Source organism: Streptomyces sp. NPDC044003 (assembly GCF_056435185.1).
Genome location: NZ_JBWKFA010000019.1, coordinates 1 through 55,937, shown reverse-complemented (window position 1 = coordinate 55,937; position 55,937 = coordinate 1). Strand labels below are relative to the sequence as shown.

Genomic DNA, 55,937 nt, shown 5'->3' with positions numbered 1-55,937 from the left:
TGGCTACCTCCAGAAGTGGCAGCTGCACGCCTTCCCCACCACCGAACTGGAAACCCTTCGACACCTGCACCTGGCAGCTGATGACTGCGCTCTCCAGCACTGAACCAACGAAGCCTCACGGCGCAAACAAAAGCTGAGCCAGAACCGCTTCCTATGCGCAGAGCCAGCCATCGGTGGGGGCCAGTCCTTCGTGCTGCCTGGCGGGTTGTCAGCTCTGAGCGGTGAAGAGGGATTCCTGGGTGGTCTGGTAGCGGTAGGACTCGGTGCCGGTCTGGATCAGTGTGCAGCGGAAGGTGATCCGGTCGGCGATGGCCGCGCAGAGGCGGGCGTCGCCGAAGGTCTTGTCCCACTCGGTGAAGGGTGAGTTCGTGGCGACCGCGGTGGCCTTGCGCTCCTCGCGCTCGGTGAAGATCTGGAACAGCAGCTTGGCGCCCTTGCGGTCCAGGTTGAGGTAGCCGAACTCGTCCAGACAGAGAAGATCGATCTTGCTGTAGCGGGCGATGACCGAGGACAGGCGGCGGTTCGCGTCGGCCTCGGCTAGCTCGTTCACCAGCGCCGAGGTGGTGGTGTAGCGGACCGACAGGCCGGTCTCGGCGATCGCGGTGCCGATGCCGATCAGCAGGTGGGACTTGCCGGTGCCGGAGTCGCCGATCAGTACCAGCGGCCGGCCCTCACGGACCCAGGTCGGTGACTTCAGGTCGGCGACGACCTCCGGGGTGACGTTCGGGTTCTTCGCAAAGTCGAAGTCCTCCAGCCGCTTGGGCCTGGGGAAACGGGCCAGCCGCAGCAGCCGCTGCTGGCGGCGGAGGTCCCGGTCGGCCTGCTCGGCCTGGAGCATGTCCAGCAGGAACTGCTTATAGGTGGCCTGCTCACGCCGGGCGGTGGCAGCCAGGTCGATGAACCGCTCGCGGAACGCCGGCAGCCGCAGCTCCCGGCATGCCTCGTCGATGAGCATGTCTTCCGGGTCGCCGGGCAGCGACATCCTGCGGGCGGGGACCTTGCCGGCGTTCTGCTCGTCGTCCTGGTCGGTGACGGTGATGGTCGGGTTCATACGCCGTGGCCTTTCTGGGTCTGGCTGGTGCGGCCGGCGACCGGGCTCAGCAGCCGGTCGTACTTGCTCATGTCGGGCAGCGCCTGGCGCGGGTCGGGCGGCAGACGGCGAGCGTGCAGGGAGATCACCTGCGCCCCCGGATCCGGCGGCGTGGAACCTTCGGGCTCCTCGTCGGTGTCGGCCAGCAACTCGGCATCGTCCGCATCGGTGCCCTCCATCGCCTTGCGGGCCTCGATGGCGACCAGGTCGGTGGAGACCGACCCGATCCGCAGGCATGTCTCCATCGCCGCGACCAGCGCCTCCGGGGGCAGCTGGCGGTGCAGCAGCAGCACCTCGATCAGCATCCGGGTGCCCTCGCGGTCACCGGCCTTCTTCTTCGCCGCCGCCCAGAACGCCTCGTGGACCTTGGTGAAGCCACCCTCCGCGCGGGCCTGGGCAAGCGCGGAGGCCCCGGCGAACGCACCGGGCTTGACCAGCAGGATCTCCAGGTAGTGGTCCAGGATGTCGTGGTAGGTGTAACGCCTGGTCAGCCGCGGGTGGCGGGCAACGACCTTGCGTCCGTCGAACACCCACAACTCGTTCGCCCGCAGCTTGACGCGCACCTTCGTGCCGATGAACTTCGCCGGAACCGAGTAGTAGCACTGCCTCACCGTGATCCGGGAGTTCCGCGCGACCGTCGGCGTCAGGTCGATCCCGCAGTCGTAGCCGTCCGCCGGCAGCGGCCGCAGCCGCTCGCGCTCGGCCTCGAAGTCGAACCCGATCGAGGTGGGCCGACCGTGAATGTGCCGGGCGTCCTCCGCGACGTCGATCGCGGCCAGCCGCTCGTTCAGCTCCGCCAGCGAGTCCACCTCAGGCGGCGGGACCAGGTGCTTGCGGCGGAACCGGCCGCCCTCGTGCTCCACCCCGCCCTTCTCATGGGCGCCGTCCTCACCAGGAGCGCAGTAGAACGCGGAGAACTGATACCAGGACTTGAACGACGCCCACCTGGCCGACTCCAACCTGGAGCGGCCGAAGAGCACCTGCTTGACGGCGGGCTTGAGGTTGTCGTAGCGGATGTGCACCGACGGCACCCCGCCCAGCACCGTGAACGCCTCCACGTGTCCTTCCAGGAACGCCTCCTGGGACGCGGTCGCGTAGACCCGGTGCACCGCCTTGCCCGAGTAGGACAGCCGCAGGGTGAACAGCACGCCCTTGCGCCGCTGCCCGGCCAGGTCCAGCCAGAAGTCCGCGAAGTCGACCTCCGCCTCCTCGCCCGGCCTCTTCGCCTGCGGCACCATCCCGTCCAGGTGTCGACGCCCTTCCAGGGCTTCCGCACGGATCTGCGGCCGCCGTTTGGACACGTACCCCCAGACCGTGGTCTGGCGGGCCAGCTCGAAGTCGTGCTCCGCCGCCAGACGCTCCATGATCCGCGGGATCGTGTGCTTCTGCTTCGCCGGCGCGTCCAGGTCCTCGCGCAGCATCGCGTCGATGAAGCCCTTCACCGGCTCCAGCACGCTCTTGCGTGGCGGCGGCGACTTCCGTTTCGGCGGCACCGGCGACTCCAACGCCTTGCGCACGGTGTTCCGCGAGACCTTGAACCGCGTGGCGAGCTCCCGCCCCGACAGCCCCTGCTCGCGATGAGCCCGGCGAATCCTCTCGAACAGCCACTCACGTGACCTGTGCACCAGCGGTCTCCCTGACCTGGACCGTGATCAACAGGCACAGCGTGACGGCCAACCGGCGCAGCCCCTCGCGATTACTCTGAAAGCGGCATGTTCCACACCATCACACCAACTGGCTCCCGAACTCACCGAAGAACCACCGGCTCCCATTCACGCCGAAGCCCTGGCTCTACTTCACCCCGATAAAAACAGACAGGGTGACGACCTCTCCGTCACCCGCCATCCCGACCAAACGCCCATGCCGCGGATGCGCCCCGACAGCGTCGAAGGATCGCCGGTAAGGGCTGTCCCGTAAGCGATCTCGCTCTGTGGTGATCTCGACCGTGTCACGCGTGATCACGGCGTCCGAGCCGTCCTGGATAGCCCCGTTCACTGGCGTGGCTCCGCGCGAGTTCAACCGGGCGGTGCGTGCACTGCGGCGTGAAGGCGCCGACATCGCTCGGCGAGGCCGGCCGTGGGGGATTCCGCTGGAGGACCGGTTGCTCCTAGTGTCTGCGTACTGGCGCACCAATCTGACGCTGCGTAAGCTCGCCCCGCTGTTCGGAGTCTCGAAGTCCGCAGCCAGCCGCGTCATCAACCACCTCGGCCCTCTCCTCGCGCTCCGGCCCGTAAGCGGTTTCGCAAGGACGCCGTGCTCATCGTGGACGGCACTCTGGTCCCTACCCGCGACCACACGGTGGCGGAGCGGTCCCAAGAACTACAGGTACTCGACGAATCACCAGGTCGTCGTTGACGCCGACACCCGACTGGTGGTCGTGGTCGGCCGACCATTGCTGGGCAACCGCAACGACGGCAAGGCATGGGAGCTGTCCGGCGCCAAGGCCGCCCGTCGAGAACACCACAGTGATCGCCGACGGCGGCTATCGAGGTACCGGGCTCGTCATCCCACACCGCCACGATCCCGGGCAGAGCGAACTGCCCGCCTGGAAAGAGGAACACAGCACCTCACACCGGAAGGTCCGCGCTCGGGTCGAGCATGCCTTCGCCCGGATGAAGACCTGGAAGATTCTGCGCGATGCCGCCTCAAGGGCGATGGCGTACACCACGCGATGCTCGGCATTGCCCATCTGCACAACCTTGCGCGCCGCAACTGACCGCACCCGACCGAAGCACTGTCCGTTCAGGATTCGGCGGGCAGGAGCTGGACCAGGCCGACCCAGTTCTCCCCGTCCACCTTGGTGTGAGTGGCGCGGACCCTCCAGCGGCCGGCGGGCAGCGGGACCGATGCCTCGGCGGGCATCCCGCCGTCGGGGTACTCGATGCCCAAGTCGGAACCCGCTTCGGCGGAGTCCATGAGCACCGCCGGACCGTCCGACACCCAGGTGCCGCACCCCTCCCACACCGTGGCCGGGTCTGCGAGGACAGTGGCTACCGCGGCGCTCAGTCCGGCCTCGGAGCCGGCGGCAAGCCACCGCAGGAAGGCTCGACGCTCGGGCAGATAGCAGCTGGTGGCCGGTTCGTCCGCCAGCACCAGTGCCTGCGCACCGTTCTCGCCAACGGGAATCACACCGGCCAAATCGTCCACCGCGCAGGCCCGGTCGTAGTCGTCTGGAGCGGTGGCGTCTCCCGCCATGACACCACTCTCCGTGCACCCGCCCCAGGCGGCCAGGGCGGAGACGGGGACGACGATCAGAGGGCCGCCCATCGACTCCACCCAGACAGGGGAAGGGCGGGAGGCGTCGTCTGCGGTGGATGAAGAGGTGATCACGCAGTCAGTGTGCCCTCGCCCACTGACAACGCCCCGGCGCTCATTGGAGCCCAGCACAGGGAATGGCTCAGCACTTGTGGCAAGCAGCAGCTACGGGACAACCTTTGGCCAGCACCCCGGCCGCCAGCAGCTCGACCACCGGATCAACGGCCCTTCGCGATGCACGAGTCAGCGGCATAGCAACCGACGACGGCTTCCGTGGAGCCGATCGTGGCACCCGGCCAACGGCCAGACGTCACCACGGTTCACCACAGAACTCATCGAGATGGCAGTAAGTGACTTCATCGCTGCTCGACGAAGCCTTGGCGTGCGTGCGTGCGTGCGTGCCGCGTCCGCGGGCGCCACGTTGGGGTTGTGGCCGGTACGGCCTGGCGGCAGCTCCCCGTCCATGCGCGGTCTGTCTCCGCGCGACGCGCACCGTTGGTGTCGAGCCCTTGTGCTCCATGTGCCTGCGGTCGCGGCTTCCCGTGCCAGTGGGGGATGGTGTCCGACTGACCCGTCGGAGATTGTTGACGCGTCGGAAAGTTCCGACGTATTCTCTCGTCATGCCTACCGACGTGTTCAGCGTGCTGGCGAATCCGGTGCGTCGCCGGCTGCTCGAGCATCTGCGTGAGGGACCTCGCTCCACGGGCGAGCTGGCCGGGATGTTCGAGCTCGGGCGGCCTGCGGTCTCCGAACACCTGGCGGTACTCCGCACCGCCGGGCTCGTACTCGAGGAGCGCCGTGGTCGGCACCGTTTCTACCGGCTGCAACCGGCGCGGCTGGCTGAGGTGAGCGAGTGGCTGCACCCGTTCGAGCACTACTGGAGGCAGCGCCTGGACGCGCTGGCCGATCTCCTGGACGAGGAAACGAAAGATGACCGAGAACAACACGATCACCTGTGAGAAGTTCCTGCCCCACCCGCCCGCGGCGGTGTGGAAGGCCCTGACCGATCCCGACCTCCACGCCCGTTGGTGGGCCGCGGGCGACATCAAGCCCGTCGTCGGGCACCGCTTCACCCTCGACATGGGCAACTTCGGAAGTCAGCCCTGCGAGGTGACCGAGGCGGACGAGCAGCGCCTGCTGGCCTACCGATTCGCTGAGGGCGCGCTCGACACCACCATCACCTGGACGCTCCAGCCGGAAGGCGAAGGCACCCGCCTCGTTCTCACTCACGCGGGGTTCGACCTCGATTCCCCGATGGGCCGCCAGGCCTACGACGGCATGGGTCAGGGCTGGCCCCACGTCCTGGACCGTCTCGACTCCGTCCTGGCCGAGACCGTCTGACTCTGGCCTCCCGCGCGCCGCCCCCGGCGGCACGTGAGGAATCACGTGGTCGTCGATACCTTTCGCGCCCGCCCTGGGGTGCGTATCGGGTCGTGATCAATGAGCACCGAAGCTCTCGGGGTGGCCGCCCCGTCTGGGGTGCCGGGCGCGGCGACTGCGGCTGTGCCGTATGGCGCGAGTGACCTGAAGCGACGCCGCAGCCAGGCAGCCGACCCGAATAGCCCTGCTGCCCGGCCGTACGGTGCGTCAGAGCTTGACGAGTCGGTCCACTGGAAGTTGCGTCCTCCACTCGGTGTGCTCCGGCGGGAGAGACCACCGGGTTGTGTGCGGCGAAGTCGAGGTAGGCGCGGGCGAGGGCGGTGACCCGGGCGCGGGGCCGTCCGCGGCGGCGGCCGCGGCCCGGACTGCCGTGGCCATCTCGGGGGCGCCTTCGAGGGCGACGGCGCCGATGATCTCGCGCTTGCCGCGGAAGCGGCTGGCGTCGACGGTGACGACGGAGCCGGTCAGGTCCTGATCGCCGATGGTGTCGAGCAGTAGGATGATCTCGGGTATTTCGTTGGTCTTCGCACCGATCTCGCGCAGAGCAGCGGTCGACGCATCGTGGTGGCGCACGGCATCAGGGCGAAGACACGACTGCTGTCCGGGCGGACCGCGCCGCGCAGGCACTTGCCGTCCACGGCGAAAGCCGTACGACGCGGTCGCGGCCAGTCCGTCTCGCGCCGGACGATGCGGTGGGCGCGGCACTGTTCGCGCTCAACGGTTCCGTCCGGGCCGGTCGCGCTCACCGGGTGGGGCTGGAGTGTGGTGAGCCTGGTGAAACCGGCGGCGGTGAGTACCGCGGGGTCGACCCGGGCGAACGCATCGCGCGGGGTGCGCTCGCCCGGCGCCCGAAGCCGTCCTGTGAGGGGATCGAAGGGGCAGGGCGGCCGGGCCAGTAGTTCCTGGTCGCCGGCGTACCCACTCGGCAATGGCGGTTAGGGAGTTGTGACCTGCGCTGGTGAGAGCGCACACGTCGACCGCGGGCAACGTCGTCAGCCGGAACCGCACCCCGCGCGGATTGCGCGGATCGAGCACCCAGGCCAGTGCGTCTGGCAGCCCGGACGGGACCGTCCCAGACCGTGACGCCCCGCACGCGGTCGGTGGCAGAGACTTGGGCGAGGCAGAGCGGACGGGACGGATGACGGTCCAACGAGCACGGCGACCTCACCGCGACCGAACGGGATCGCCGGTCGGAGCGGCGAGTTCTTTGGTCATGAAGACGCGGCTGGTGCCCGCCGGGTCGCAGGGCACCTCCCCCAGACGTTTCCACCCTTGCTTCTCGTAGAAGCCGGGGGCCTGGAAGGTGATCGTATAGAGCACGGCCGTGCGGCAGCCGCGGGCGTGGGCCTCGTTCTCGGCCTGCTCAAGGATCTCTGTTCCCAGCCCATTGCCGCGCAGCCCGGGCGGCAGGTAGAAGAGGTCGAGGAAGAACAACCCGAGAGAGGTCCGCCCGGTCAGCCCGCCGACCACCTGACGCGTCTCGGGATCACGGACCAGGACGGACAGAGGTCTGCGGTCCGCGATTCCCGTGTGTTCGGTGTTGAAGCGGTCCAGTGCCTCCGAGATCACCGCGATGTCCGCCGGGGTGGGAGCGTCGGTGACCACAAGGTCCGTCTGGGGTCCGGGATGGTGGGAGGCGGTGACGGTCGTGTCGGACTCGGTCATGGTTGCTCCAGTACGTGAGCGGAGGCGGCACGGCCTCGCGGGCGGATGCAGGTGCGGGGCCGGTGAGCCCTGCGCACGTGCCGACGCTAGGACAGGGACGCTTCGACGGACGTCGAAGGAATGTCCGCGACAATGGGCACCGTGGACATTCAGCGCGCGGGTCAGGATGTGGGTGTGGACCTGGCGGGCGTGGCCAGGCTGCTGGCCGACGGCACCCGGGCCGCCTTCTGCCTGGCCTTGCTCGACGGCCGGGCGTGGACAGCGAACGAGCTCGCGCGTTATGCCGGCGTCGCACCGTCTACCGCAACCTCGCATCTGAACCTGCTCGTGAACGGCGGCCTCCTCGTCGAGGAGCGGCACGGACGCCACCGCTATGTACGGGTGGCCGACCGCAGGGTGATCGAGCTGATCGAGAGCCTTGCCGCGCTGGCTCCCCAGCACAGCGCCCCACCGCGTTCGCTGGCGGCCTCCGGCCGACAGCAGGCACTGGCCCGTGCACGGCTGTGCTACGACCACCTGGCCGGTACCGTCGCGCTGGCGATCACCGACGCGATGGTCGAGCGCGGACTGCTGGAGTGGGGTCCCGAGCCGGGCCTGACCGGCAAGGGTGCCCTCTGGCTTGCAGAGGCCGGGATCACGGTGCCCGCCGGCTCACGCCGACCACCGGTGCGCGCATGCCTTGACTGGACTGAGCGCCGTCCCCACCTGGCCGGCGCCGTGGGCGCCGCCCTGTGCGCCCACGCACTCGCCACCGGATGGATGACGCGCATCGGCACCACCCGCGCTCTCCTCGTGACGCCCACCGGCCGCCGAGCATGGCACGACTACCTCGGCCTGCCGCCCGCGGAACTCTGATCCTGCGGCGGTCGTCGACCACGCTGGCCACCGTCTGCGGCGGCTGATCCCCTTCATCACGGCAGGGAACGACTGGTACCGCTCATTCGCGATGCCGGACTATGTGTAGCTGACCCGGCCGCGCGGCAGTGGGGGTGACTCGACGGGCTGGTCGGGATGCAGTGTGGATCGCCAGGATCAAGAACAGACGGGCCGAGCGTGTGTTGCGTCCTCGCTTGCGCTTTCGGGAGCCCGCCTCTTGTCGGCCATTGGCCGATCGGCGCCCTTATGGTTGGGCGCCGTTTCCTTGATCCTGCTGTGCCGGACCAGAGGGAGGGCCATGGCGGCGGCACGGAAGCGGCGGGTATCGGCTGCGCGCAAGCGCCGGCGGCAGCGACTCAGGGGTGGCGCGATCGCTGCCGGCGTGGGTGTCGTCGCGGTGGTGGCCTTCTGGAGCGTGGTCTGGCCCTATCTCCTCGGTGCGACGGTGCTCGGCGGTGCCGCTGTCGGTGGGTGGCGGCTGTGGCGTACCGATCGGGCCATGAGAGGCGAGGATCGGCGCTGGCGGCATGACGAGGCCGTGAAAGCCGGGCGCCGGACGCTCGCCGAAGTCGACGCGATGACCGGGACGGAGTTCGAGGACTTCGTCGTGGACTTGTGTCGGCGGGACGGGTGTACCGACGTGCGGAGGGTCGGCGGCTCGCACGACAACGGCGCCGACGTCCTCGGGATCCTTCCCGATGGGCGGAGCATGGTGATCCAGTGCAAGCGGTACACGCCCAAGAGCAAGATTCCCAGCCGGGAGATGCGTGACCTGCTCGGAGCGAAGGTGCACTTCAAGGTCGACGTGGCGATCTTCGTGGCCACGACGTACTTCAGCGGTCCGGCGGAGAAGTTCGCCACCGAGAACGACATGCTCGCCATTCATCGCGATCACCTCGGCCTGTGGAACAACGGGGCCTCGCTGCTGTCGCTCGGGGCGGTGAACGGCCTGGGGCAAGGCGACCGGCGGCATCGAGAGCGTTGGAAGGAGACGTACGAGTGAGGGCGGGCGACTCCCGGAGGGTGCGGTGACGGGGCCATCGCCATTCGTCGGGCAGGCCCGGGAAGATCAGGCACCCCTCGTCATAGGCGAGCAGAAGGCGAAGTCGGCTAACTGGTAGGGGGATCTCGCGTCGGTGGCGAGGGCGGCGGGGCCTCCGGGGGCGTGGGTGAGGGGGCTACCCGCTCCGACGCCTCCGAGCTGCCCTGCGTACGAGACAAGCTCCGCGATCTCCCGGACGAAGCCCACGCCCGCGCCCCCAACCCCGAGTACGGCCAGTCCCTGTGCTGGCTCACCTCCAGCCCCTGGACAGGAGACGCCTATGGCACGGCCCTTCGCCCGCTGGCCACGCTCACTCAGGCACGGTTGACCAATGGGGTCGGTTCCGCGGAGGTCCGGTTCACCCCGAAAGGGGCATGCGGACCGGCATGACGCCGAGTACGAGGTTCTCCATGGCCTCCGGCATGCGGTTGCTGGGGTCTCTGTTCAGCCAGTTACATCGACAGCGCGTCCGGGGTTCCATCCCGCACCCCGCACCCCGCACCCCGCACCCCGCACCCCGCACCCCGCATCCCGCATCCCGCATCCCGCAGGACGGTCTCCACCTCGGACGGCCACACATACGGCTTCTCCGGTCGCACGATGCCCTCGGAACCCACCAGGCGGGCCGCGAAGCGGCGGCCTCCGCGGGGTCGGATGTCGTCAGCCGGACGATGTCACCCGGCTGTGTGCGGCCCACCGCCGAATACCCGTCGCGACGGGCGAACATCGCCAGGAGCGGGGCGTGTCCCCATTCCTCCCAGTCGTGCCCTGCCGACACACCCAGCTGCTCTATCGACACCCAGGGGTACATCGCTCCGAGGATGGCTTCCTGACGGGCGGCCTCGATCAGGCACTTGTCCACCGCGGGGATCCCATGCGGTACGCGGCGGTGGCCGGTGAGTTGTCCGGTGCGGGTGCGGAATCCGTCTGCCTGGTGGTTCAGGGTTTGCGGGGAGGCCGCGGCGCGGACGGTCTCGTCGAGGAGCAGGCGCGGCTCGTGGCCGGGGATGGTGACGATGTGGTCAGCGTGCTGGCTCGGCCGGCGTGGTGTCGCGGACGAAGACGGGCTTGAGGTGTTTCTCGGGCAATGCGTCGGGGAGCTGCTCCCAGTCGAGCACGTGGGAGACGACGCGCGCGGGGTCGACGGTTCCAGAGGCGGCGAGGTCGAGGGCGTCGGGGATGTGGGCGCGGACGTTGTCGCGGGCGATGCGCAGCGTGACGCCGGTGAGGTACATGTCGAGCAGGGGCAGTTCCCCGGGGCGGAAGTGGTTGCCGGCTGACTCGCAGATGCCTTCGGGGGCGAGGGACTTGAGGGCGAGGGCGAGCTGGTCGACGCGGCCGGTGGCCTCTACGGCGACGTCGAAGCCGTGGCGGATCGGTTCGACGGTCTCGGCAGTACGGGCGCCGAAGCCCTCGGCGAGCTTGCGGTGCTCCGCGTCGGGGTCGACGTAGAGGACGTCGGAGGCGCCGAGGGCGCGGGCGATGTCGCACACGTACAGGCCGATGCTGCCACGGGCGACAACCAGGACCCGGGCGCCGGGTCGGGTCTTGAGATGGGGTGCGACAAGGCGCCAGGACAGGGACCAGTTGTCGCTGGCCGAGGCCATGGCGACCGGGTCGAGGCCGGCGGGCAGCGGTACGAGCATGGCGTCGGCGTACGGGACGCGGACCAGGTCCGAGAAGAGTCCGCCCCAGCTGCCGCCGATCGGCGCCCCGTACATCGCCATGTGCGGGACCGACGTGCAGTGGGCGGTGAGCCCGGTGCGGCAGTGATCGCAGGTGCCGCAGCTGATGGACCAGGGCACGACGACCAGGTCCCCGGGAACCACAGTGGTGACGTCGTCGCCGATGTCGGTGACGCGAGCGACGCACTCGTGGCCGAGGGCGAACGGCGGGTCGATGAAACCGTGCCCGGCCAGGATCGCGGAGTCCACATCGCAAGAGGTCGCGGCGACGGGCGCGACGATCACCTCGCCGGCCGACCGGACCCGGGGGTCAGGGGCCTCGCGCCACTCGACCGTGCGCCGGGCGACGTAGGTGAGCTCACGCATCGGCCTGCTCCTTGTTCTGCCGGGCGAGGGCGACCAGGTCGGCGTAGCGGATGACGGAGCCGCCCGCACCCCAGGTTCCGTCCGGCTGCTCGTGCACGAGCACCCACACCCGCAGCGCGTCGTCCGGAGCGAGGCCGGCTGCGGCGAGGACGGTCTCCGTCGCGTCCTGTACCAGTCCGGCCTTGCGCCGCTCGGACAGCGCCCCCTGCGGCACCGTCACCTCCACGAGGAAGCGGGCCTCGCCGTCCTCTGCGGTCGTCTGGGCGCCTTCGGGCAACTCGATGAGGTAGCTCCACGCCTGGGAGCGAAAGAAGGCGGTGTCGGGTGCGCCCTCCCAGCGCAGCAGTACGGCCGCGAGGTCGCGCTGGACGGTGGTACGGCCCTCCTCGGTGAGGGCGCCGGACGGGACGGTCAGCCGGATCATGGGCATGGCAGCTCCTATGACGAGCGTTATAGACGCTGGTCACGGTAGACTATGACGGACGTTATAACCAGAGGGGGTCCACACGTGGCCAGGAGCAGTACGCCGTCGCGGGAGCGGATCGTGGCAGGTGCCGCGGACATGATCAGCCGGCGTGGGCTGAGCGCCACGAGCATCCGGGAGATGGCCAAACACGCCAAAGCGCCGCTCGGCTCGACGTACCACTACTTTCCCGAAGGCAAGCAGCAACTGGCCACCGAGGCCGTCCGGTACACGGGCGAGTGGGTCGCCCGCAGCCTGCGCAAGGAACTGGAGGCGGGGCCGGTCGCGGGCCTCCGGGCCTTCCTCGACCTGTGGCGGAAGATCGTCGTGGACAGTGACTTCCATGCCGGCTGCCCCGTCCTCGCTGTGGCCATCGAAGAACCCCAGGACGGTGAGATCCCTCCCGTGCTGACGGCCGCAGCCGAGGTCTTCGAGCAGTGGGAGACCCTGCTGGCCGACTCGCTCCGGGCGCACGGGGCCGAGCCCGAACAGGCCGCGCAACTCGCCACGCTCACGGTCGCGGCCGTCGAAGGCACGGTGGCGATGTGCCGCGCCCAGCGCAGTACCCAGCCGCTCGACCGCACCGCCGAACAGCTCCAGGCCCTCGTCGCCGCCGCGACCGCGAACTGACGCGCGTCCGGGCGTGAAGTGCGAACCTCCGGGCGTCCGTACCTCCTGGCGAGGATGCGGATGCCCCGCCGCGGGGTGGCGTCAGGTGCCGAGTGCGGTACGGACTGCCTTGACCTTCTCCTCCGTGAACACTCCGGTGTCCAGTAGGGGGAGGACGGACGGCACTCCGCCGCCGGGACGCGTTCGAGGTCGGCGTCCGGTCCGGTGTCCGCGAGCAGCTGTCCATCGATCGCCATCATGTCCGGCTGACGCTCCACAAAGTGCACCTGGAACCCGGCCCGCGCCGGCGGAGGGAACTGCCCCGCTTCTGGCACGAGGGCCGTATCTGTCAGCGTCTCGGCGGCACGCTTGTCCACACCGTCCGCCATCCCGGTGACGTCGCTGAGCGCAAGGAAGACCATGGTCACGGAACGAAACATCCGGACGAACTTCGCCTTCTGTCCCCCGGAGGGGGACGGCGGAGCTTGGCAAGCCACACTGCAGACCCTGGAGCGGGCGTTGCGAGAGGCGTTCCCTGATCCCGCCATCGGGCACCGGAGGTCCGGCATCCACGAGATGACCGTTCTGGACTTCGAGATCGAGTCGGCGCCCGACGTGTGGGTGGACGGTACCGCCGCCATCGCCGAGCCCGACTATGCCTACATCACCCTTACGGACGTGACAGCGGATGAAGCCGGCGTCTTCGCTGTCTGGTTGCGTGACTCCTTCGTCCCGGCACCGAACCTCGTGCGCTTCACCAGCAGCCTCGCCATGGTGAACGGCGAGGACACGCCCTCGCTGCTGCCGGCCACAGGGAGCCGCGAAGACATCTGTGACCTGTTGCGGCGACACCTCGATGCATTCGACTACTGACCCACGGGCTGGAAGCGGACAGTCTGGAACGGGCCGTGGTACGCCACAGCAGGACTCGAACTTGCTCGTTGGGCGTCTCACCAGTGGGTGAAGTCGCAGACGCCGGCGGGGGCATAGGCGTCCTGGACGGGGGAGTGGTTGCCGTCGAGTTCGTCGGGACGAGTGAGTGCAGTGCGGCCATGAGGGCGGTGTTGCCGACACGTACGCGGCCGTTGTGGTCGTGGAGAGAGACATCGAGCCCCAGAGGGCCGTCGGTGCCGGGCGCGGTGACGTACAGGCGTGCGGTGGTGTGGTCCTGTAGCGGGAAGCCGTCCAGTCGCAGGTGACTGCTGTCCTCCGGGTCGTCTGGGGGTTGAAGCATCAAGGCGGCGGCGTGGAGTGCGTCCCCGAGCTCGAACGTGACGTGGTCGAGGACGTCGAGCATGTGCCGACGGGCGTCGGTGAGCGGAATGCCCAAGGGGTCGGTGCTGTCGGGCGCAGGGGGATGGACGAGGACCTGGCGGAAGGCCGCGATCAGGTGGGTCCAGGGGATGGTGTCCCCCGTGCGGCGGTCCTTGCTGTTGAGCTTCACCCGTGGCCCAGGCCAGGGCTGCCGCTCTAACACCCACGCTGTCGGCGTGGGGCGCCGTCGCGCACGGGGCGGTGGGCCGCCCCGGGATGAAGTAAACCTGTCCTCCAGTCGACGCTGATCCCAGACGATCTGCTCACGCCTCAGCGTAATCGCTCGTCACTGAGAGTTCCGAGAACTAGGGGAGTCCGTGGTTGGTCTCGGCCTCAGGATGCGTTGACGGGCGGCGTGCATGGCGCCGGGGAGGGGCTTGAGACTGTTACGGACGGGCACGGAATCCGAACAAGATCTGGTGAATGGGTGTAAGTGCGCGTCCGTCCGGGGAGGACTGGTTCGGGCGTCCGAAGGGGACGCCCGGGGTGGCTCGAATCCGGGCTACCGCTGAATTGACCAGAAGGACGAGCATGGCCAGCGGCACCGTGAAGTGGTTCAACTCCGAGAAGGGCTTCGGTTTCATTGCCCAGGACGGAGGCGGACCGGACGTCTTCGCTCACTACTCCAACATTTCCGGAAACGGATACCGCGAACTGACCGAGGGCGAGACGGTGACGTTCGACATCACCCAGGGCCAGAAGGGCCCGCAGGCAGAGAACATCATCCGCGGCTGAGTCCCGCTCTCACTTCTGGTGGTGCCTCCACCATGTGGAGGCACCACCGGCTTGCCCAGTGACGTGGTCCCTCAGGTCCGCAGTGCGCAATCGCAGTGGGCTGCGGCGGCCCTGGGGCACCTCAGATCCTGCCTGGACCAGATGGCGTCGTGACAGTCATCGGGTCACTTCGGCACGTCTCGAGCAGCTCAGTCACCCCTCCCGGGCTCGGTGAGCCCGGCGTCCAGTGCTGGGTGTGCCCCTTGCCGCTCCAGCCCGACCGGCCTCCGGCCTTTCGAACACCGCTCACCCGATGGGCAGGACGCCACCGAAGGCGATGCGCTGTTCAGTACCGACCGCTTTGCTTGACCGCCGACGGCCAGGCCGCCGCCTCGCAGGCACTCGACGGCTCACCGACCGCTTCCGCTGCGGTCCCACTTGATCGGATACGACACCGTCGGCGCCGGCCGCGAAACCGGCTTCGATCCGCCCGGCCACGGTATTGGGAACTTCACCGTAGGAGTCGAGCGGGGAACGGGCTTGTCCCAGCCGGGCCGCTTGATCGGATACGTCACCTGGGGCGAGGACCGCGGACCGGGTAACGGCTCCGCGCTCGCCCCGCCGCCCGCCGAGGCGCCAGTGTTCCCGAACACGGCCACGGCCACCACGATCCCCACAGCGATTGCCGTCTGCTTCGCTGTCCCCGGCGGCGCCCGCCAATGCCCGCGAACCACGGTTCCATTGCTCTTCGCGTACTGCCCGATGAACGGCAAGTCCTGGACCCCCCTGGTCGGGCCGCGCCTCCCTGCGCGGCCCGACCATCCAAGCATCCGCCACTGACAACTCGTCACCCCGCGATCGCCGATGGTCCCGGCGTCTCCCCGGTCGGCCTGTCGCAGGGCCGAAGGATCACACGGGCAGCGCCCCGGCGGGGTGACCGTGTTCGCGGCCGCATGCGGTGAGAGCGAGGACCCCGTGGCCCGAGGTCTCGGTGTGCACTCCTAGTGCTCCGGGGTCGACCGACAACCGCGCCGCGATGTCGTTCGCGTAGCAGGTGTCGGGGATCTTGAGCTCTTCCTTGACCTGGTTGTACCGGGCGGTGAACGCGTCGGAGTCCGAGGTGTTCACGTCGTCGAACGCGTCGTCGGGGAAGCCGTCCTCATGGGGCAGGAGGTAGCCGGCTTCGGCCGGGTGCGGGGGTTCATCGTCGCCGTTCTCCTCGGCGTCCTCCGCGTCGTAATGACGTACGACTTCTCCGTCTTCGGCGATGCACCAGGCGGTCCAGCCGTCGCCGCAGTTCATTCCGTACCACTGGGCGGACCCGAAGCGAAGGCTGAGGTCGGTGCACCGTTGTCTCACGACGAGGGGAAGGGACCCGTCCTCGTCCTCGTCGTCCGCGTCCTCGATGCGGTGGGTGTCCTGGGAGGAGTCGCCGAAGACAAGCGTCCAGCCGTCCAGGGCGGGACTGACGAAGACACGGGAACAGGCTGCGTGCGGATGGGTCCGGTCCCCGTCGTGGTGGTCCTGGTTCCAGGCCGCCGCGCCGGTCCGAAGGGTGACCGGCTGTGGGCTGCCGAGATCGAACGCCTTGAGTACGGCGTCCTGGTCAGTGGTCGGCACCGCGTACCAGGACCCGCACAGGTGCATGCCCTCCGGGACCTCGGCCAGCAGCTTCATCCTCGTCAGCCGACGCCAGGCGTCCCGGTCCTTGGAGTCGAGACCGTCGGGGCCCGAGATTGCGGCGAGGGCTTCGAGCGCGCCGGCGCGCACCCTGGGGCCGGATGCGGGCCGGCGGCGAACGCGGCGCAGGCTGGGCACGGCGGCAGTGCCGATTGCCTCGAATGCCCAGACCGCTCGCTGCCGGACCTCGGGTTCGGGGTCGCCCAGCAAGGGGACAAGCCGGTCGACGAAACGCACCGCCTCTTCACCGCGGGTCTGGAAGGCGAAGAGAGCATCGCTCCGAACCCGCGGGTGCGCATGATGCAGGAGTGGTTCGTAGACCGCCGGATCGTCGACCTTGAGCCGTCCCAGCGCCCACCCGGCCCTTCTCGCGATCTCGGGCGAGTCCGCGGCTGCGGCTGCCTGTGCCAAGGGCAGGAGAGCGGGTTCCCCGATCCGGCACAGCACGTCCGCCGGGACCGTCCAGTCGACGGGTGACTGCTCGTCGCAGAGCACGTCCAGCACCGCCCCGACGACAGCGTCTCCCTGCTCCACGAGCGCGTCACGCGCCGAACGGGTGAGTTCCCAGGAACCTGAGAGGGACTCGGTCAGCAGTTCCATATCCATGGTGGGCACCCTAATCGGGGGCGCTGACAGTGAGTCACCTGCTCAGCGGCGACCGGTGTTGAGCACAGATTGTCCCTGCGGGCTTGCTCACTTTCTGAGGGCTCGGTATGCCGCCACCGTCCGCTCCATCGCCTCCTCGACCGGGGTGGCGACGGCGCCGAGCCGGTCCCGGATGAGGCTCGAGTCGACCTCGAACGGCTCGGCGAACTCGTACTGCATCTCGATGAGTTCGCGCACCGTGCGGTTGACCGCGCCCATCGCGTACAGGGCGAACGTCGGCATCCGGCGCAGCCGGGCGGCGCCGGGGCGGCCGGTGGCCTGGTGGGCCAGGTCGACGAGCTCGCGGGTGGTGCGGGTGTGTGGGTCGTTGGGGAGGTGCCAGATGCGGCCCGGGGCGTCGGGGTGGCGGCCGAGGAGGGCAAGTGCTTCGCCGATGTCGGGGATGAAGGTGTACGTGTGCGGCTGATCCGGGTCGCCGAGGACGGTGGCGGTACGCCCGGCCAGCAGGGCAGGGAAGACCAGGTCGCCGAGGTTGGACTGGGCACCGCCGCGCGGCCCGAAGTAGTCGGAGGCGCGGCCGATCGCGACCTCCACGCGCCCGGCCTTGTGCGCGGCGAGCAGGTCCCGGGCCATCCGGCCCCGGAGCCGGCCCTTGCGGGTGGTGGCGGCGTCGGGGGTCTCCTCGGTGAACGGGCGGCCCCCGGGCGGCCCGTAGCTGTACACATTGTCCATCGAGACCATGCGGGCACCGGCCGCCTCGGCCGCGGCGAGCACGCCGGCCTGGAGCGCGGGGAACTCCTGTTGCCAGCGGTGGTACGGCGGGTTGAGCGCCTGGTAGACGACGGCCGAGCCGGCCGCGACGGCGGTGGTGAACGCGGGATCGGCCGCGTCGCCGGCGACGACCTCGACACCGGCGGGGACGTCCGCGCGGCCGGACCGGTTGACGACGCGGACGGACTCCCCTTGGCGCGCGAGCGCCTCGGCGACGGCCGTGCCCACGGCGCCGGAGCCGAAGACCACGTGACGGGGTGGGGTGGTGTGCTTCATGCGTCGACCTCGCGGAGAGAGTCCGAGCCGGTGGTCCGGCCGGGGAGGGTGGTGGGCAGGAGTCTGTGGAGCAGGATGCCGGAGAGGGCGGAGAAGGTGAGGGCGCCGGTGGCGCCGAAGACGGTGAACCGTGCGTCCACGCCGACACCCGCGAGCGTGGTCACCGTCCAGCCTGCCGCCCACAGGGCCGGCATGGCCGCCGCCCAGAGCCACGGCAGGCGGGCGGTGTGCGGCAGGGCGCAGGCCTGGGCCACGCCGAGCAGGACACCCTCGACGGCGCCCATGAGCGCCAGCGAACCGAGATCGGTTCGGTAGTCGACCAGGGCGGCGCCGAGCAGGAGGCCGAGCCCGCTGCCGGCCGCGGTGGCCGCGGACCAGCGCGGCGCGCTCAGCCGGCCGGAGGAGAGAAGCGCCTGCCCGGCACCGATCACCGCCCCCGTCACGACCCCGCCCACCAGGGCGCTCATCGCGTCGTCGACCGGACCGGCCGCCGCGCGGCCGGCGAGTCCGGCGATCGGGAACGCCAGGAAACCGGCCGTCCATCGGATCCAGACGCGCAAGGCGGGGCGTCTGGGGTCGCGCAGGGAGACACGCATGGGATCACCTCCAATTTCTGTACGCTGTGCAATTAATGTACGCCGTGCAAAAATGGATCGTCAAGGTGTCGGGTCAGGACAAGCAAGGAGGCGAACGGATGGCACAGGACACGCCGCCGGCGAAGCGGGGCCGGAAGCGGGCTGTCGGCGAGGACGAGGTGGTCGCGGCTGCCATGCGTCTGCTCGGCGCCCGAGGCGCCGACGCGGTGAGCATCCGGGGCATCGCTGCCGAGCTGGGACTCGCGCCGAACGCCGTCTACACGTACTTCCCGGACCGCGCCGCGGTCGTACGCGCGGTCGTCGAGCACCTGCTCGGCGAGACGGACCTCGCGGCCCTCACTGCCCGCGACACGCCCTGGCGCGACCGCATCCACACGCTCGCCGCCGACCTGCGGCACCGTCTGCTCGCCCACCCGGGCGCGGTCCACCTGCTGCTCTCCGGCCCGATGGACGGACCGCACGCCCTCGCGCTCGGCGAAGCCCTCCTCATGGTCCTCACGGATGCCGGTCTCGACCCGACGGAGGCGGCGCGTGCCTCGTACCTGCTGATCGTCCAGGTCCTCGGGGCGATCGCCCTGGAGGCCGCCGAACTCCCCTCACCCGCAGCGCCCCCGCCGGTCGCCGAGCGGGTCGCGACCCGCCGGGAGCAGCTCCGCGCCGTCCCGGCCGACCGCTACCCCCGTACGGCCGAGGCGGCGGACGCGATCGCCCAGTTCGTCTCCGACGAGCAGTACGCCTGGGGGCTCGACCGGGTCCTCGACGGCATCGCCGGGCGAGCGAAGGGCTGACGCTCCTCTCCGACGTACTGGAGTCAGCCCGCCGCGTCCCGCATCCCTGCCGCACTCGCATGCGGAAGGCGAGTGCGGCGCGCCCGCGTGGGTGTGCGCCGGTGTGGGCTGCGGGTGGCGCGTACGGCCAAAGGGATGCGCGTACGGACAAAGGGATGCGCGTACGGACAAAGGGGCGGCGGTGCGCGAAACGCGGACGGCGGCCGGCAGCCGGTGCGGAAGTCCCACCGGCTGCCGTGCCAGTGCGGAAGTCTCACAGGCCGCCGTGCCAGTGCGGCCCTCCTCAGGCCGGGTAGGTGATCGAGCCCAGTGGCGGGCAGGGGGTGAGTACGGTGCTTGCGCGGGGGCGTTCGACGAAGGCGCGGGCCTCGGCGGCCCGCAGGCGCCGGGAGTCCAGCTCGTCGGCGTCCCAGGCGTCGCGCCTGGCACGGGGGTAGTCCCACGTGTCGTCTATGAGACTGAGGCTGGTATTGCCGGAACTGCGCTGGAACTCCGCCTTCAGGACGACCTGTTGGAGTGCGGTCTGGACCGCGGCGAGATCGATGCGGGTGATCAGGACGCCGAGGGTGTTCGGTTCGCGGGTCGGCATGGGGGCCTGGGGGAGCGGCGACACCCCGGTGTCGAGACGGCCGATGTTGTCGACGCTCGCCTGCTGGGCGTCCTGCGACATGATCTGCATTTCCTGGTGCAGCCAGAAGAACTCGTCGAGGTCGGCCTGGGTGATGAGCATCCGCTCGTACACGGCTCGGAAGCGGGGGTCGTGATGCAGCGGACGCATGGGCGGGACGTGGAGCGCAACGCAGTCGTTGTAGCCGGCTGCCACCGCGGCGTCGAGATGGAAGATGGCCTGGTCCGTCTGTCCGTGCACACTGGCCAGTTCGCCGAGGCTCGCATGGCCCGCGGCGACGAGCCAGGTGCCGTCGGGTCCGAGCGCCGTGGCGCGCGCGACGATGTCGTGGAGACCTGCGGTGCCCACCGCGGCGGGGCCCTTGGTCAGGATCGCCACGAGCACTTCGTGAACACGGGCGGCCAGTGAGTTGACGGTGTCGACCATGGATCTCCTCGGACCTCGGTGGTGAAGAGCGAAAGGGCGTTGGATCTTTGACAACTCCCATGGACATGACGAGCGGACGGGGTGAAGGGGTTCCTGCTCGGGCCCGGCTGGTGATCACGAGTGGCATCGGCTTCTGATCCTGCTCGACCGCGAGGTGGGACTCGATGGCGAGTCCAGCGGGGGAAACGTCCGAGCCCTTGGTGGTCGGGTTCAGGCGGTCGTTCGTTACGAGTCGACTGCGCTGGTCGCAGTACTCAACGAGCCATTGAGGACCGGGACTTCAGTCGCTTCAAGGATACGGAGGGCGTCGGCGGCTGCTGGTGACAGCGAGGCGTCGTCCCGCAGGTCGGCCAGCGGAATCCACGCCGCCGCGTCGGTGGAGCCGTCGATCTCGGTGACCGTCGGCGGCCCGCCCTTGAGGGAGACGGAGTAGAACAACGCCGTGAGGCTCCAGCTCACTCCATTGCGCCGCGCTGCGTAGGTCCGGGCGTCGAGCAGTCGAGCATCGGTGAGTTCAAGCCCTGTCTCCTCCAGGAGTTCGCGGGTCAGGGCCGTCACCGGCTGCTCGCCCGGGTCGATTCCACCGCCCGGCAGGTGCCAGAGTCCTGGTGCGAAGACGGGCGAGGCGTCCGAGAGCCGAATCAACAACAGCCGGTCGTCCTCCACCGCGATCGCGTAGACCGAAACGCGCGTCCGTACGTGAGCGTCCACGATTCCCTCCCCCTGCCTGCACGAAGCCGACAGCCAGGACCCTAGTCTCCCCGAGATCGACTTTCGCCCCAGGCCTTGTCGTGAGCGTGAGGCCCTTGAGGAGTCCCAGGCTTCTGCAGCCGGGCCGCGAGCTCCTCGGGCAGGGCGTCCCGGTTTGCCGCAGTGAGGTGGACGACCTCGACGTCGGCGCGCTGCTTGAGGGCGTCGGTGAACGGATCGTGGTGCGCAGGGACGGTGGCAACGACGTCGACCTCTGCGACGAAGAGGGCATCGACCACGTCCCGGAACGCGGTACACGCCAGTTCCATCCGCCCCAGCTCGTCGATGAGCACCAGGCGCCCTGCCCACTCCGCCGTGGCCGTGGCCGTGGTCGTCTCCGTCGCCGTCGACCGCAGCGCCGGCAGCGCGAGCCGTTCCATGACGCTCAAATCGACGCCGTACTTCCCCACGCGCGGCGGACCGGGAAGGTCGACATGGGCGAGTACCTCGCGTCGGCCCGCCAGGGTCTCCAGGGCGAATCCGACCCGGGCGCCGGACACCCGGATCTCCTCGGTGGTGAAGCCGGTGGCCGGGCGGGTGGGCAGCAGCTCGGCCAGCCGACGGAGGGCAGTGGTCTTGCCCGCGCCGGGGCGGCCCTCGAGCAGGATCCTTGTCGGCACACCGCCATTCTCGCCCCGTCTCCGGGGTGATGCGGGTGGGCTCGGCCGAACGGGGGATTTCGGCCCGGACCTGTGCCGACGCCGTCGCCCGCGGGTATGGCCGCGCGCATGAGCGGAATTGAACTCAGCAGCACCGCGTTCGACGACAAATCCGAGATCCCCCGTCGCCACAGCGGGGAGGGAGAGAACGTTTCACCACCCCTGACCTGGTCGAAGGTGCCCCAGGAGGCCACGGAGCTGGTGCTCCTCTGCGAGGACCCGGACGCGCCGGGGACGACCTTCCTGCACTGGCTGGTGACCGGCATCGATCCGGGAACCACAGGGGTGGCGGAGGGCGGGACACCCCAGGGCGGACAGGCTTGGCCCAACGGATTCGGGCGGGCCGGATGGGGAGGGCCGATGCCCCCACCGGGCCACGGGACACACCGCTACTTCTTCCGCCTGTACGCCCTGTCCGAGCCGCTGCCGCTGCACGAGCACCCGGGCGTCGAGGACGTGCACCGTGCCCTGAAGGGCAGGGAACTGGCCTCGGGCACTCTGGTCGGGACCTATCGGCGCTGAGCGTGTCGCTGCCGGCGTCAGGACGGGGTTCCGGGGTCGGTGTACCGCAGCAGGGCGGCCACACCCTCGTGCAGGCTCAGCTCACTCTCCGGTACGACGACCAGTTCGGCACCCGTGCCGACGAGGGCCCTGACGAGGGCCTCGTCGGCGCGCTCCTCACGCGGGGCCCGCACGCCGAAGGACGTGAGCTCCGCCTCGCTGAGGGCGAGTTGCGTGGGCTGCGAGCCTGTCCAGAGCCGCAGCGAGGACGCGGGCGGGTGGTTCAGCAGCAGGGCCGCCACCTGGCCGCGCTGGAGGGCGGCCACGGTGGGGGCCAGCCCTTCCGTCATGGGTCCGTCCAGGGCACGCCGACCGATGAAGATGTCCACGAGTTCCCGGTCGTGCGCGGCCATGTGACCGCGGAAGACGACGTCGAGCTGCGGCTCAAGCAACGCGCGCCCGGTGTCGGTGGGGGTCCGGCCGCCCACGCGTACGACCTTGTCACGAAGGGTGTGCGGCAGGCGCCGGATCAGTACGTTGCACGCCCATTCGTCGCCGCCCACGACGGCGGCGTCGGCATGGGCGCGCCGCGCCCGCTCGTCCAGCCGGTGGCCGAGCCGGAGCGCGGTGCGGTGCCAGGTCGCCACCGCGACCCTGCGGTGCAGGCGTTCACCCGGGGTGACGGTGGACACGGGCCAGGTGCCGGTCTCCGCCTCCAGCGTCACCCAGCCGTGGGTCTCGGCGGTCGGCAGGCCCCCGTAGTGGACGACCACGGCCATGTAAGGGATCTCCGGAACGTGCTGGGTGACGAGGGGCATCGCGTCCGGCAGGGTGCTGTAGCGCGCGGAGTCGTGCTCGGGCGGCCAGGGCAGCTCCCCGTTCAGGACGAGCGTGCCGTGGGCGGCGAAGAGGGTCTGGCCGTGTACCCCGGGCACCTCGGTGTCGGTGCCGACCGCCTCCTCCAGTACGTTCAGCAGCCCCCGGTCCGCGCCCTGACGGGACAGGCTCTCGCGCAGTCGCCGCCAGCGCAGCGCGATCGCCCGCTCGGGATGCTCGATGTTCCGGGAGGTGTCCAGGTAGACGGAGACGTACGGGCCCGGCTCTGCGTAGAGGGGCTCAAGGAACGACAACCTCATCGCCACTCCTCGTCGATGGTGCCGATGCTCTCCTCACCTTCGATGATGCCTCCTGGCTCAGAGGGCGACGGAGCCCGACGAGAGCAGGACGGTGGTGGCAGGGCCGGGTCCCGATCCTGGCCGCGGCCGGCGCGAGGTCTGGCAGGCCCGGATCCCAGCCCGCCGTTCGCCCGCACGCCGGTCCCGTACGCCCATCGCCTGCCCTGTACCCCGTCGCGTACCCCGGTCCCGTACGCCTATCGCCTGCCCCGTACCCCCGTTGCGTACCCCGGTCTCGTACCCCGCTCCCGTACGCCGTTCGCCCGTCGCATACCCCGGTCCCGTACGCCATTCGCCCGTCCCGCATGCCCGTCCGTACGCCGGTCCCGTACGACCTCTTGACGACCCCAGTGCGGCCTCCTTACTGTCACGCCAGAATTTCGAACGCATGACGAAATCTCGAACAGCAGGGAGTCAACCGCTGTGCGGATCACGGGAATCAGCACGCACGTCGTCGGAACGCCGTGGCGCAATCTGACCTATGTCCAGGTCCACACCGACGAGGGACTCACCGGGGTCGGTGAGACCCGGATGCTGGGGCACACCGACGCGCTCCTCGGCTATCTCCGTGAGGCCGAGGTCAACCATGTCCGCGGCTCGGACCCGTTCGCCGTCGAGGATCTCGTACGGCGCATGAAGTACGGGGACTTCGGCCGGGCCGGGGAGATCGTGATGTCCGGGATCGCGGTCGTGGAGATGGCCTGCTGGGACATCAAGGGCAAGGCGCTCGGCGTCCCGGTCTGGCAGCTGCTCGGTGGAAAGGTCACCGACCGTGTGAAGGCCTACGCGAACGGGTGGTACACGACCGAACGCACTCCGGAGGCGTACCACAAGGCCGCCCGGGGAGTGGTCGAGCGCGGCTACCGGGCCCTGAAGATCGATCCCTTCGGCAACGGTCACTACGAGCTCGGCCACAGCGAGAGCCGGTACGCGGTCTCGCTCGTCGAGGCGGTGCGGGACGCCATCGGCCCCGACACCGAGCTGATGCTGGAGATGCACGGCCGCTTCTCTCCCGCCACCGCGGTCCGCCTGGCCCACGAACTCGCGCCCTTCCGGCCGGCCTGGCTGGAGGAACCGGTGCCGCCGGAGAACCTCAAGGCCCTGAAGAAGGTCGCCGACAAGGTGGACATGCCGATCGCCACCGGCGAGCGGATCCACGACCGGATCGAGTTCCGCGAGCTGTTCGAGAACCAGGCCGCGGACATCCTCCAGCCGGACGTCGGCCACATCGGCGGCATCTGGGAGACCCGCAAGCTGGCCGCCACCGCCGAGACCCACTACATGATGGTCGCCCCGCACAACGTCGGCGGCCCGGTCCTCACCGCCGCCTCCCTCCAAGTGGGCTTCACCACCCCGAACTTCAAGGTCCTGGAGCACTTCAACGACTTCGCGGACGCCGAGATCAAGAAGGTGATCAAGGGCGCCCCGCAGGTCGACCCGGAGACGGGCTGCTTCCACCTCTCCGAGGCGCCCGGCCTCGGTGTCGAGCTCGACGTGGACGCGGTCGCCGAGTTCCCGCAGCAGCAGGCCCGGTTCGACCTGTGGTCGGAGGGCTGGGAGCGGCGCAAGCCCCGGGGGACCCGGTGAGCGGCGAGGCCCTCGTCGTCGACGAGCCGGGCGCGTTCAGGCTCGTCCCGCACGTGCCGCGCGAGCCCGGCCCCGGCGAGGCGCTGGTGGCGGTGCACGCGGCCGGTGTGTGCGGCAGTGACCGCGAGGTCTATCAGGGCAGTCGGCCGGAGGGGTACGTCCGCTACCCGCTGGTCCCCGGCCACGAGTGGTCCGGAACCGTCGAGCGGGTCGGCGCCGGTGTGCCCGTGGCACTGGTCGGGCGCAAGGTGGTGGGGGAGGGGTTCCGTAACTGTCAGGTCTGCGACCGCTGCCACGCGGGCGATACGACCCTGTGCACCGCCGGGTACGAGGAGACCGGCTTCACCCTGCCCGGCGCCATGGCCCCCACCCTCACCCTCCCGGCCCGGCTGCTGCACGTCCTGCCGGACGACGCCGACCTGACCGCGGCCGCCCTCCTGGAGCCCGCGGCCTGCGTGGCGGCGGCGGTGCTCAGGGCGGGCGCCCGGCCCGGTGAGCGGGTCGCGGTGGTCGGCACCGGCACCCTCGGCCTGCTGGCGGTGCGGTTCCTCGCGGCTGCCTCCCCCGCACGGCTCCTCGTCGTCGGCGTGGGGCCCGAGCGGGAGCGGCTCGCCCGGCGGCTCGGCGCCACCGACTTCCGCACCCGCGACCAGGACCTCCCGGACGACCTCGACGTGGTGATCGAGGCCGCCGGCTCCGCCGATGCCGCCCGCACCGCCGCCGGCCTGCTGCGGCGCGGAGGGCGCCTGGTCCTGACCGGCATCCCGGCGCCCGGGGCCGAGGGGCTCGACCCCACCGCCCTGGTCGTCCGGCAGCTGACCGTGCACACCGTGTTCGGCGCCCCGCCGGCCGCCTGGGCGCACGCCACGCGCCTGTTCGCGGCCGGGCTGCTCGACCCGCTGCCGCTGGTCACGCACGAGCTGCCGCTGTCCGACTTCGGGCAGGCCATGGCGCTCGTGGGGGGCGGTGACCCGAAGGTCGGCAAGGTGCTGCTGCGGCCGTAAGCCAGAGGCCGTAAGTCGTAAGCCGCAAGCCATCAACCGGAGGCCGGAACCCGGAGGCCGTAAGCCGCAAGCCATCAACCGGAGGCCGTAACCCGGAGGCCGTAAGCCATCAACCGGAGGCCGTAACCCGCAGGCCGTAATCCGGAGTCCCTCGACCCGGCACCGTACCGACGTGGACGGCTCACGCCCACAGCTCCGAACCATGTCCGATATCTCGAACACGAAGGACAGTCTGTGACCGACACCTCCGCCCCGACCGCCCGCCGGCCCGCCGAGCAGGCGCTCGCCGCACTCGGCCTCGGGGCGCCCGCCCCGGATCCTGCCGACACCTCGCCGCACACCTTCCCCGGCGGGGGCCGCTGGCGCACCGAGATCCCCTCCTGCGAGGGGCCCGAGGCGCTGGCCGTGGTCCTGGCGGAGGCCGACCGGCTCGACGTGCCGGTGCACCGGATCAGCCAGGGCAGCGGCGTGTGGATGCTGACCGACGCCGAGATCACCGAGATGGTCGCCGCGACCGACGAACGCGGCATCGAGCTCTGCCTGTTCACCGGCCCGCGCGGCACCTGGGACATCGGCGGCTCCGTGCGCACCGACTCGCGGGGGGCCGGGCTGCGGGCGCGCGGCCACGACGCCGTCGCCGGGTGCGTCGAAGACGCCGTACGCGCCACGGAGTTGGGCGTCAAGTGCCTGCTCGTCGCCGATGAGGGTGTGCTGTGGACGCTGCACCGGGCCCGGACCCTGGGCGTCATCCCGGCCGACACCACGCTGAAGGTCTCCGCGCTGATCGGTCCGGTCAACCCCGCCTCGTACGCGGTGTACGAGCGACTGGGAGCCGATTCGATCAACGTGCCGAGCGATCTGACCCTCGATCACCTCACCGAAATCCGGCGGGTTTCCGCCGCCCCCATGGACCTGTACATCGAGGCCCCCGACGACCTCGGCGGCTATGTGCGGATGTACGAGGTCGCCGAGCTGATCCGGCGCGGCGCACCGATCTATCTGAAGTTCGGCCTCTCGAAGGCGCCCGGGATCTATCCGTACGGCACCCATCTGCGGACCCTCGCCCTCGACACCGCCCGGGAGCGGGTGCGGCGCGGCCGTCTCGCTCTCGACCTGCTCGCCCGGCACGGCGCGGACGGCGCGATGGCGCCGCTCGGCTCCCGGCTGCCGGGGCTCCTGAACCGCTTCGATCTCAACGACGAGAAGAACGAGGACTGATGACCATGCTCAACCACAGAGCCGTCGTGACCGGTGCCCTGGCCGTGACCGCCGCCCTCGCGCTCGCTGCCTGCGGGCAGAGCGCCGAGGGCGGGGGCAAGGACACCTCGGGTGGTGCCGAGGGTGCCACCATCGGCATCGCGATGCCGACCCAGTCCTCCGAGCGGTGGATCGCCGACGGCAAGAACGTCGTCAAGAACCTGGAGGCGAAGGGGTACAAGACCAAGCTGGTCTTCGGCGAGGACGACCCGGACCAGCAGGTCGCCCAGATCGAGAACCTGATCACGCAGGGCGTTAAGGCCCTCGTCGTCGCCGCCATCGACAACAAGTCCCTGAACAACGTCCTCCAGCAGGCCGCCGACGCGGACATCCCGGTCATCGCCTACGACCGGCTGATCCTCGGCACGAAGAACGTCGACTACTACGCCTCCTTCGACAACGCGAAGGTCGGAGAGCTCCAGGCCACCTACATCGTCGAGAAGCTGGGCCTGAAGGACGGCTCGAAGAAGGGCCCGTTCCGCATCGAGCTGTTCGCCGGCTCCAACGACGACAACAACACCAAGTACTTCTTCAACGGCGCGATGAGCGTGCTGAACCCGTACATCGAGAAGAAGCAGCTGGTGGTCGGCTCGGGTCAGACGGCGCTCAACCAGGTCACCACCCTGCGTTGGGACGGCGGCGCCGCGCAGAAGCGGATGGACGACATCCTCACCTCCGCGTACAAGACCGAGCGGGTCGACGCGGTGCTCTCCCCGTACGACGGCATATCCATCGGCATCCTCTCCGCGCTCAAGTCCGACGACTACGGCTCGAAGACCAAGCCGCTGCCGGTGGTCACCGGCCAGGACGCCGAGCTCGCCTCGGTGAAGTCGATCATCGCGAGCGAGCAGACCCAGACCGTCTACAAGGACATCCGGGAGCTCGCGAAGGTCGCGGCGAACATGGTGGACGCGGTGCTGCACGACAAGAAGCCCGAGGTCAACGACGACAAGACCTACGACAACGGCAGCAAGGTCGTCCCCGCCTACCTGCTCGATCCGGTGAGCGTCGACAAGACCAACTACGAGCAGGTATTGGTCGGCGGCGGCTACTACACCGCCGCGGACCTGAAGTAGCCGGGAGGGCGATCATGAACGGACCCGTCCTGGAGATGCGTTCGATCGGCAAGGCCTTCCCCGGAGTCCGGGCGCTGTCGGACGTCATGCTGACGGTCCACCGGGGCGAGGTCCACGCCCTCTGCGGCGAGAACGGCGCCGGCAAGTCGACCCTGATGAAGGTCCTCTCCGGTGTGCACCCGCACGGCAGTTACGAGGGGGAGATCCTCTTCGAAGGGGCCACCTGCCGCTTCCGGGACATCCGGGCGAGCGAGCGGCACGGCATCGTGATCATCCATCAGGAACTGGCGCTCGTGCCGTACCTGTCCATCGCCGAGAACATCTTCCTCGGCAACGAACGGGCCTCGCGCGGGATCGTCAGCTGGAACGAGACGCTGAAGGAGGCGGCCCGGCTGATGCGCCGGGTCGGCCTCGACGAACACCCGCAGACCCGCGTCGCGGACATCGGTGTCGGCAAGCAGCAGCTCGTGGAGATCGCCAAGGCGCTCTCGAAGGAGGTGAAGCTGCTCGTCCTGGACGAGCCGACCGCCGCGCTCAACGACGAGGACAGCGGCAAACTCCTCGACCTGATCCTGGAGTTGAAGGACCAGGGCGTCACCTCGATCATCATCTCGCACAAGCTGGGCGAGATCCGCCGGGTGGCCGACTCGGTGACGATCCTGCGTGACGGCCGGACCGTGGAGACGCTGGACGTCGCCGACCCGGCCACCGACGAGGACCGGATCATCAGCGGCATGATCGGCCGGGACCTCGACCACCGGTTCCCCGACCGCACCCCGTACATCGGGGAGCCCGGTCCGAAACCGGCCCTGGAGATCCGCGACTGGACCGTGCGCCACCCGATCGACCAGCAGCGCAAGGTCGTCGACGGGGTCACGCTGTCCGTCCGGCGCGGCGAGATCGTCGGCATCGCCGGTCTCATGGGCGCCGGCCGTACCGAGCTCGCGATGAGCGTCTTCGGGCGCTCGTACGGACGGTACGCGGGCGGCACGGTGCTCAAGGACGGGCGCGAGATCCGCACCCGGACCGTCCCGGAGGCGGTCGCGCACGGCATCGCGTACGTCACCGAGGACCGCAAGCACTACGGGCTCAACCTGCTGGACACCATCGGCAGGAACATCTCGCTGAGCGCCCTGGCCAACGTCGCCCGGAGGGGTGTCGTCGACGCCCACGAGGAGCGGCGGGTCGCCGAGGAGTTCCGTACCTCCATGAACATCAAGGCGCCGACGGTGTTCGAGCCGGTGGGCCGGCTGTCCGGCGGCAACCAGCAGAAGGTCGTCCTCAGCAAGTGGATCTTCGCGGGTCCGGACGTGCTGATCCTCGACGAGCCGACCCGGGGCATCGACGTCGGCGCCAAGTACGAGATCTACACGGTGATCGACCGATTGGCCGCCGAGGGCAAGGCGGTGATCATCATCTCCTCCGAACTGCCCGAACTGCTCGGCATGTGCGACCGGATCTACACCATGGCCGCGGGCCGGCTCACCGGCGAGGTGCCCCGTGCGGAGGCGACGCAGGACGTGCTGATGCGCCGCATGACGGAGGGAGGCACGGACGGGCTTATGCCTTTCAAGACCGAGGAAGGCGCGGACGCGCTCATGCGTCGCACGACCGAGGAAGACACGGACGTGCCCATGCGCCGCATGACCGAGGAAGACACGAGGGAGAACGACGATGAGCGCTGACGTCACGGCCGCGAAGCCGGTCACACGCCCGGCGGGGGGCACCACCCGGCCGCTGCTCGACGGCATGCGCCGCAACATGCGCCAGTACGGCATGCTGATCGCGCTCGGCGTCATCGTGGCGCTGTTCGCGGTGTGGACCGGCGGCGACCTGCTGCTGCCGCGCAACGTGTCCAACCTGGTGCTGCAGAACAGCTACATCCTGATCCTCGCGATCGGCATGATGATCGTCATCGTGGCCGGCCACATCGACCTGTCGGTCGGCTCGATCACCGCGTTCGTCGGCGGTGTGGCGGCCGTACTGATGGTCCAGCACGACCTGCCATGGCCGGTCGCGGTCCTGCTGTGCCTCGCCATCGGCGCCGTCGCGGGCGCCGCCCAGGGACTGCTCATCGCCTATGCCGGGATGCCGTCGTTCATCGTCACGCTCGCCGGGATGCTGGTCTTCCGGGGCCTGACCGAGGTCTTCCTCAAGGGACAGACCATCGGCCCCTTCCCCGAAAGCCTGCAGAAGCTCGCCAACGGTTTCCTGCCCGAGGTGGGCCCCAGCACGAACTACCACAACCTGACCCTGGTCCTCGGCCTCGTGCTGATCGCCGTGGTCATCCGCCAGGAGGTACGCGACCGGCGTCGGCAGAGCGCGTACGCCCTTGAGGTGCTGCCGGCCGGTCTGTTCGCGGTGAAGCTCGCCGCGCTGACCGCTTCGGTCCTGATCTTCACGCTGCTGCTCGCCAGCTACAAGGGCGCGCCGGTGGTGCTGCTGATCCTGGCCGCGCTCCTCGTCGGCTTCGGCTACCTGATGCGCAACGCGGTCATCGGCCGCCACGTCTACGCCATCGGCGGCAATCTGCCGGCGGCGAAGCTGTCCGGCGTACGGGACCGGAAGGTCACCTTCCTGGTCTTCCTCAACATGGGCATGCTGGCGGCCCTCGCCGGTCTGGTCTTCGCGGCCCGCTTCAACGCGGCCTCCCCGAAGGCCGGGCTCAACTTCGAACTGGAGGCCATCGCCGCATCGTTCATCGGGGGAGCCTCGATGAGCGGCGGCGTCGGCACGGTGCTCGGCGCCATCATCGGCGGCCTGGTGCTCGGCGTGCTGAACAACGGCATGAACCTCGTCGGCATCGGCACGGACTGGCAGCAGGTCATCAAGGGCCTGGTGCTGCTCGCGGCGGTCGGCTTCGACGTGTGGAACAAGCGGAGGGTCGGCGCGTAGACGGGTCCCGTTCGGAGCCGAGGGTGGGGGGTGCCCCAGGGCCTGTCTGACAGGCCCTGGGGCACTTTGCTTCGGGTGATCAAATACCCTTTGGTTCGGCTGATCACATAGGGGATCAGCGCGATGAGCTTGGCCGCGGAGTGACACGGACAGACAGGAACTCGGACGCGAAGCCGTCCGTCCACTCGTCCTCGTCGAGCACGTAGTCATCGATGACGAAGCACTCCGGCTCGTCGGCGATGCCCGGCAGGAGCCGCGCTTGCCGGATTCGCTCCTCGGCCTCGGCGTGGGCGAGCACCTAGCCGGCGAACGGCGGCTGGGGCAGACCCTGTCCCGCGCCGGGTACGACGAGCAGGGAGCCGGACAGCGGGTGCGGGCGGTCCAGGCCGGTGCGCGCGGTGGTCACGTACAGATCGGTGAGGTCCGGCCCGCCGAACGCGCAGGCCGTGGGGCGGCGCACCGGCAGGTCCAGCACTCGGTCGAGCATCCCGGACGGCGTGTAGCGGCGCACCGCCCCGCCGTCCCACAGTGCCACCCACACACAGCCGTCGGCGTCGACGGCCAGTCCGTCGGGGAAGCCGGCGCCGTCCTCGACGACGGCCAACGGGCGGCGGTTCACGGGGTGTTGGGTCTCGGGATCGACGTCGAAGACGTCGACGCGGCGGGTGGGCGAGTCGATGTAGTACATCCGTCGCCCGTCGGGACTCCAGCCGGTGCCGTTGCTGACGGCGACATCGCCGAGGACCGTGCGGACCGTGCCGTCGGCTGCCACCCGGGACAGGGTGCCGCCGGGTGCCTCGTCGTAGCGCATGGTGCCCGCCCACAACGCCCCGTCGGGCGCCACGGCCGCGTCGTTGCCCCGGCGGCCGGCCACCGGATCACGGTGCAGCCAGCTGAACGCCCCCTGGGCGTCGTACAGCCCCACGCCGTCGCGGAGGTTGACGACGAGGCCGCCGTTCACGCGCGGCTTGGCCGCGCCCACGTGCTGCTCGGTGGCCAGCACGGTGCGACGCTCGGAGGCCGGGTCGTACGTGTGCACCCGGGAGCCCAGGATGTCGACCCAGACCAGCCGACCGGTGGCCGTGTCCCAGGTGGGCCCCTCTCCGAGCGCGGCGCACTCCCGCACCGCGACGTCGATCACGCGGGGCTCCGGTGGCCCAGCCGCCCCGACAACTCGGTGGCTCCCTTGACGGCCAGTTCCTCCAGCTCGGCGCGGCGGGCCTCGCTCCAGCGGATCATCGGCACGGAGATCGACAGGGCGGCGACCACCCGGCCGGAGCGGTCCCGCACGGGGGCGGCCACACAGCTGACGTCCGGATTGGATTCGCGGCTCTCCAGGGCGATGCCGCGCCGTCGCACCTCGGCCAGCGCCGCGCGCAGCGCGGCCGGGTCCGTGACGCTGTTCGGGGTCATCGCGACCAGCTCGGCGTCGTCGGGGACGCGGGCCGCCAGCTCCTGCTCGGGGAGCGAGGCGAGCAGCATCTTGCCGACGGAGGTGCAGTGCGCGGGGAGGCGGCGGCCGGCGGCGGAGACCATGCGCACGGCGTGCGTGGAGTCCACCTTGGCGATGTAGATGACGTCCGTGCCCTCCAGGATGGCGACGTGCACGGTCTCGCCGCAGGTCTCGGCGACGGAGCGGGCCACCTGCCCGCCCTCGGCGGCGAGGTCGAGCTGCTCGGCGTACCGGCTGCCGAGCTGGTACGGCCGCACGCCGAGCCGATAGCGCCCGGGCTGCTCCGGCACCGGCACCAGGTACGAGCGGGCGGCCAGCGTGGTCACCAGCTCGTGGACGGTGGTGCGCGGCAGCTGGAGTCGGCGCACGATCTCGGGGGTCGAGAGCGTTCCGTCCCCGTCGAGGAAGAGCTCCAGGATGTCCAGGGCCCGGGTCACGGCAGGCACGAGGCGTCCCACGACCGCCCCCTCCCTTGTGTTCGAAATTTCAACAGTCGATCGGAATGACGAACACAGGCTACTGACAGGGAGACCCCCTGTCAGCAGGTCATTCGAACACGTCATGTATTCGGGAAGTTCTCCCGGGTGGCGTGGCCGCCTTCGGAATGAGCCGGTCGTCGGGCAGGGTGCAATTCCCGCCGCTGACCAGGTGGACCGCGGCGCACCCTCCCCTCCGTCCACCGTATGCGCATTAGGTTAGGCTGACCTTGCTTGGCGTGTGGACCGGGGCGCGCGGGTGTCGGGTTCCGGTGCGGCAGGCGGGAACCCAGACGACGGAACGGGCAGAGGTGAGGCACAGGTGAGAGACGGTGACCGAGCTCGCGCGCGTAGAGCGCCCGGAAAGGCGGGACACCCGCACGGGCGCCCGGGGGACGCGAGTTGCTGCCCGGCGCCCGGGATGAGGCGTCGTGGATAAGATCGCGCTCACGGCCGGAGCCCTGTACGTCATCGTCCTGCTTCGCGCCGCGGGGACGTTCGCCGTCGGATGGCTCGCCGGCACCGGCGCCCGGCGCAGCAGGTTCGCCGGACGGATCTCATCGGCGAAGTTCCTGCGCGCCGAGCGGGCGATCCAGCGATGGGGCGCGCCGGTGGTGGCCGTCTCCTTCCTGACCGTCGGCTTCCAGACCGCCGCCAACTTCCTCGCGGGCAGCATGCGCATGCCGTTGCCGCGCTACCTTCCCGCCCTGTTCGTGGGCGGAGCGGCCTGGGCGCTGATCTACGCGACCGCGGGGCTCGGCGTACTCGAAATGCTGCGAACGCTCTTCGCCGAACGGACGGCCGTCGGGGTGTCCGCCGTGGCCGCCCTCCTTCTCACGGTGTGCGGGGTGGTGGTGTACCGCAGAAGAAGGGCGGTCCTGTCCTCCGGTGACACCGTGGCCGAAGAAACGTGAGCTCGTCCCGTGAGGGCGGGTGCCGCGACGGGCGAGATGGAGGCGCGGCCTCGGCTCTCCTCGCATAGCCCGCCGGAGGCGCTGGGCGACGCTTCTTGGGCGGTGATGGCGGTGATGGCCGTGAGGCGGTTCCTCACCGGCGCCCCATGCCAGGCCGCCGGCCGGCGCGCCTCCTGCCGTACCAAAAGGGCACATTGCTTCAAGAGCAAGTCGAGTCGTTCACCGGCGCGGACTCCCCTGGGGAGCTCGAGTGCTCCAACTGGCGGACGCACGGCGGGTGCTGGGGCCCGCGATGGGGCAGTGTGCGGACCGCTTCGAATAACCGGCCGTATGGGTAAACCCGTTGTGCCCCGTTCAGCCGAGCGAGAGTGGGAACCGCGCGCCCGTCCCGGACAGTACGGCCCGTTCCGCGGTGCTCGGCGTGCGCCGGCCGGTTCCCAGGAGCAGCGCGTCCGTGTCGGACAGTTCGGTTGGGAAGGGCGTGCCCGCGATCCGCTCGAGGAGTTCACGCCCGGCGGCCAGGCTCTCCGTGGGCGGCCTCGGCGCGCCTCGTAGCTGCGCCACGAGGTCCAGGTGGTGCAACGTCCACTCCAGGACGTACGCGGAGAGGTAGTCGCCGACGGTGAGCACCTCGCCGCGCGTTACGACCGCGAGGCCGGAGTCGGCGAGCACGGCGGCGCGTCCGGCGGCAGAGCCGACATCGTCGAGATGGAACTTCAGCAGTGCCGGGTCCTCGTAGGCGGCGGCGAGCCGTACCGTCAGCGCGTCGAGCGGGTCGTCGCCGGTCGGCGGCTCCTCGGCGACCTCCCAGTAGCTCGCGGCGTCGCGCGTCGGCGGGGTGTCGGCGGGCGTCGCGAGGGTGATCAGGACGTCCTGGGCGTCGATGACGAGGTGGCAGACCAGATCGCGTACGAGCCAGCCGGTGCAGCCCGACGGCCGGGCGAAGTCCTCGTCGGTGAGACCGGCGACGGCCTCGCGCAGTGCGGTCCATGAGCGGGAGAAATCGTCCACGCCCGCAAGCTACCAAGACGAACGGCGCGATCGGCGGGCGAAGGCGACCGTACCGCCGCTCAGCTCCCGTCGACGAGGTGCTGGATGCCGGGGGCGTAGAGGTCCGCGAGTCGATCGGCGGTGGTGTGCGCGGTGGCGCCGTCAGGGCGATGGAGGCTCAGGGTGGCGCCCAGGCCCAGGAGTTGGCCGGCGACGAGTTCGGCCCGCAGTCGGGCGTCGGGGCCGGTGAGGACGGCGGTGAGGCGGTCGGTGATCTGCTCGCGGAAGCGGGAGCGCAGCAGGGTGCGCTCGTCCTCGATGCCGAGGGAGAAGACCACACGCAGGAGCGGATCGCCGCGGAGCCGGTCGCGGAGGTCGATCATGGTCAGGACCAGGTGCCGGCCGAGGTCGGGAAGCGGAGCGCTGAAGAGTTCGGCGGCGGCCGGGCGGAAGTCGACGACCGTGTTGAACAGCGCTTCCTTGGTGCCGAAGCGTTTGACGATCAAGGAGGGGCTCACCCCGGCCGCCGCGGCGATGCCGCGCATGGTCACCTCGGCGTACGGCTTGAGCGTGAACGCCCGCCGTGCGGCGCGGATGATGGCATCGCGTCCGGTCTCCGGGCCGTCTTCCCCTCCGTCCGCGCGGAGTTGCCCGGCTTCCCGGCGGAGGGTTCTGTCCGTGTCGGCCGTGGCCGGGGAGGTGGGTTCGTCGGCGGTGCTCATGCGTTCCCTCGGACGGCGCTGGTGGGCGGTGACACCGTGACCGTACCGCCCGGCCGGTCGCCGTCGCGCGGAGTGCCCCGGCCCGGCCGGTCGGCCGGCAGGAGGAGGGTGACGACGAGGGCGGCAAGCGCCGCTCCGGCGGCGATCAGGAAGATCAGCAGGTAGGCGTGGAGCGTCGGCGCGGTGCGGCCGTCGGCCACGAAGGTGACCCGGGCCAGTACGGCGGTGACCACGGCGCTGCAGCAGGCCTGGCCGACGGATCGCATCAGCGTGTTGAGGCCGTTGGCCGACGCGGTCTCGCTCACCGGGACGGCCCGCATGACGAGGACGGGCAACGCGGAGTACGCGATGGCGGTGCCGCATGCGACGACGGTGGCGCCGGTGACGATCAGCCAGAGGCTGTGGCTGGTGAAGAAGCGGACCAGGTAGCCCAGGGTCATGACGACTGCCGCGAGGGCGAGCGCGACGCGGGGCCCGTACGTGCCGGATATCCGCGCCGAGAGAGGAGACAGGGCCACCATCGCCAGCCCGCCGGGCAGCATGCAGAGTCCGCTGACGACGAGGGAGGCGCCGAGGCCGTAGCCGGTGCTCGTGGGTTCCTGCACGAGCTGGGCGGTGACCAGGGAGTTGGCGTAGAACGAGAAGCCGATGAGCAGAGCCGCGACATTCGTCAGCAGCATGGCGGGCCGGGCGGACACCCTCAGGTCCACGATCGGGGACGGGGTCCGCAGTTCGTACCGGCCCCAGAGCAGACCGACGGCCACCGAGCCGCCGAGCAGGCCGAGCGTCAGCGCGGAGGTCCAGCCCCAGCCGGAGCCCTGCGTGATCACCAGGAGCACACCGACCAGGAAGACGGCGAGGCCCAGCGTGCCCGGCACGTCGAAGCGTCCCCGGGAGCGCCCGCCTGAGTCCGGCACGATCCCCAGTACGAGCAGGAGGTCGAGCAGACCGAGTGCGGCCGATGCCCAGAACATGGTGTGCCAGTCGAAGTTCTCCGTCACGACGGCGGCCAGGGGCAGGCCGATCGCCGCGCCGATGCCGAGCGTGGAGCTCATGAGCGCGATCGACGGCAGGACGCGCTCGGCGGGGAGTTCGTCGCGGATGATGCTGATGCCGAGCGGGATCACCGCGAGCGCCGCGCCTTGGAGGGCCCGGCCGGTGATCAGTACGCCGATGTCGGAGCTGACCGCACAGAGGACGGAACCGAGGGTGAGCACCGCGAGCGACGCGAGAAGGACCCGCCGCTTGCCGTACATGTCGCCGACCCGGCCGAGCACCGGAGTGAACACCGCACCGGTGAGGAGGGTGACCGTCACGAGCCAGCCCGCGGCGCGCGCGCTGGCTCCGGTCAGCTCGGGTATGTGCGGCAGCAGTGGTACGACGAGGGTCTGCATGACGGCGACGACCATGCCGCAGAAGGCGAGGACGGGGACGACGAGCCGGGAACGGAGGTTTCCGGATGGCGTGCCGGGTGCGGATGCGGCGGTTGTCATCGTGCTCCAGGGGAGGTGCGAGAACGGGAGAGGGCGGGGGTGCACACTTGTTCACCCCCTAGGGTGAACAAGTGTGCACCCCCGGTCAAGGCCGGGGCCCGGCACCTCGCCACGCGCCACCTCGCCACGCCCCGTCCGTCGTGCCGGGAGCGGTGGGGCGGGTGATGCTGGGGGCATGGGTGGTGCGTTCCCGCGAAGACCGTCGCCCGCCTACCGGGCGGCGGCGCGGGGGGCTCTACGCGTCACGATCACCGCCGCGGCCGGGTTCTACGTGCTCCTCTACGGCTTCGACTCGGCGATCGCCGCCACGTACGCGTTGTTCGGCGCGATCGCCATGGCCGGTCTGTCGCGTCTCCCCGGCTCCGGGCGCCAGCGGGCCACGCTGCTGCTGGGCGTGCTGCCCGTGTGCTGGGTGCTGATCACGCTCGGCACGTACCTGTCCGTGAGGACGTGGAGTGCCGTCGTCGGGATGCTGGTCGTCGGGTTCGCGCTGGCGTTCATGGCCGTCGGAGGACCACGATGGGCGGGCGCGGCGACGGGCCTGCAGCTGATGTACATCCTGCCGTCGTTCCCGCCCTACGACCCTGGTTCGCTGGGCGAACGCCTGGCGGGGGCGACCTTCGGGCTCGTTCTGCTGATCATCGCCGAGATGACTCTGCTGCCCGAGCCGGCCGCCCTGCCCTACCGGGAAAGGGTCGCCCGGGCCGCCGATGGTGCCGCGCGCTGCGCGGACCGGCTGAGTTCCGCCCCGTACACGCTGCCGGAGGACACCCGGCGCGCCACCCAGGCTCTGAGCACGGGGCTTCGTTCCTCCCACGTCCCGGAGGCGGAACGGCCGGCCGGAGCGGGTGTGCGGCGAGGGCGCTGGCGCATACGGGGCTGGCGACGCGCACCCTGCTCGGCCGGCTGACGGTGTTGCCACCACCTCCCCGGGGTGCGGCGACAGCAGGAGGTTCGGACCCGCTGCGGGCGGTGGGGGACGTGGCGAGGGAGACCGCCGCCCGGCTACGGGGCGGAAACCCGGACGGCCGGGCGCACGCCCACCTGCGGCAGGTCCGTCAGGCGCTGACAACAGCCGAGGACGCCCCTCCTGCAGTGCTGCGACGCAATGCGGCCCTCCTGGAGGTGACGGACGCGGCGCTCGCGATGTCCACCGCGGCCGACATCGCTGTACGGGGCCGAGTGGCCGACGCACCGGCGCCGGGCCGGTTCTGGTACGCGCGGATGCGGGCGCCACAGTTGTGGTGGCGGCGCCTTTCGGGCCACGTCGGCGGCCGGTCGGTGTTCTTCCAGAACGCCGTACGGATCAGCCTCGCCCTGGCGGCGGCCCGGTTGATCGCGGGCATCGACACCCTCCCGCACGGCTTCTGGGTGCTGCTGGCCACCCTGACGCTGACCCGTACGACCGTACGGGAGACCCGGACGACCATGCGGACGGCGCTGACCGGCACGCTCGTCGGTGCGCTGGTCGCGGCAGTGCTGCTCGCGCTGGTCGGTACCGATATCGAGGTCTACGCGGTGGCACTGCCCCCGCTGATGCTGGTCACCTTCACGCTGGGGCCGGTCAAGGGAGTCGGGTGGGCGCAGGCACTGTTCACGGTGGTGGTCGCCCTGGTCTTCGCGCAGCTGGCGCCGGCCACCTGGCAGCTCGCCGAGTTCCGGCTGCTCGACGTGCTGACCGGCAGCGTGATCGGGGCGGTGTTCGGGCTGCTGGCCTGGCCGCGGGGCGCCCATGACGAGTTGCGGCGGTCGGTCGCGGATCTGCTGCGGATCGCCGCGGAGATCGTCGTGGCCACGACGGGACAGATCGCGGCGGGCGGACGGCGCGAGCCGGTGCCCACCGCCCCGGGCCACCGGTCGCTGCAGCACGCCCTGGTCCTGGCGGAGTCGGCGTACGCGCAGTACCAGAGCGAACCCAAAGGGCCCCTCCCGCCGCCGGTCGGCCAGGACTGGCAGGCCGCGCTGATCGCCGGGCACCACACCCTGTGGGGCGCGGACCGGCTGCTCGTACCTCTCGAGCCGGTCGTGCTTCCGCCGCTGGGGAGAGAGGCGGCGGAGTCCGTTGTCCGAGCGGGTGACAGGGTCGCGGCGGGCATGCTGCTGACCTCCGCCCGGATGGACCCCACCGGGGACATGGTGGGGACGCCGGCACCACTCCACGCCCCGACGGCCTCCGCCTCGATCGCCGAAGACCCGCCCGGTGCACCGCGTGCGTACTACGCGGCCGTGTCCTGGTTGGCCTCACTGACGACGGACCTGGCACGGCTCGCAGGCGACGGCGGCAGCGACGGCGTGAGTGGCCAGGCGGGCACCGGCGATGGGCCTGCGGCGGCACCGTAGCCCGAGTTCCTTTGCGAAGGTCTGCTTCTGACGGGACGGGGGACGCGGGACCTTTCCGTACGGGGCGACCACGGCGGCGTCCGCTGGCCGCTGTCCGGTGTACGACAACCTCGGTGACAGAACTGCCGGCCGAGTCGGGCACGCCTGTGGCCGCTCCGACCGGCTGACGCCCTGCTCCGCCGCCCGTGCGGGCGCCGGTGGGAACTACCTGTCCAACGAGATCGCCCACCGGTCCACTCTGCTGCGCGACCGCCTCGGCCTGAGGGACCTGCCCGGCGGTCATGTGCACACGCCGGTCCTCCAGTTCGACCCGGCCAACACCGATCTGGTGACGGAAACGGTCACCGAGCCGAGTTCGTACGGAACCGGCCCGAAGGCGTGCATCGACAGCCCGAGCCACCGTGACGAGCCGGGCGGCACAGCGCCGTTGGACCGGCCGTTGATGGCCGCTACAGGTGCAGCCGACCCGACTTGGCTGTGCACGTCTCGTGCCTGGCAAATGCGATGTCAGGCGGGGAGGGAAATTCTCAACGGGCAACTGAAAAGCATCGTTTCTGCGGTCGCATGGCCTCGTGATCTTCTTTCCGGCAATGGAGTGAGATGGCGTGTCCCTTTGCTCCTGTGCGGTGTTTGATGGGCGCGACGGGCAAATTTCTGCCACGTCTATCGGAGATCTTGAGGAGTAGCTATGCGTTCTCTGGCCGCGTCTGTTCTGGCCGTGGGCATTCTGCTGGGTGGCGCCGGTGCCGCGCTCGCCCACGACGGCGTCGGAATCGGAAGCTTCTCCGAGGGCAGTGCCGACTACAGCTCGCACTGCTCGGCGACCGGTGTTCCGTCCGTGTACGGAACCATTTTCACCGCCTCGTGTTCGGAGGCGGGCTGGGAAGAGGGCGCGGAGTTCGCCTACCTCGGCGCCCACTGACCTGCGGCCACGCCCGGCGACGGGCGTGCCTCTGTATCACCTGCGCATCCAGTGCTCTTGCACGGTCTGCCGCAACGGCCCGCCCTCGCATGCGAGGGCGGGCCCTCGTTTGTGTGGTGAGCCGCCAGTGTTCTCCCACAGCCATCGGACTGTTCCGCGCCTGCGAGGGGATGGTTTCGGGGGCCGCGCGCGAGGCATGCCGTGCGCCCTTCACCTCTGGGCGGAGGGTGCAGTTCTGTCCGGACGGATGGTCGTGGCGGTTTGGAGTGGCGCTGGGTGTTGGCGTGCCGCGTCCCTTTCGGGTAGGTCAATTTCCTATGCTGGGAGATCCGCTGATCTGTGTGCGGCGATCAATATGATCGGAAAAGTCGAGTGACTCGCCAATCTGTGGCCGCCCCTTTGCCATGAAAGTGAGACCGCCGACTCCCCAGCGGAAGCACCCGCATCTACTCCCCGCTTGCGTGATGGGCCTGTTGAAGTGTACGGGCGCCCGAGGTCGCCCACGCTCTGACTCCCTCCAGGGGAGGGGGACGAGTAATACCGGCGTGGCGTTTCGCATACGGAAATCGACTGGCGGATCGTCACCGTGTCCGAGCCGGACGCCGGACCGGCTCTCACATGGGATCGGTGATCATGAGACAGAGGTTCACGTACGGCCTGCCCCTCAGAAGCATTCTCCTGGCAGGAGTGCTCACCCTGGCGCCCACGGCCGGCGCCGAGGCCCAGTACGACCTTGGGCAAGCCGCTGTTCCAAGGCTTTCCATCAGCAAGGTCGCGGACGCCGCCTCGGTCAACTCCGGATCCCCCATCGGCTACACCATCGTGGTGACCGGTCAAGGGTCGGGCACTGTTGTCGGCGCCGCCCTGACCGACCCTCTGCCGGCGGGTGCCGGTGTGCAGTGGCAGATCGCGCCGTCCTACCGCGGACCGGGAACGTGCACCCTCCAGGGGTCGGCCGGAAGCCAGAGCCTACGCTGCGCCTTCGGTAACCTGCGGCAGGGTGCCCGAGCCGTCGTCCACGTCGCCGGTGCCACGACGACAGAGAGCTGCGGAACCTACCCGAACACCGCGACGGCGGCGGCGCGCAATGCCCCGCCCGTCCACGCCTCCGCCTCCATCACGGTCGTCTGTCGGCCGTCGCCGCCCTCGTTGAGCCTGGCCAAGACCGCGGACGCCGCGACAGTCGACGCCGGCGACCAGATCGGCTTCACCATCACAACCCACAACGGCGGCGGCAGCGACGCAACCGGCGTCATGGTCAGTGACCCGCTGCCTCTCGGCCCCGGCATCAACTGGACGATCGACCCGCCCAATCCCGCGTGCACGATCAACGGAGCGGACGATTCCCAGACACTGTCCTGTTCCTACGCCGACCTCCCCGCCGGAGCGAGCGACGCCGTGCACGTCCTGAGCCTCACCACGTTCGAAGGTTGCGGGACATACGACAACACCGCCGGCGTCGCCAGCGGCAATGGCGGCGGAGCGCGGGCCACGGCCGGTACCACCGTGCTGTGCCCCTCCATGATCCTGGGCAAGACAGCGGATGCCCTGGCGGTCGACGCCGGGGACCAGATCGGCTTCACGGTCACCGTCGACAACGGCGGCCCGGGGACGGCCAGGAGCATCACCTTGAGTGACCCACTCCCGGCGGCTGCGGGCGTCGACTGGTCGTTGAGCACCGCCGTCACCGGGTGCGTGATCAGCGGCGTGGCCGGGAACCAGGTGCTCGGCTGCGAGTTCGGCGACGTGCCGTCCGGAGGATCGGTCTCCGCTCACGTGGTCAGCGCCACGACCGCGGACAGCTGCGGAACGCACGTCAACGCCGCCACGGCCTCCGCCCCCAACCAGACCGGTGCCCAGCGTGCCTCGGCGTCGACGACCGTACTGTGCCCCGCACGGGCCGCCCGCATGCTCGCTGATGCGTCGCCCGTCCAAGCCGGGAACCCGATCGGCTAGATGGCCATCCCCTTGGCGCCACCCCGAGGACCACCCGTCAGGGCGCCGGGAAGGAGAGGACCACGCCGTACCGCTTTTCGGCGGCTCGGAGGTCCGGTACGAACGTCTGCCGGAGCGTGCGGAGTTCGGTGGCGTGTTCGGTGAGGAAACGGGCCCGCAGCCGTTCGCGTGCCGCCACACGGACGGACTCCACCGGGCGCATGCACGTGGCGTACGCGTGGCCGAGGGCGTGGTCCTCGCGGCCGGCGTCGGCCTCGGTGGCTGCCCGCTGCACCCGGCGGTCGACCTGTGCGAAGAAGTCGTCCTCGCTCTCTGCCCGTACGCCTTGGCCGGCCAGACACGCGGGCAGGTCGGCGAGGGCGGCGAGCGTGGCGGGGTCCTTGCGCAGGGTCGTGAGCTGCTGGAACCAGCGCTGCTGGAGTTCGGTGTAGGGCTTGCGGACCGTGTTGGCGGCCGCGCCGCCCTCGGTCTGGCAGCGGCGGATCTCGGCGGCGTCCCCTGTACGCGCGGTGGCGGAACCCGGGTCGGGTACGGGCATGGGGACGTCGGCACTCCGGCTGAAGCCGTGGCGTGCGACGAAGTCCAGATCAGGCAGTTCGAAGAGGCGGATGAAAGCGGGCGGCGGCAGTTCCCCCGGCAGCGCGAAGCCGCCCTGCCGGGCGCACGAAGCCGCTTCGGCGTGCGCGATCTGCTGCGCGAAGGCGTCGAGGCCCTGCGTCCAGCGGGTCTCGTCGCCCGCCGTCGGGAACAGCATGCGGGTGGGGTCGTCCGGCAGGACGTGACCGACCCGGGCCGCGGCGACGGAGACCACGGCAGGGGCGTGTGGTGGTGCCTGCCGTGAGGGCTGGGCGGTAGGGGCCGCCGAGCAGGCGGCGGCGAGGGCAGCGGTGGCCGCCGTGACAGCGATGCGGCGGACGAGCCGGTGCCGAATCGTTCGACCCATGTCGGTCCACTCCTCCTGGCTGATCGACTGTTCGGCTGATCGACTGTTCGGCGACGGCCACCGGGCCCGGGTCAGTGCGTGATGGTGACGGAATCGCCGCCGTCGTAGTAGCTCGCCACCGTGAACGGCGTGCCGTCGCTGACGTCGGTGCACAGCCAGTACGTGGAGTCGTTCACGCTGTGGGAGCCGTCCGAGGCCCACACGTACCCCTTGGAGCAGGTGCTCCAGGTGCCGCTGGAGCTGCGCAGCCGGCCGGCGTACCGGTCGCCCGCGGTGGACGTCGAGTCGTTCGAGTAGGTCAGGTTGAGGTCGCCGCAGGTGCTGGTGGACGACTTGTAGCGGATGGTGCCGACGCCGCCGTAGGCGCCCGTGGTGAGCGACGAGGCGACGCAGGACGAGGTGGTGGCCGAGGCCGTCGGAGCGATCGCCGCGCAGGTCGCCGCGGCCGAGACCAGCGCGAGTGCGCCGGCGACGATGGTGCGCTTCATGGAACCCCCATCGGTAGTTTGAGTCCGTGGTGGTGCTGGGCGTGCTTCGCGGAGAACTCTCGCAGGGCGCCGCAAGCGGTTCCACGACCTTCGACCCTGCTCGAATAGCCCACGTCAGGCGGCGGAGCGCGGCCTTCAACGGCGCAAGAGTGCCGCTCCCACCGGGGTGAGCGTGTGCAGGACGGTGTTCAGGGAACGGCGCGTGGTGATGAGCCCCGCGTCGCGCAGCACGCCGGTGTGGTGGGCGGCGGTGGCCGGCGAGACGCCGAGCATGCGGGCGAGTTCGCTGGTGGTCGCACCGAGCGTGAGGGCTTGGAGCGCGGCGGCGCGAGTACGGCCGAGCAGCGCGCAGAGGGAGGCATCGGAAGGGCAGCCGGGCTCGGGGCGGCGGGTGTCGTGCAGCGGGTAGACGAGGACCGGCGGCAGGCTGTCCTCGGCGAGCGCGATGGGAGTGCGCCAGCAGAAGTAGGAGGGGACGAGACACAGACCGCGCCCGTCGAGCCGCAGGTCACGGTCCACGACGTAGTCGAGCTCCAGGACCGGGTGCCGCCAGCGGGCGGTGGTGGTCAGGGCGGCGAGGAGTCCGTGGACGCCGGTGTCGAGGGCTTGGCGGCCGCGTACGGCCCGTTCGCCGGCGATTCCGGCGGCCATGTGGTCCTGGTACGGCGCGATGACGGCCTCGTGGTAGGCGCACAGCAACCCGAGGAGTTCCCGTCTTCGCTCCTGGGCGACGAGACCGCGGGCCCAGGCGGTCGTACCGCTGACCCCGTCGAGCAGCCGCAGTTCGTGGTCGATGCGCGCGGCCGGAGTGTCCAGGATGGCGGCGGCTCCCGCCTTCATGCCGGCCATGGCCTCGTACGGGGTGAGGAAGTCGGGGAAGTACGCGGCCCGGGGAAGGAGTGGGACGAGCAGTCGTCGCACGGCACGGCCCAGCGGCGTGGCGGCGACCGGGCCCCAGCCATCGCGGAACCAGTCGGCGTAGGCCCACCGGCCCTGTGAGGTCTGAAGGCGGTGGAGGCTGCACACGATCTCCCAGAACGGATCCGGGTTGGTCACCACCTTGATGCGTGCGAAGTCCTCGGGTGTGAAGTGAATGCGCAGCACGGAACTCGTCCCCCGTCCCCCGTCGACAGCGATCCCGGCGACGGATCCTGGCACCCGCGGCGGCCGAAGTCATCCCATTGGGCGGCGGCGCGTGTCGGTCCCTGTCGGAAAACCGTCGGAAGACCGCCGGGGGCCGCACGCCCACACGGCCGCACGGCTCAGTCCGTGGTTGCGCGCGCAGTAGGTGACGCGGTCCGGGATCGCGGCTGCCAGGACTTCCAGCGGTGCGCCATGCCGTTGGTCTCGGATGTTCCATGTCGTTGGTCTCGGGATGCGCCGCCGGTCCGGGAAGCCCTGGAAGGTTGTCGGAGCGACGGCGCGCCCGCCGAGCGAAGGACCGTGACTTCTGCGGGCCTCAGAAGAAGTTCACGGGGCGGAACCATGCGTAGTCGTTGGTCAGGTTGGTGGCGATCCGGGGCTTGAAGGGTTTGCGGTAGTCGCCGGTGCCCGTGTACGAGTACGTGCCGCCGATGGCGTCCATGGCGAGCAGGTCACCGCGTCCGTCGCCGTTGCCGTCGCCGATGCCGACCAAGTGCGGATACACGTTCCAGCCGCTACCGATCCTCACCCGGGGAGCGAAGGTGCCGTCTCCCTTGCCGAGGTAAAGCCACAGCACACCGTCCTTGTCGCGTGCGAGGAGGTCTCCGGCCGGGCCTCCGGCGATGTTGCCGGTGGCGGTCAGCTGGTTGTAGATCCCCCAGCTGGTGCCGATCTGCTGTCGGGGCGAGAAGGGTGCGTTGACGTTCCCGGTGGCTGCGTAGAGCCACAGGCCGCCCGACTTGTCGGTGGCGACGAGGTCCGCCCGGCCGTCGCCGGTGAGGTCGGAGCCGCCGGCGAGTTGGTTGTAGATCTGCCAGCCGCCGCCGATCTTCACCCGGCCCAGGAAAGGGGTGTCGCCCTTGCCGGAGCCCTGGTGCAACCAGAGAACACCGCTGGTGTCCCGGGCCACCACGTCGCCCACTCCGGTGCCGGCGACGTCCCCGACCGATTCGGCGCGGTCGTAGATGCTCCAACCGCGCCCGACCTGGGGGAGGTAGTCCAGAGCCCGTCGGACTCCGTCACCAGACGCTGTCTTGTTGGTGTCGCCACGCAGAAGCGTGCCGTAGGCGTTGAACAGCAGGACGTCGGGGGTTCCGTTGTCGTTGTAGTCGTGCGGGGCAGTGGCCCGGTTGACCGTGAACCGGCCCGAGGCCTTCACCTCCGGCCCGATGCTGTCGTCCGGGCGCGCGATGATCTCCCAGGTGTAGGAACCGTTGTACGCGGCCTGCGTCGGGCTGATCGGGTTCGAGCCGTCCCAGCGCCAGCCGATGCGCTGACCGTCCCGGTAGCCCTCGTTGACGGCGGCCGGATCCGTGGACCAGATCCTCCGCGACGAGCGCTCGCCCGTCCGCTCGTGGACGAGTATCAGCCACACGTCTGTGTCGACCCGGGAGAAGTCCCAGCCGAGGTCCATGCCCTGGCCGATGCGGTCGAAGGTGATCGTGGCCGGGACACTCGTACCGAGATACTTCACGGCCGTGCTCTGCCCCGTCGACGCGACGAGCTCGGCGACCGGCTTGCCGCTCTCGCCGAGCGACACCCGGTAGAGGCCCTCGTCCCGGTCGAGGGTGCCGCCCCGGACCAGAAGGGAACCGTCTGGGGTCGTCACGGCAGAGGAGTAGTGGGTGAGGACTTCGACGGTCTCACCCGTCTCCGGGTTTCTGGCCAGGAAAGGCCGCCCGGGCGGATACGGCCCGCGGTTGTCGATGGCCATCCGGTAGCCCGAGAGCACCCAGCCGCCGAGCAGCTGGATACTCCTGGGATTGAAGCCGGGGCCCTCGACGTACCGCACGTCGGCGGAACCCCTGCGGGCCACGGCGATCCGGCCCTCACCGCGGTCGTTCAGTTCCTGCCAGGCGACATGCGTCGTGGAGACGGCATTCGGCGACCAGCCCCGTGTGTCCTGACGCACCTCCACCGCGGCGCCCGTGGTGAGGTCGACGACAGCCATGTCAAAGAAATCGCCCAGGGGCGTGTTGCAGTTGAAGACCGCGAGGCCCGGTGCGTGGGCGTCCGCGAACCAGCAGTCGCCCGTCGGGAGACCGGTCACCTCACGGTCGGTCGTACGTCCGTCGGCGACCGTCACGAGCCGGGTTTGCGTGGCGACTTCGTCCTGCAGGACGTGCACGATCAGGGCCGAGCCGGCCATCCCGCCGAAAACGTAGTTCTGGCCGAGCTCACCGAGGTCCACCCGTACTGGTGCCGCCGACGGCGTGGCCATGTCGTGCACCATCAGGACCCGGCTCTCGCTGGGCTCCGGGCCGTCCCCGGTCACCACGAAGTCGGAACCGCCGCCCGCCGCCCAGCCCGGCAGCACGGTCGACGTGCCGTCGGCGTACCGCGTCCAGCGGTACTCGGGCTCGGCGCTGCCGGTGACGTTGGTACGCGACAGGAACCCGGTGGCGCCGGCGCTGACAACCTCCGCGTTCAACGGGAACGGCACGACGGAGTCCTGCTCGGTCACCGTCGCGGTCGCGGTCGCGTCGGCGTCGGTCGTGTCGGCCGCAGTGACCGGCGCCGGGGCGGCGGTGGCCGGGCTCACGACCAGGCTTCCCCCGGTGGCCGCGAGGGCGGCGGTGACGGCGGTGGCCGTGAGTCTGCGGCCGGGCATGCGCACGTACTTCATGATCTTCCCTCCCCTTGGAAGAGTGGAGGGTAGCCGGTGCCCGGGACCGCTTGCGCGGAAGGGTGACTCCTTTGAGGTCTGCGGCATGCGGTCTGCGGCATGCGGTCTGAGGCATGCGAAGGCGTTCTTGTTCGGGTGTGACCCCTGCGTGAGGATCGGTCCCATGAGCCGTGTCTATGACGATGAGCGACTGGCGGGCGCCTACGAGCGTGGCAATGAGATGCCCGAGGCCTCGCTGCGGGCCTGGGTCGAGCTGATCGCTTCCCATGTGCAGCGGTCGTCGCCGTCCATCGTCGAGATCGGATCGGGGACAGGGGTCTTCGCGGCCGCGATGGCGCGCCGGATCGAGGGAAGCCAGGTGATGGCCGTCGATGCGTCCGAGGCGATGCTCGCCGAGGCCCGACGGCATCATCCGCATCCCGCGGTGCGGTATGTGTCGGGGGAGGCGGAGGCGGTGCCCGCCGATGCGGGCGCCTTCGACCTGGCCTTGATGTCCCGCGTGATCCATCACATTCCCGACCGCACGCGAGCGGCCCGGGAACTGGTCCGTGTGCTGCGCGTCGGCGGGAGAGTGGTCGTCCGCACCACGTTCCGCGAGCGGCTGGATGCGCTGGTGTACGCGTACTGGCCGGAGCTCCGGACGGTCGACGAGCGGCGGTTCCCGGGCGAAGAGGAAGTGGTGGCCGACTTCGTCTCTGCCGGGTTCACCCTGGATGAGGTCACCTCCTTTGCCCAGCCGGTCGCGGCGAACCTGGCCGAGTACCACGCCAGGCTGGTCGGCAGGCCTCAGTCGAAGTTCACCCATCTCACCGATCAGGAGTTCCACCGGGGCCTTGTCCGCCTGGAGACCGAGGCCCGGTGCGAGGCGTTGGACGAGCCCCGGCCCGTCCTCGAACGCTACGACGTGGCGGTGTTCTCCCGCTCGTGACAGGCGGTTCGTCGCTTCAGGCGGCGGTAGCCGATGAAGCTTGCGGCCGTGCCGACGAAGACCAGGAAGTGTGCGGCCTTGCATTCATCACGGCGGTGCGGACGTCGGCAGCCGGCCGGCTGGGACACCGTCCGTTCGACCACCCACCGTTGGCGGCCGAGTCGTTGTGAGGACTCGACCCGCTTGCGCGCGATGCGGTGACGGATACCCTGCCGATGCAGCAATCGGCGCAGGTAGTCGTAGTAGTAGTCCTTGTCCGCGTGCGGTTTTCCGGCCGCCGATGCAGGGGCCCGCGGCGCGACCGGATCAGCGGGATGCCTCGCACGAGCGGATCCAAGCCCTGACCGTCGTGACGAGGACCAGGGTCTGTCCGGCGGAGCAGGACCGGACAGACCCAGAGTCATGGCTCCCTCCGGATCAGGGCCGGTGCGCCCCCCGACTCACGGGCCGAAGACGCAGGCCGGCATCCCGGGCGAGTAGCCGTCCTCGGCGACGGTCGGGGTGCCGATCCACCAGTCGTAGACGTAGCTGCCGTCGCTGAGCCTGTCCCAGGTGGTGAACGGCCTGCCGTACTGGGTGTGGACTCCGTCCCAGCCGCCGTTGTTCACCTGGCAGACCACGTACACCATCGATCCGTAGTTCGCGGAACCGGTGACGCGGGCACCGTAGTCCGCCCATTCACGCTTGAACACCCCGTCGGTGGCGTTCACCCGGTACCAGCCTTCACCGTTCGCCGTGTTCTCGGTCGCCTGGGCGGCCGGGGCTCCGGACCAGACCAGGGACGCCGCCACCACAGCCATGGCGCCGGCCGCTCGTACACGCCAACTCACCAGCGTTCTCCTCTCCGCATTCACGTCCTTGTCCCCTTCTGCCGGGGAATGCCTTGAAGTGAATCCGGCCGGACCGGTCGGTCACTAGCGGATCGACCACTCCCCGACCAGACTCCGACCATGCCCACGCCCATGGCCGACACCCTCCCGCAGCGCCGGCGCCTCGCCCTCACCCTGCGCCGCGTCCGGCAGGAGCGCGAGCTGTCGCAGCGTGCCCTGGCACGACTCCTGCATCTCAGTTCGCACACGTCCGTCGGAGACTGGGAGCACGCCCGGCGTGTACCCTCCGACGACATCCTGGGCCTCTACGAGCGCCGCCTGGGGTTACCGGAAGGGGAGTTACGGAGCGTCCGGCGCGAGCTGCTGGCCGCCGAGGCAGCGCGCAACGTCGCCGCAGCCATCGCTTCGGCAGCCACAGAGACAGCCGCCGTCGCTCAGGCAGTCACAGAAACACCCGCCATGGCTCAGGCAGTCACACAAACACCCGCCGTCGCTCAGGCAGCCGTTCAGCCGGCCGCACCGGTAGCGCCTGGCCCCGGCCCACTCGTCCCGACGACCGCCGCCCTGCCGCCCGCCCCGATCGACTTCAGCGGACGCGCCGACGACGTGGCCGAACTCCGTACCCTGCTAGCAGGCCCGGCATCTGCGCCGGTCCTCGTGTCCGGACCGCCCGGCGTCGGCAAGACCACCCTGGCTCTGCGCGTCGGGCACGCGACGGCCGACCGGTTCCCCGACGGGCATCTCTTCGCCGATCTGCAGGGCACCCGGGCCGAGGCCGGCCCCGCTGCCGCGCTCCACACCCTGCTGTCAGGACTCGGCGTCCCGGACCAGCGGATCCCGGCCGACGTCCCGGCGCGCTCCGGACTCCTGCGCACCCTCCTCGCCGAGCGGCGGGTGCTCCTCGTCCTCGACGACGCCGCGAGCGAGGCCCAGGTCAGACCGCTGCTGCCGGGCAGCGGCGGCTCCCGGGCGCTGGTCACCAGCCGCTCGCGTCTCTCCGGACTCGCCGGAGTGCACCGCCTCACCCTCGACCCACTGCCCGACCAGGACGCCCGGGCCCTGCTCGCCGCCATTGCTGGTCCCGGCCGGACCGCGCGCGAACCCGACGCGGCCACCGACATCCTCGCCACCTGCGGCGGGCTGCCGTTGGCCGTACGCATCGCAGCAAGCCGGCTGGCCGTCTCCCCGGCCTGGAGCCTGGCGCACCTGTCGGCGCAGCTGCGGGACGAGCGTACCCGGCTGTCCCTGCTGAAGGCCGGAGACAACGATGTTCGGCAGGCCTTCGCCTGCACCTACCGGCATCTGACGCCCCTGCAGGCGCGGCTCTTCCGCCTCCTCCCGCTCGTCCCGGCCCGGCACACCGGGACGGAGGCCGCCGCAGCCCTCCTCGGCCGCGACGGGCGGCATGCCGCCACGGTGCTCGACGACCTGGCCGAGGCCGGGCTGCTCACCCCCGCCCCCGTACCCGGCCGCTGGCAGACCCACGACCTGCTGCGGCTGTACGCCACCGAGCAGTCCGCCGCACAGGACCGGCCCGCCGCTCGGGCCGCGGCAGCCCAGCGGCTGCACCACTGGCTCGTGGAGACCGCCCACCGAGCCGCCGGTGCGCTGTCACCCGTCCGTACCGCGTTTCCCGGAGGTGAGCAGGCCGCGCTGGCCTGGCTCGACAGCGAACACACCACCGTCCTCGGTCTGGTGACGGCCACCGTGAGCACCCGGGGATGGCCCGTCGCCCTCGACACCCTCGTCACGGCGCTCAGCTGGTACTTCGACCGGCGCTGCAGCTGGGAGGCCATGGCCGCGGTGGGCCGGGCCACGGCATCCCGGGCCGAGCGCGATGTGGAGCGGGCCGCCGGGCTCAACGCGCTCGGCCTGGCCCGTCTGGAACAAGGCCGGTACGCGCGGGCCGTCGAGCACCACCAGGAGGCGCTGGCTGCCGCGCGGCGGGCCGGTGACTGGTACCAGGAGGCCGACGCCCTGGCGAAGACCGGACTCGCGTACTGGGGCCTGGGCCGCTACTCCGACGCCGTCCGCTGCCACCGAGCCGACGTGGACCTGGCCCGGGCCAACGACGACCGAGGGCGGGAGGCGAGCGCGCTCAGCCACCTCGGCACGGCCCTGCGGCTGGAGGGGCGGCCCGAGGAGGCGATCGCGGCGCTGGCTCGGGCACGGGAGATCTGGACCGGTCTCAGCAATCCGCGCGGGATCGCCATGGCCGACTATCGCACCGCTTGCGCCTACGCCGACCAGGGCCGTCACACGGAGGCGCTGGCCACCGCGCGCGCGGCGCTCGACGTGTTCCACGCACTCGAGGACGCCTGGGGGCCGGCCGGCGCCCACCAGGTCATCGGCCGCGCCCTGGAGGGGCTCGGCCGGCAGACCGAGGCGGCCGCGGCGTACCGGCACGCCATCGAACTGTTCATCGCCGTCGCCGACACCCGCCGCGGCGAGCAGACCGCGCTGGCGCTGCGGGCGCTGCAAGAAGGGAACGGCGCGCACCCTGTCGCCCCGTTCCTCTGACCAGCCGGCCCGTTCCACCGAGGGATAAGGAACGGGGCACCTGCCGCGCGCACGACGTCGGTGTACGGGTCGAGGCGATGCCCGACGGCCGCTGCAGGGCGCTGTTGACCGAGGCGACGGTCGAGCCGTGCAGCTCGGCGACCTCGCGGGCCGAGAAGGCCCGCATGGATCATCTAGCTTTCGGCCCTGCAGCCGCCGCATTGGCATTGCCGGGAGTTCGGGTGCCGGCCCGGCCTCGGTGCTGCAGACGATCTGCCCCGGCACGACCCATCTGCGGCCCGCTTCAATCGTGTTGCAGGGTGTAGATCTCCCACGAGTCAGGGTCGCCGATGAAGACGTACAGCTTCGGGTGTTCGCGGGTGCCGTAGATGCTCCAGCTGTCCATGCCGACGGGACAGGTGTCGACGGTGACGTCGACCTGCTGGGAGTACGGGCCTTCGGCGGGGTCGTAGGCCCAGGTGCCCGTGCCGGTGCACTCGCGGACCACCGGTTCGAAGGAGTCGATGGAGTCGAAGTCGAACGTGTCGACATGGCTTGCCCTGGCTTTGCCGTCCGCGGCGAGGGTGAGGGTGCCACCCTTGCCGTCGGAGTAGGTGCCGACGATCTGCTCCGCGTTCAGCCGCGGAAGCTCGTACCCGATCCCGGCGAACAGGGCGATGCCCGCGAGGGTGAAGGCGGTGACGGCGGCGAGCGTTCCGTACAGCGCTACCCGCCCGAACATCGCGCGGCCGGAGAGCGGCGGGCGGTTGGGCAGCAGCAGTCTGCGGGCGACCAGGGCAGGGACGGAGAGCGTGGTGGTGGCCATGAGCCATCCGCTGAGGCCTGCCAGGAGGGCGGCCTTGGTGAGGACAGCCACGGCCAGGACCGGTGGGGCGGTCGTGGCGGCTGCCGCGACCGGGACCCACCACCACACCTCGCGGCCCGAGAGCGTGCGGCCGAGCCAGGCGGCCGCGGCCAGAAGCGGCATGACCACGCTGACCGTTACAAGGGCTCCGAGGACGGCTCCGGCCGCCGCGATGAACGGCGCGGCGATCACCATCAGGACGAGCCCCATGGCGTTATAGGGCAGTGGCGGACGCTCCTGGGTCTGATCCCACACGTAACTTGCGATGAACCCGATCACGGCCTCGACGAACAGCACCGAGACGGAAGCCGTCAGGACGGCACCGAATCTGTCCTTCGCCCGCGCCTGTGCCGGCGTCCCAATCCGCATTTCTGAACGCATTCAAATCCCCTCCGGTCCGCATCATGCACCAAGGCAGCGTCTCCCTGCCCGGTACCGCCGCGCCGAGCAGGCGTTCACGTGCTGTGCCCGCATCGTGGCGAGCCGTCCCTTGCCGCGGCAGTTGTCGGCGTCTCGGTCACCGCCGGCCGCGACGAGGAGGCCGCAGCACTGCTGGCGGCCGCACCGGGCGCACGTGTTCCGGAACCCCGCGGTGAAGCCGAGGTCTCGATCGCGACGTGGCGATCGGCTGCTCGCCACGGTCCTCGAACCGAGTGCCAGGGCCGCAGTGATCCCGGATCGCTGGACAGGCGCCCGGTCGACCCGTGCCACGGTGCGCGTGCAGGCGGAGCGGTGGGAGGGCGGCACCGTGTCGGTGCACCACTACGAACACGGAGGCGCCGGTGTCACGCTCTCGTGGGACTGCGCCGAAGAAGCCGCTAGTCTCCTGGCCCCCGACGAGGGAGACAAGTGATGAATGACCAGCCGAAGAAGCCTTTCCTGTATGTCGTCGTCTGCGCTGCCGGCATCGCCGGCGACGCCCACCAGCTGATCAGCGCCGCGCAAGTCCAGGGTTGGGACGTGGGTGTCGTCGCAACTCCCCAAGGGCTCGGCTTCCTCGACACCGGAGCGATCACCCGGCAGACGGGATACCCGATCCGTTCGGCCTGGCGCAGCCCCGCCGACCCGCGCCCGCTGCCGCCCGCCGACGCGATAGCTGTCGCGCCGGCGACGTTCAACACGATCAACAAGTGGGCAGCCGGCATTGCCGACACCCTTGCCCTGGGCATCCTGTGTGAGGCGTACGGCATGGGCGTCCCGACTGCGGTCCTGCCGTACGTGAACGCCGCAATGGCCGCACACCCGGCGTACGGCCGGAGCCTGGACCGGCTGCGGGACATGGGTGTGCTGATCGGGTCGCACGAGCCGCACGGGCCCAAGGCGGGTGGGGGAGCGGACCGCTTCCGCTGGGAGGAAGCGCTGGAGTTGTTGGACGGTGAGATCGACTGGACGTGAACCGTAGTGCGCTCTCACGGTGCGCCTGGGTGTCCCGTCCCTGTGGAGGTGGGCCATCCCGGTGCGCCGACCTGGGGTGGTTCGGATCGACGGAGACGGTACAGGCTGGCTCGTCTCGCTCAACCTGAGCAGTGTGCATGTCCGGGCTGCGTGTCTTGGGGGTGCTGGTGAGGGCACCAGAGGCGGCGGAGGGCTGCGAGCTCGGTTCGGGGGAAATGCTCATCCCGCTTACCTCGGTAGCCGCTCTCGCCCTAGGTCTGTGCGACCTCGTTGAAGCAGCGGATCACGGCGCGGGCGAGGTGGTCAACACCGAGCTGACCCGACCAGATCTGGGTTCTCTTGTCCAGGTGATGTGCATGCCGGATGTCACGGCTGTTCCTGGGTGAGGAAGTTGCGGGTGTCGGCCGCCAGGGAAGCCATCTGCTCGCCGGCCTCCAGCCAGGTGGTCACCGAGGCGCCCCAGCCGCCGTCTGCCTACCTGATCCTAGGCGGACGCCTGGGGGAGACTCCGGGGACCCGTACAGCGGGCGCCCACCTCCTCCACCCGTCGGCGCAGTTCGCGGTCGGCCGTGACCACCAGGCACGGCCGACCGCTCGCGCTCCTGGCAAGTTCGGTGATCAGGTCGTCGCCGCTGCCGGGAGCTTCCTCGACCCGGACGCCAGGCACGGAGGTGACGCCCCGTGCGCGGCCCTCGACGACCAGGACGATCTCGTACGGACCCGGGTAAGGGGCCTCGGTCGGGCCGCCGGTCGCGGCGAGGCGGTCGCGCAAGCGCTCGGCGGCCGCGCGCCGGTCGCGCCACCAGCCGTCCGGCACCGATCCCACGACGTTGGCCCCGTCCACCACGAGCAGAGGACGAAGGGACGGGTTCTCAGGGCTCATGGCCCCAGGATCTCAGGCGGCGACGTCTTCGAGGACGCGCCGTTCATGGTGGGCAGGGGCATTCGTTGTCGAAGGTGCTCAACGAGGGCGCAGGGGCTCGCCAGCGCGACTGAGAGGACTGAGGTTCCTGTGCGGGGCGGCCCTCCGCTGGCGCAACCAAAACGCCCGCCACCCCGACGTGCTGGCCGCACAACGACGCGAGCGCGCCCGCGTCCGCAGCGAGAAGGGCATCCGTGGGGGCGGACGCCCCGTCGCGCAGGCGGCCTGAGCATCCTCAGGACCCCTGCTCTTCAGGCCGCCACAGGTACCGAACGTCCGGCTCCCGTTCCTCGTTGCGGTGACCGTCGGTGCACTCGGCAGCGACGAAACCGTGCCGCTCATAGAAGCGACGTGCCGGCTCGTTGACCTGGAACGTCCACAGCGCCAGCCCCGCCGGACGACGCTGCTTCGCCAGATGCAGGAGGCGGCCGCCGATGCCCTGGCCCTGCCAGGCCGGATCGAGATAGAGCTGGTCCAGGTCTTCGCCGTCCAACACCATCAGCCCGACCACCGCTCCGTCGACCGTCGCCACCCAGGTCTCCAGGCCGGGCACGACCACCTCCCGGAACCAGGACCGGACCTGGTCGTCCGAATGAGCTCGACGCACGCGCGGAAGCGCCGCCAGGAAGGAACGCAGCCAGACCTCGGCCACCGCAGCAGCGTCGGAGTCGACCGCACGACGGACGACACAGTTGTTGATCTCCACAGCGCCGCATGCTCTCAGACACACAGCATGGGCGCATCCGACTTCCCCGCGACGCTCGGACCTGAACGGAACCTGGTGAACCTATGCGGTCAGAGCACTAGTAGTGCTTTGTTAGGTGGTGTCGTAGGGCTGCCATGGGACGGTCTGTCGGCAGGTGGGGCAGGTGCCGGTCCAGGTGGCGATGAGGTGCTG

General features: G+C 70.3%; 51 protein-coding genes and 7 pseudogenes (1 of these 58 running past the window's edge). 28 read left to right on the top strand and 30 right to left on the bottom strand.

Features of this window, described 5'->3' with window-relative positions:
- On the top strand, positions 1-103 hold the 3' portion of the coding sequence (locus tag AC07AW_RS39735; protein ID WP_285494151.1) for a hypothetical protein. 377 nt of this gene lie to the left of the window's left edge; the window shows 103 of its 480 coding nt (coding positions 378-480); its start codon lies beyond the left edge, outside the window; it ends in the stop codon at positions 101-103.
- A 105-nt stretch (positions 104-208) separates the two neighbouring features.
- Here the strand turns inward: AC07AW_RS39735 and istB are convergent, their stop codons facing one another.
- The gene (istB, locus tag AC07AW_RS39730) at positions 209-982 is read right to left on the bottom strand and encodes an IS21-like element helper ATPase IstB (protein ID WP_478820385.1); all 774 of its coding nucleotides are present in this window, start codon (positions 980-982) and stop codon (positions 209-211) included.
- A 65-nt stretch (positions 983-1,047) separates the two neighbouring features.
- Positions 1,048-2,715, bottom strand: coding sequence for an IS21 family transposase (gene istA / locus AC07AW_RS39725; RefSeq protein ID WP_478820341.1), 1,668 nt, complete (start codon positions 2,713-2,715; stop codon positions 1,048-1,050).
- A 305-nt stretch (positions 2,716-3,020) separates the two neighbouring features.
- Between istA and AC07AW_RS39720 the strand changes: the two are divergent.
- Together AC07AW_RS39720 and AC07AW_RS39715 are read left to right on the top strand one after the other, a co-directional pair.
- Positions 3,021-3,308: pseudogene (locus AC07AW_RS39720) on the top strand (helix-turn-helix domain-containing protein); the annotation flags it as partial.
- Positions 3,309-3,441: 133 nt separating this feature from the next.
- Positions 3,442-3,723 (top strand): annotated as a pseudogene (locus AC07AW_RS39715) (transposase family protein); the annotation flags it as partial.
- A 109-nt stretch (positions 3,724-3,832) separates the two neighbouring features.
- Here the strand turns inward: AC07AW_RS39715 and AC07AW_RS39710 are convergent.
- Positions 3,833-4,420 (bottom strand): Imm21 family immunity protein, encoded by a 588-nt coding sequence (locus AC07AW_RS39710; RefSeq protein ID WP_478820340.1) that lies wholly within the window; start codon positions 4,418-4,420, stop codon positions 3,833-3,835.
- A gap of 545 nt (positions 4,421-4,965) precedes the next feature.
- Between AC07AW_RS39710 and AC07AW_RS39705 the strand changes: the two genes are divergently transcribed.
- Positions 4,966-5,304, top strand: a complete 339-nt coding sequence (locus tag AC07AW_RS39705) for an ArsR/SmtB family transcription factor (RefSeq protein ID WP_478820339.1) — start codon at positions 4,966-4,968, stop codon at positions 5,302-5,304.
- Entirely contained in the window at positions 5,276-5,686 is a 411-nt protein-coding gene (locus AC07AW_RS39700; protein ID WP_478820338.1) for an SRPBCC family protein, read from the top strand. The genes AC07AW_RS39705 and AC07AW_RS39700 overlap by 29 nt, the downstream gene beginning before the upstream one ends.
- 301 nt (positions 5,687-5,987) lie before the next feature.
- On the opposite strand, the pseudogene AC07AW_RS39695 reads toward AC07AW_RS39700, so the two are convergent.
- Together AC07AW_RS39695 and AC07AW_RS39690 are read right to left on the bottom strand one after the other, a co-directional pair.
- Positions 5,988-6,163 (bottom strand): annotated as a pseudogene (locus tag AC07AW_RS39695) (TetR family transcriptional regulator); the annotation flags it as partial.
- A gap of 726 nt (positions 6,164-6,889) precedes the next feature.
- Complete coding sequence (locus AC07AW_RS39690; protein ID WP_478820337.1) at positions 6,890-7,390, bottom strand: GNAT family N-acetyltransferase; 501 nt, start codon at positions 7,388-7,390, stop codon at positions 6,890-6,892.
- Positions 7,391-7,522: 132 nt separating this feature from the next.
- Between AC07AW_RS39690 and AC07AW_RS39685 the strand changes: the two genes are divergently transcribed.
- The gene (locus AC07AW_RS39685) at positions 7,523-8,245 is read left to right on the top strand and encodes an ArsR/SmtB family transcription factor (protein WP_478820336.1); all 723 of its coding nucleotides are present in this window, start codon (positions 7,523-7,525) and stop codon (positions 8,243-8,245) included.
- A gap of 319 nt (positions 8,246-8,564) precedes the next feature.
- Entirely contained in the window at positions 8,565-9,269 is a 705-nt protein-coding gene (locus AC07AW_RS39680; RefSeq protein ID WP_478820335.1) for a restriction endonuclease, read from the top strand.
- A 1,061-nt stretch (positions 9,270-10,330) separates the two neighbouring features.
- On the opposite strand, the gene AC07AW_RS39675 is transcribed toward AC07AW_RS39680, so the two are convergent.
- Positions 10,331-11,359 carry a zinc-dependent alcohol dehydrogenase gene (locus AC07AW_RS39675; RefSeq protein ID WP_478820334.1) on the bottom strand — a complete coding sequence of 343 codons (1,029 nt, stop codon included), beginning with the start codon at positions 11,357-11,359 and terminating at the stop codon, positions 10,331-10,333.
- The gene (locus AC07AW_RS39670) at positions 11,352-11,789 is read right to left on the bottom strand and encodes a tautomerase family protein (RefSeq protein ID WP_478820333.1); all 438 of its coding nucleotides are present in this window, start codon (positions 11,787-11,789) and stop codon (positions 11,352-11,354) included. Before AC07AW_RS39670 ends, AC07AW_RS39675 begins: the two co-directional genes overlap by 8 nt.
- 45 nt (positions 11,790-11,834) lie before the next feature.
- Between AC07AW_RS39670 and AC07AW_RS39665 the strand changes: the two genes are divergently transcribed.
- The 3 genes from AC07AW_RS39665 to AC07AW_RS39655 all read left to right on the top strand — a co-directional run bounded on the left by AC07AW_RS39665 (position 11,835) and on the right by AC07AW_RS39655 (position 14,480).
- Positions 11,835-12,452, top strand: a complete 618-nt coding sequence (locus AC07AW_RS39665; RefSeq protein WP_478820332.1) for a TetR/AcrR family transcriptional regulator — start codon at positions 11,835-11,837, stop codon at positions 12,450-12,452.
- 399 nt (positions 12,453-12,851) lie between these two features.
- Entirely contained in the window at positions 12,852-13,304 is a 453-nt protein-coding gene (locus AC07AW_RS39660) for a hypothetical protein (protein WP_478820331.1), read from the top strand.
- A gap of 972 nt (positions 13,305-14,276) precedes the next feature.
- Positions 14,277-14,480, top strand: coding sequence for a cold-shock protein (locus tag AC07AW_RS39655; protein WP_147981444.1), 204 nt, complete (start codon positions 14,277-14,279; stop codon positions 14,478-14,480).
- 888 nt (positions 14,481-15,368) lie between these two features.
- Here the strand turns inward: AC07AW_RS39655 and AC07AW_RS39650 are convergent.
- From AC07AW_RS39650 to AC07AW_RS39640, 3 genes are all read right to left on the bottom strand, one after another.
- A complete protein-coding gene (locus tag AC07AW_RS39650) occupies positions 15,369-16,745 on the bottom strand; it encodes a HEAT repeat domain-containing protein (RefSeq protein WP_478820330.1) in 1,377 nt (458 codons plus the stop codon).
- 87 nt (positions 16,746-16,832) lie between these two features.
- Positions 16,833-17,792, bottom strand: a complete 960-nt coding sequence (locus AC07AW_RS39645) for an NAD-dependent epimerase/dehydratase family protein (RefSeq protein WP_478820329.1) — start codon at positions 17,790-17,792, stop codon at positions 16,833-16,835.
- Complete coding sequence (locus tag AC07AW_RS39640) at positions 17,789-18,388, bottom strand: hypothetical protein (RefSeq protein ID WP_478820328.1); 600 nt, start codon at positions 18,386-18,388, stop codon at positions 17,789-17,791. The genes AC07AW_RS39645 and AC07AW_RS39640 overlap by 4 nt, the downstream gene beginning before the upstream one ends.
- Positions 18,389-18,486: 98 nt before the next feature.
- Between AC07AW_RS39640 and AC07AW_RS39635 the strand changes: the two genes are divergently transcribed.
- A complete protein-coding gene (locus AC07AW_RS39635; protein WP_478820327.1) occupies positions 18,487-19,176 on the top strand; it encodes a TetR/AcrR family transcriptional regulator in 690 nt (229 codons plus the stop codon).
- Between the two features lie 283 nt (positions 19,177-19,459).
- Here the strand turns inward: AC07AW_RS39635 and AC07AW_RS39630 are convergent, their stop codons facing one another.
- The 3 genes from AC07AW_RS39630 to AC07AW_RS39620 form a co-directional block, all read right to left on the bottom strand.
- Complete coding sequence (locus AC07AW_RS39630) at positions 19,460-20,230, bottom strand: hypothetical protein (protein ID WP_478820326.1); 771 nt, start codon at positions 20,228-20,230, stop codon at positions 19,460-19,462.
- A gap of 225 nt (positions 20,231-20,455) precedes the next feature.
- The gene (locus AC07AW_RS39625; RefSeq protein ID WP_478820325.1) at positions 20,456-20,941 is read right to left on the bottom strand and encodes an NUDIX domain-containing protein; all 486 of its coding nucleotides are present in this window, start codon (positions 20,939-20,941) and stop codon (positions 20,456-20,458) included.
- Between the two features lie 41 nt (positions 20,942-20,982).
- Positions 20,983-21,600, bottom strand: coding sequence for a nucleoside-triphosphatase (locus AC07AW_RS39620; RefSeq protein WP_478820324.1), 618 nt, complete (start codon positions 21,598-21,600; stop codon positions 20,983-20,985).
- A 108-nt stretch (positions 21,601-21,708) separates the two neighbouring features.
- On the opposite strand from AC07AW_RS39620, the gene AC07AW_RS39615 reads away from it, so the two are divergent.
- A complete protein-coding gene (locus AC07AW_RS39615; RefSeq protein ID WP_478820323.1) occupies positions 21,709-22,161 on the top strand; it encodes a YbhB/YbcL family Raf kinase inhibitor-like protein in 453 nt (150 codons plus the stop codon).
- Positions 22,162-22,178: 17 nt separating this feature from the next.
- Here the strand turns inward: AC07AW_RS39615 and AC07AW_RS39610 are convergent, their stop codons facing one another.
- Complete coding sequence (locus tag AC07AW_RS39610) at positions 22,179-23,276, bottom strand: baeRF2 domain-containing protein (RefSeq protein WP_478820322.1); 1,098 nt, start codon at positions 23,274-23,276, stop codon at positions 22,179-22,181.
- A 462-nt stretch (positions 23,277-23,738) separates the two neighbouring features.
- On the opposite strand from AC07AW_RS39610, the gene AC07AW_RS39605 reads away from it, so the two are divergent.
- The 6 genes from AC07AW_RS39605 to mmsB all read left to right on the top strand — a co-directional run bounded on the left by AC07AW_RS39605 (position 23,739) and on the right by mmsB (position 31,134).
- Entirely contained in the window at positions 23,739-24,902 is a 1,164-nt protein-coding gene (locus tag AC07AW_RS39605) for a mandelate racemase/muconate lactonizing enzyme family protein (protein ID WP_478820321.1), read from the top strand.
- A complete protein-coding gene (locus tag AC07AW_RS39600; protein WP_478820320.1) occupies positions 24,899-25,906 on the top strand; it encodes a zinc-dependent alcohol dehydrogenase in 1,008 nt (335 codons plus the stop codon). The genes AC07AW_RS39605 and AC07AW_RS39600 overlap by 4 nt, the downstream gene beginning before the upstream one ends.
- 234 nt (positions 25,907-26,140) lie before the next feature.
- Positions 26,141-27,124 carry a hypothetical protein gene (locus tag AC07AW_RS39595; RefSeq protein ID WP_478820319.1) on the top strand — a complete coding sequence of 328 codons (984 nt, stop codon included), beginning with the start codon at positions 26,141-26,143 and terminating at the stop codon, positions 27,122-27,124.
- A 5-nt stretch (positions 27,125-27,129) separates the two neighbouring features.
- A complete protein-coding gene (chvE, locus tag AC07AW_RS39590; protein ID WP_478820318.1) occupies positions 27,130-28,239 on the top strand; it encodes a multiple monosaccharide ABC transporter substrate-binding protein in 1,110 nt (369 codons plus the stop codon).
- A 14-nt stretch (positions 28,240-28,253) separates the two neighbouring features.
- Positions 28,254-29,924: a multiple monosaccharide ABC transporter ATP-binding protein gene (gene mmsA / locus AC07AW_RS39585; RefSeq protein WP_478820317.1), complete on the top strand. Its 1,671-nt coding sequence runs from the start codon at positions 28,254-28,256 to the stop codon at positions 29,922-29,924.
- Complete coding sequence (gene mmsB, locus AC07AW_RS39580; RefSeq protein WP_478820316.1) at positions 29,914-31,134, top strand: multiple monosaccharide ABC transporter permease; 1,221 nt, start codon at positions 29,914-29,916, stop codon at positions 31,132-31,134. Before mmsA ends, mmsB begins: the two co-directional genes overlap by 11 nt.
- 115 nt (positions 31,135-31,249) lie before the next feature.
- Here mmsB and AC07AW_RS39575 read toward each other — a convergent pair whose 3' ends face one another.
- Genes AC07AW_RS39575 through AC07AW_RS39565 form a run of 3 tightly spaced genes read right to left on the bottom strand, consistent with a single transcriptional unit; the run spans position 31,250 to position 33,045 of the window.
- On the bottom strand, positions 31,250-31,432 hold the full coding sequence (locus tag AC07AW_RS39575; protein ID WP_478820315.1) for a hypothetical protein: 183 nt from the start codon (positions 31,430-31,432) through the stop codon (positions 31,250-31,252).
- On the bottom strand, positions 31,433-32,275 hold the full coding sequence (locus AC07AW_RS39570; protein WP_478820314.1) for an SMP-30/gluconolactonase/LRE family protein: 843 nt from the start codon (positions 32,273-32,275) through the stop codon (positions 31,433-31,435). It abuts the gene before it with no gap.
- Entirely contained in the window at positions 32,272-33,045 is a 774-nt protein-coding gene (locus AC07AW_RS39565; RefSeq protein WP_478820313.1) for an IclR family transcriptional regulator, read from the bottom strand. Before AC07AW_RS39565 ends, AC07AW_RS39570 begins: the two co-directional genes overlap by 4 nt.
- A 449-nt stretch (positions 33,046-33,494) precedes the next feature.
- On the opposite strand from AC07AW_RS39565, the gene AC07AW_RS39560 reads away from it, so the two are divergent.
- A complete protein-coding gene (locus tag AC07AW_RS39560) occupies positions 33,495-33,977 on the top strand; it encodes a DedA family protein (protein ID WP_478820312.1) in 483 nt (160 codons plus the stop codon).
- A 354-nt stretch (positions 33,978-34,331) separates the two neighbouring features.
- On the opposite strand, the gene AC07AW_RS39555 is transcribed toward AC07AW_RS39560, so the two are convergent.
- The 3 genes from AC07AW_RS39555 to AC07AW_RS39545 are packed head-to-tail and all read right to left on the bottom strand — an operon-like array spanning position 34,332 to position 37,182.
- A complete protein-coding gene (locus AC07AW_RS39555; protein WP_478820311.1) occupies positions 34,332-34,988 on the bottom strand; it encodes a maleylpyruvate isomerase N-terminal domain-containing protein in 657 nt (218 codons plus the stop codon).
- A gap of 59 nt (positions 34,989-35,047) precedes the next feature.
- Positions 35,048-35,689, bottom strand: coding sequence for a TetR/AcrR family transcriptional regulator (locus AC07AW_RS39550; protein WP_478820310.1), 642 nt, complete (start codon positions 35,687-35,689; stop codon positions 35,048-35,050).
- Positions 35,686-37,182: an MFS transporter gene (locus AC07AW_RS39545; protein WP_478820309.1), complete on the bottom strand. Its 1,497-nt coding sequence runs from the start codon at positions 37,180-37,182 to the stop codon at positions 35,686-35,688. The genes AC07AW_RS39550 and AC07AW_RS39545 overlap by 4 nt, the downstream gene beginning before the upstream one ends.
- A 175-nt stretch (positions 37,183-37,357) precedes the next feature.
- Between AC07AW_RS39545 and AC07AW_RS39540 the strand changes: the two genes are divergently transcribed.
- The 5 genes and pseudogenes from AC07AW_RS39540 (at position 37,358) to AC07AW_RS39520 (ending at position 42,400) form a co-directional block, all read left to right on the top strand.
- Positions 37,358-38,092, top strand: a complete 735-nt coding sequence (locus AC07AW_RS39540) for a hypothetical protein (protein ID WP_478820308.1) — start codon at positions 37,358-37,360, stop codon at positions 38,090-38,092.
- 71 nt (positions 38,093-38,163) lie between these two features.
- A complete protein-coding gene (locus AC07AW_RS39535; RefSeq protein WP_478820307.1) occupies positions 38,164-39,522 on the top strand; it encodes an FUSC family protein in 1,359 nt (452 codons plus the stop codon).
- 49 nt (positions 39,523-39,571) lie between these two features.
- Positions 39,572-39,927 (top strand): annotated as a pseudogene (locus AC07AW_RS39530) (pyroglutamyl peptidase); the annotation flags it as partial.
- Positions 39,928-40,210: 283 nt separating this feature from the next.
- Positions 40,211-40,444 carry a hypothetical protein gene (locus tag AC07AW_RS39525; protein WP_478820306.1) on the top strand — a complete coding sequence of 78 codons (234 nt, stop codon included), beginning with the start codon at positions 40,211-40,213 and terminating at the stop codon, positions 40,442-40,444.
- 687 nt (positions 40,445-41,131) lie between these two features.
- On the top strand, positions 41,132-42,400 hold the full coding sequence (locus tag AC07AW_RS39520) for a hypothetical protein (RefSeq protein WP_478820305.1): 1,269 nt from the start codon (positions 41,132-41,134) through the stop codon (positions 42,398-42,400).
- Positions 42,401-42,437: 37 nt separating this feature from the next.
- Here AC07AW_RS39520 and AC07AW_RS39515 read toward each other — a convergent pair whose 3' ends face one another.
- The 4 genes from AC07AW_RS39515 to AC07AW_RS39500 form a co-directional block, all read right to left on the bottom strand.
- Entirely contained in the window at positions 42,438-43,343 is a 906-nt protein-coding gene (locus AC07AW_RS39515) for a hypothetical protein (RefSeq protein WP_478820304.1), read from the bottom strand.
- A gap of 71 nt (positions 43,344-43,414) precedes the next feature.
- Entirely contained in the window at positions 43,415-43,831 is a 417-nt protein-coding gene (locus AC07AW_RS39510; RefSeq protein WP_478820303.1) for a hypothetical protein, read from the bottom strand.
- A gap of 135 nt (positions 43,832-43,966) precedes the next feature.
- Complete coding sequence (locus tag AC07AW_RS39505; RefSeq protein WP_478820302.1) at positions 43,967-44,935, bottom strand: ArsR/SmtB family transcription factor; 969 nt, start codon at positions 44,933-44,935, stop codon at positions 43,967-43,969.
- Between the two features lie 355 nt (positions 44,936-45,290).
- Positions 45,291-47,600: an N-acetylmuramoyl-L-alanine amidase gene (locus AC07AW_RS39500; RefSeq protein WP_478820301.1), complete on the bottom strand. Its 2,310-nt coding sequence runs from the start codon at positions 47,598-47,600 to the stop codon at positions 45,291-45,293.
- Positions 47,601-47,763: 163 nt separating this feature from the next.
- On the opposite strand from AC07AW_RS39500, the gene AC07AW_RS39495 reads away from it, so the two are divergent.
- Positions 47,764-48,528 carry a class I SAM-dependent methyltransferase gene (locus AC07AW_RS39495; RefSeq protein WP_478820300.1) on the top strand — a complete coding sequence of 255 codons (765 nt, stop codon included), beginning with the start codon at positions 47,764-47,766 and terminating at the stop codon, positions 48,526-48,528.
- On the opposite strand, the pseudogene AC07AW_RS39490 reads toward AC07AW_RS39495, so the two are convergent.
- Both AC07AW_RS39490 and AC07AW_RS39485 read right to left on the bottom strand, forming a co-directional pair.
- A pseudogene (locus tag AC07AW_RS39490) lies at positions 48,498-48,880 on the bottom strand (transposase family protein); the annotation flags it as partial. The gene AC07AW_RS39495 and the pseudogene AC07AW_RS39490 sit on opposite strands and share 31 nt — an antisense overlap.
- Before the next feature lie 88 nt (positions 48,881-48,968).
- A complete protein-coding gene (locus AC07AW_RS39485) occupies positions 48,969-49,358 on the bottom strand; it encodes a hypothetical protein (RefSeq protein WP_478820299.1) in 390 nt (129 codons plus the stop codon).
- A 120-nt stretch (positions 49,359-49,478) separates the two neighbouring features.
- Between AC07AW_RS39485 and AC07AW_RS39480 the strand changes: the two genes are divergently transcribed.
- Positions 49,479-51,878, top strand: a complete 2,400-nt coding sequence (locus AC07AW_RS39480; RefSeq protein WP_478820298.1) for an ATP-binding protein — start codon at positions 49,479-49,481, stop codon at positions 51,876-51,878.
- A gap of 283 nt (positions 51,879-52,161) precedes the next feature.
- Here AC07AW_RS39480 and AC07AW_RS39475 read toward each other — a convergent pair whose 3' ends face one another.
- Positions 52,162-53,103, bottom strand: coding sequence for a hypothetical protein (locus tag AC07AW_RS39475; RefSeq protein WP_478820297.1), 942 nt, complete (start codon positions 53,101-53,103; stop codon positions 52,162-52,164).
- Between the two features lie 471 nt (positions 53,104-53,574).
- Between AC07AW_RS39475 and AC07AW_RS39470 the strand changes: the two genes are divergently transcribed.
- Positions 53,575-54,117 carry a flavoprotein gene (locus tag AC07AW_RS39470; RefSeq protein WP_478820296.1) on the top strand — a complete coding sequence of 181 codons (543 nt, stop codon included), beginning with the start codon at positions 53,575-53,577 and terminating at the stop codon, positions 54,115-54,117.
- Between the two features lie 366 nt (positions 54,118-54,483).
- Here AC07AW_RS39470 and AC07AW_RS39465 read toward each other — a convergent pair.
- Both AC07AW_RS39465 and AC07AW_RS39460 read right to left on the bottom strand, forming a co-directional pair.
- Positions 54,484-54,576, bottom strand: a pseudogene (locus tag AC07AW_RS39465) (DUF6228 family protein); the annotation flags it as partial.
- 25 nt (positions 54,577-54,601) lie between these two features.
- On the bottom strand, positions 54,602-55,000 hold the full coding sequence (locus AC07AW_RS39460; RefSeq protein ID WP_478820295.1) for a PIN domain-containing protein: 399 nt from the start codon (positions 54,998-55,000) through the stop codon (positions 54,602-54,604).
- A 136-nt stretch (positions 55,001-55,136) separates the two neighbouring features.
- On the opposite strand from AC07AW_RS39460, the pseudogene AC07AW_RS39455 reads away from it, so the two are divergent.
- Positions 55,137-55,268: pseudogene (locus tag AC07AW_RS39455) on the top strand (IS630 family transposase); the annotation flags it as partial.
- Between the two features lie 6 nt (positions 55,269-55,274).
- Here AC07AW_RS39455 and AC07AW_RS39450 read toward each other — a convergent pair.
- Complete coding sequence (locus AC07AW_RS39450; protein WP_478820294.1) at positions 55,275-55,745, bottom strand: N-acetyltransferase family protein; 471 nt, start codon at positions 55,743-55,745, stop codon at positions 55,275-55,277.
- Positions 55,746-55,937 lie beyond the last annotated feature (192 nt).

What these genes read in the sequence shown, in the direction of transcription:
- AC07AW_RS39700 (WP_478820338.1), top strand. Translation starts at nt 5,276, where the DNA reads ATGACCGAGAACAACACGATCACCTGTGAGAAGTTCCTGCCCCACCCG.
- AC07AW_RS39640 (WP_478820328.1), bottom strand. Translation starts at nt 18,388, where the DNA reads ATGCGTGTCTCCCTGCGCGACCCCAGACGCCCCGCCTTGCGCGTCTGG.
- chvE (WP_478820318.1), top strand. Translation starts at nt 27,130, where the DNA reads ATGCTCAACCACAGAGCCGTCGTGACCGGTGCCCTGGCCGTGACCGCC.
- AC07AW_RS39705 (WP_478820339.1), top strand. Translation starts at nt 4,966, where the DNA reads ATGCCTACCGACGTGTTCAGCGTGCTGGCGAATCCGGTGCGTCGCCGG.
- AC07AW_RS39615 (WP_478820323.1), top strand. Translation starts at nt 21,709, where the DNA reads ATGAGCGGAATTGAACTCAGCAGCACCGCGTTCGACGACAAATCCGAG.
- AC07AW_RS39685 (WP_478820336.1), top strand. Translation starts at nt 7,523, where the DNA reads ATGGGCACCGTGGACATTCAGCGCGCGGGTCAGGATGTGGGTGTGGAC.
- AC07AW_RS39630 (WP_478820326.1), bottom strand. Translation starts at nt 20,230, where the DNA reads ATGGTCGACACCGTCAACTCACTGGCCGCCCGTGTTCACGAAGTGCTC.
- AC07AW_RS39665 (WP_478820332.1), top strand. Translation starts at nt 11,835, where the DNA reads ATGACGGACGTTATAACCAGAGGGGGTCCACACGTGGCCAGGAGCAGT.
- AC07AW_RS39525 (WP_478820306.1), top strand. Translation starts at nt 40,211, where the DNA reads ATGCGTTCTCTGGCCGCGTCTGTTCTGGCCGTGGGCATTCTGCTGGGT.
- AC07AW_RS39650 (WP_478820330.1), bottom strand. Translation starts at nt 16,745, where the DNA reads ATGGATATGGAACTGCTGACCGAGTCCCTCTCAGGTTCCTGGGAACTC.
- AC07AW_RS39475 (WP_478820297.1), bottom strand. Translation starts at nt 53,103, where the DNA reads ATGCGTTCAGAAATGCGGATTGGGACGCCGGCACAGGCGCGGGCGAAG.
- AC07AW_RS39545 (WP_478820309.1), bottom strand. Translation starts at nt 37,182, where the DNA reads ATGACAACCGCCGCATCCGCACCCGGCACGCCATCCGGAAACCTCCGT.
- AC07AW_RS39510 (WP_478820303.1), bottom strand. Translation starts at nt 43,831, where the DNA reads ATGAAGCGCACCATCGTCGCCGGCGCACTCGCGCTGGTCTCGGCCGCG.
- AC07AW_RS39645 (WP_478820329.1), bottom strand. Translation starts at nt 17,792, where the DNA reads ATGAAGCACACCACCCCACCCCGTCACGTGGTCTTCGGCTCCGGCGCC.
- mmsB (WP_478820316.1), top strand. Translation starts at nt 29,914, where the DNA reads ATGAGCGCTGACGTCACGGCCGCGAAGCCGGTCACACGCCCGGCGGGG.
- AC07AW_RS39495 (WP_478820300.1), top strand. Translation starts at nt 47,764, where the DNA reads ATGAGCCGTGTCTATGACGATGAGCGACTGGCGGGCGCCTACGAGCGT.
- istB (WP_478820385.1), bottom strand. Translation starts at nt 982, where the DNA reads ATGTCGCTGCCCGGCGACCCGGAAGACATGCTCATCGACGAGGCATGC.
- AC07AW_RS39690 (WP_478820337.1), bottom strand. Translation starts at nt 7,390, where the DNA reads ATGACCGAGTCCGACACGACCGTCACCGCCTCCCACCATCCCGGACCC.
- AC07AW_RS39460 (WP_478820295.1), bottom strand. Translation starts at nt 55,000, where the DNA reads ATGAGCCCTGAGAACCCGTCCCTTCGTCCTCTGCTCGTGGTGGACGGG.
- AC07AW_RS39480 (WP_478820298.1), top strand. Translation starts at nt 49,479, where the DNA reads ATGCCCACGCCCATGGCCGACACCCTCCCGCAGCGCCGGCGCCTCGCC.
- AC07AW_RS39515 (WP_478820304.1), bottom strand. Translation starts at nt 43,343, where the DNA reads ATGGGTCGAACGATTCGGCACCGGCTCGTCCGCCGCATCGCTGTCACG.
- AC07AW_RS39540 (WP_478820308.1), top strand. Translation starts at nt 37,358, where the DNA reads ATGGGTGGTGCGTTCCCGCGAAGACCGTCGCCCGCCTACCGGGCGGCG.
- AC07AW_RS39635 (WP_478820327.1), top strand. Translation starts at nt 18,487, where the DNA reads ATGGCACAGGACACGCCGCCGGCGAAGCGGGGCCGGAAGCGGGCTGTC.
- AC07AW_RS39660 (WP_478820331.1), top strand. Translation starts at nt 12,852, where the DNA reads ATGGTCACGGAACGAAACATCCGGACGAACTTCGCCTTCTGTCCCCCG.
- AC07AW_RS39655 (WP_147981444.1), top strand. Translation starts at nt 14,277, where the DNA reads ATGGCCAGCGGCACCGTGAAGTGGTTCAACTCCGAGAAGGGCTTCGGT.
- AC07AW_RS39680 (WP_478820335.1), top strand. Translation starts at nt 8,565, where the DNA reads ATGGCGGCGGCACGGAAGCGGCGGGTATCGGCTGCGCGCAAGCGCCGG.
- AC07AW_RS39550 (WP_478820310.1), bottom strand. Translation starts at nt 35,689, where the DNA reads ATGAGCACCGCCGACGAACCCACCTCCCCGGCCACGGCCGACACGGAC.
- AC07AW_RS39470 (WP_478820296.1), top strand. Translation starts at nt 53,575, where the DNA reads ATGAATGACCAGCCGAAGAAGCCTTTCCTGTATGTCGTCGTCTGCGCT.
- AC07AW_RS39500 (WP_478820301.1), bottom strand. Translation starts at nt 47,600, where the DNA reads ATGAAGTACGTGCGCATGCCCGGCCGCAGACTCACGGCCACCGCCGTC.
- AC07AW_RS39675 (WP_478820334.1), bottom strand. Translation starts at nt 11,359, where the DNA reads ATGCGTGAGCTCACCTACGTCGCCCGGCGCACGGTCGAGTGGCGCGAG.
- AC07AW_RS39610 (WP_478820322.1), bottom strand. Translation starts at nt 23,276, where the DNA reads ATGAGGTTGTCGTTCCTTGAGCCCCTCTACGCAGAGCCGGGCCCGTAC.
- AC07AW_RS39670 (WP_478820333.1), bottom strand. Translation starts at nt 11,789, where the DNA reads ATGCCCATGATCCGGCTGACCGTCCCGTCCGGCGCCCTCACCGAGGAG.
- mmsA (WP_478820317.1), top strand. Translation starts at nt 28,254, where the DNA reads ATGAACGGACCCGTCCTGGAGATGCGTTCGATCGGCAAGGCCTTCCCC.